The sequence below is a fragment of the Peribacillus frigoritolerans genome (assembly GCF_030676415.1).
Taxonomy (GTDB): Bacteria; Bacillota; Bacilli; order Bacillales; family DSM-1321; genus Peribacillus; species Peribacillus frigoritolerans_A.
In genome coordinates, this window is the sequence record NZ_JAUUTW010000003.1 from 1 (window position 1) to 57,671 (window position 57,671).

Annotated in this window: 58 protein-coding genes, 1 rRNA gene and 2 riboswitches (1 of these 61 running past the window's edge); of the genes, 45 read left to right on the forward strand and 14 right to left on the reverse strand. The window is 41.8% G+C overall.

Annotation, left to right across the window (positions count from 1 at the left end; all coding sequences use genetic code 11):
* The 14 genes from rrf to purD all read left to right on the forward strand — a co-directional run bounded on the left by rrf (nucleotide 1) and on the right by purD (nucleotide 14,058).
* Nucleotides 1-115 (forward strand): 5S ribosomal RNA (rrf, locus tag Q8G36_RS03705).
* 616 nt (nucleotides 116-731) lie between these two features.
* The gene (locus Q8G36_RS03710) at nucleotides 732-932 is read left to right on the forward strand and encodes an NETI motif-containing protein (RefSeq protein WP_095390347.1); all 201 of its coding nucleotides are present in this window, start codon (nucleotides 732-734) and stop codon (nucleotides 930-932) included.
* Nucleotides 933-1,006: 74 nt separating this feature from the next.
* Nucleotides 1,007-1,108: riboswitch (purine riboswitch) on the forward strand.
* A 178-nt stretch (nucleotides 1,109-1,286) separates the two neighbouring features.
* Nucleotides 1,287-1,775, forward strand: coding sequence for a 5-(carboxyamino)imidazole ribonucleotide mutase (gene purE / locus Q8G36_RS03715; protein ID WP_251432251.1), 489 nt, complete (start codon nucleotides 1,287-1,289; stop codon nucleotides 1,773-1,775).
* On the forward strand, nucleotides 1,759-2,919 hold the full coding sequence (gene purK, locus Q8G36_RS03720; RefSeq protein ID WP_305159037.1) for a 5-(carboxyamino)imidazole ribonucleotide synthase: 1,161 nt from the start codon (nucleotides 1,759-1,761) through the stop codon (nucleotides 2,917-2,919). Before purE ends, purK begins: the two co-directional genes overlap by 17 nt.
* Entirely contained in the window at nucleotides 2,916-4,208 is a 1,293-nt protein-coding gene (purB, locus tag Q8G36_RS03725; protein WP_305159038.1) for an adenylosuccinate lyase, read from the forward strand. Before purK ends, purB begins: the two co-directional genes overlap by 4 nt.
* A gap of 103 nt (nucleotides 4,209-4,311) precedes the next feature.
* Complete coding sequence (gene purC, locus Q8G36_RS03730) at nucleotides 4,312-5,031, forward strand: phosphoribosylaminoimidazolesuccinocarboxamide synthase (protein ID WP_305159039.1); 720 nt, start codon at nucleotides 4,312-4,314, stop codon at nucleotides 5,029-5,031.
* Nucleotides 5,024-5,278, forward strand: a complete 255-nt coding sequence (gene purS, locus Q8G36_RS03735) for a phosphoribosylformylglycinamidine synthase subunit PurS (RefSeq protein WP_034306118.1) — start codon at nucleotides 5,024-5,026, stop codon at nucleotides 5,276-5,278. The genes purC and purS overlap by 8 nt, the downstream gene beginning before the upstream one ends.
* Nucleotides 5,275-5,961 (forward strand): phosphoribosylformylglycinamidine synthase subunit PurQ, encoded by a 687-nt coding sequence (gene purQ / locus Q8G36_RS03740; protein ID WP_305159040.1) that lies wholly within the window; start codon nucleotides 5,275-5,277, stop codon nucleotides 5,959-5,961. The genes purS and purQ overlap by 4 nt, the downstream gene beginning before the upstream one ends.
* A complete protein-coding gene (purL, locus tag Q8G36_RS03745; RefSeq protein ID WP_305159041.1) occupies nucleotides 5,945-8,167 on the forward strand; it encodes a phosphoribosylformylglycinamidine synthase subunit PurL in 2,223 nt (740 codons plus the stop codon). Before purQ ends, purL begins: the two co-directional genes overlap by 17 nt.
* Nucleotides 8,152-9,567 carry an amidophosphoribosyltransferase gene (purF, locus tag Q8G36_RS03750; protein WP_305159042.1) on the forward strand — a complete coding sequence of 472 codons (1,416 nt, stop codon included), beginning with the start codon at nucleotides 8,152-8,154 and terminating at the stop codon, nucleotides 9,565-9,567. The genes purL and purF overlap by 16 nt, the downstream gene beginning before the upstream one ends.
* A 42-nt stretch (nucleotides 9,568-9,609) precedes the next feature.
* Entirely contained in the window at nucleotides 9,610-10,635 is a 1,026-nt protein-coding gene (gene purM / locus Q8G36_RS03755; protein ID WP_305159043.1) for a phosphoribosylformylglycinamidine cyclo-ligase, read from the forward strand.
* Nucleotides 10,635-11,210: a phosphoribosylglycinamide formyltransferase gene (gene purN, locus Q8G36_RS03760; protein WP_305159044.1), complete on the forward strand. Its 576-nt coding sequence runs from the start codon at nucleotides 10,635-10,637 to the stop codon at nucleotides 11,208-11,210. The genes purM and purN overlap by 1 nt, the downstream gene beginning before the upstream one ends.
* Before the next feature lie 18 nt (nucleotides 11,211-11,228).
* Entirely contained in the window at nucleotides 11,229-12,764 is a 1,536-nt protein-coding gene (gene purH, locus Q8G36_RS03765; RefSeq protein ID WP_305159045.1) for a bifunctional phosphoribosylaminoimidazolecarboxamide formyltransferase/IMP cyclohydrolase, read from the forward strand.
* A 19-nt stretch (nucleotides 12,765-12,783) separates the two neighbouring features.
* Nucleotides 12,784-14,058: a phosphoribosylamine--glycine ligase gene (gene purD, locus Q8G36_RS03770; RefSeq protein WP_305159046.1), complete on the forward strand. Its 1,275-nt coding sequence runs from the start codon at nucleotides 12,784-12,786 to the stop codon at nucleotides 14,056-14,058.
* Nucleotides 14,059-14,107: 49 nt separating this feature from the next.
* Here the strand turns inward: purD and Q8G36_RS03775 are convergent, their stop codons facing one another.
* Nucleotides 14,108-14,374 carry a YgaP-like transmembrane domain gene (locus tag Q8G36_RS03775; RefSeq protein WP_305159047.1) on the reverse strand — a complete coding sequence of 89 codons (267 nt, stop codon included), beginning with the start codon at nucleotides 14,372-14,374 and terminating at the stop codon, nucleotides 14,108-14,110.
* A gap of 146 nt (nucleotides 14,375-14,520) precedes the next feature.
* Here Q8G36_RS03775 and Q8G36_RS03780 point away from each other — a divergent pair, with 146 nt between their 5' ends.
* The 18 genes from Q8G36_RS03780 to Q8G36_RS03865 all read left to right on the forward strand — a co-directional run bounded on the left by Q8G36_RS03780 (nucleotide 14,521) and on the right by Q8G36_RS03865 (nucleotide 35,529).
* On the forward strand, nucleotides 14,521-16,266 hold the full coding sequence (locus Q8G36_RS03780) for an adenine deaminase C-terminal domain-containing protein (protein ID WP_305159048.1): 1,746 nt from the start codon (nucleotides 14,521-14,523) through the stop codon (nucleotides 16,264-16,266).
* 43 nt (nucleotides 16,267-16,309) lie between these two features.
* Nucleotides 16,310-17,347 carry a DUF3048 domain-containing protein gene (locus Q8G36_RS03785; RefSeq protein ID WP_305159049.1) on the forward strand — a complete coding sequence of 346 codons (1,038 nt, stop codon included), beginning with the start codon at nucleotides 16,310-16,312 and terminating at the stop codon, nucleotides 17,345-17,347.
* A gap of 26 nt (nucleotides 17,348-17,373) precedes the next feature.
* The gene (locus tag Q8G36_RS03790; RefSeq protein WP_283916630.1) at nucleotides 17,374-17,688 is read left to right on the forward strand and encodes a YerC/YecD family TrpR-related protein; all 315 of its coding nucleotides are present in this window, start codon (nucleotides 17,374-17,376) and stop codon (nucleotides 17,686-17,688) included.
* Nucleotides 17,689-17,908: 220 nt separating this feature from the next.
* Nucleotides 17,909-18,592 carry a heptaprenylglyceryl phosphate synthase gene (locus Q8G36_RS03795; RefSeq protein WP_305159050.1) on the forward strand — a complete coding sequence of 228 codons (684 nt, stop codon included), beginning with the start codon at nucleotides 17,909-17,911 and terminating at the stop codon, nucleotides 18,590-18,592.
* Nucleotides 18,593-18,653: 61 nt separating this feature from the next.
* Nucleotides 18,654-20,900, forward strand: a complete 2,247-nt coding sequence (pcrA, locus tag Q8G36_RS03800; RefSeq protein ID WP_305159051.1) for a DNA helicase PcrA — start codon at nucleotides 18,654-18,656, stop codon at nucleotides 20,898-20,900.
* 103 nt (nucleotides 20,901-21,003) lie between these two features.
* Nucleotides 21,004-23,010, forward strand: coding sequence for an NAD-dependent DNA ligase LigA (gene ligA, locus Q8G36_RS03805; protein WP_305159052.1), 2,007 nt, complete (start codon nucleotides 21,004-21,006; stop codon nucleotides 23,008-23,010).
* Nucleotides 23,011-23,021: 11 nt separating this feature from the next.
* Nucleotides 23,022-24,191, forward strand: a complete 1,170-nt coding sequence (locus Q8G36_RS03810) for a CamS family sex pheromone protein (RefSeq protein ID WP_305159053.1) — start codon at nucleotides 23,022-23,024, stop codon at nucleotides 24,189-24,191.
* A 381-nt stretch (nucleotides 24,192-24,572) separates the two neighbouring features.
* Nucleotides 24,573-24,863, forward strand: a complete 291-nt coding sequence (gene gatC / locus Q8G36_RS03815) for an Asp-tRNA(Asn)/Glu-tRNA(Gln) amidotransferase subunit GatC (RefSeq protein WP_076372748.1) — start codon at nucleotides 24,573-24,575, stop codon at nucleotides 24,861-24,863.
* Between the two features lie 12 nt (nucleotides 24,864-24,875).
* Entirely contained in the window at nucleotides 24,876-26,336 is a 1,461-nt protein-coding gene (gene gatA, locus Q8G36_RS03820; RefSeq protein WP_305159054.1) for an Asp-tRNA(Asn)/Glu-tRNA(Gln) amidotransferase subunit GatA, read from the forward strand.
* A 12-nt stretch (nucleotides 26,337-26,348) separates the two neighbouring features.
* Nucleotides 26,349-27,776, forward strand: coding sequence for an Asp-tRNA(Asn)/Glu-tRNA(Gln) amidotransferase subunit GatB (gene gatB, locus Q8G36_RS03825; protein ID WP_076372752.1), 1,428 nt, complete (start codon nucleotides 26,349-26,351; stop codon nucleotides 27,774-27,776).
* 168 nt (nucleotides 27,777-27,944) lie between these two features.
* On the forward strand, nucleotides 27,945-28,487 hold the full coding sequence (locus Q8G36_RS03830; RefSeq protein ID WP_305159055.1) for an RNA polymerase sigma factor: 543 nt from the start codon (nucleotides 27,945-27,947) through the stop codon (nucleotides 28,485-28,487).
* The gene (locus Q8G36_RS03835; RefSeq protein WP_305159056.1) at nucleotides 28,484-28,951 is read left to right on the forward strand and encodes a hypothetical protein; all 468 of its coding nucleotides are present in this window, start codon (nucleotides 28,484-28,486) and stop codon (nucleotides 28,949-28,951) included. The genes Q8G36_RS03830 and Q8G36_RS03835 overlap by 4 nt, the downstream gene beginning before the upstream one ends.
* Nucleotides 28,944-30,014, forward strand: a complete 1,071-nt coding sequence (locus Q8G36_RS03840) for a hypothetical protein (RefSeq protein ID WP_305159057.1) — start codon at nucleotides 28,944-28,946, stop codon at nucleotides 30,012-30,014. The genes Q8G36_RS03835 and Q8G36_RS03840 overlap by 8 nt, the downstream gene beginning before the upstream one ends.
* Entirely contained in the window at nucleotides 30,011-30,937 is a 927-nt protein-coding gene (locus Q8G36_RS03845) for a LiaF transmembrane domain-containing protein (RefSeq protein WP_305159058.1), read from the forward strand. The genes Q8G36_RS03840 and Q8G36_RS03845 overlap by 4 nt, the downstream gene beginning before the upstream one ends.
* Nucleotides 30,938-31,116: 179 nt before the next feature.
* The gene (locus Q8G36_RS03850) at nucleotides 31,117-32,031 is read left to right on the forward strand and encodes a diacylglycerol kinase (protein ID WP_305159059.1); all 915 of its coding nucleotides are present in this window, start codon (nucleotides 31,117-31,119) and stop codon (nucleotides 32,029-32,031) included.
* 62 nt (nucleotides 32,032-32,093) lie between these two features.
* Nucleotides 32,094-32,669 carry a GNAT family N-acetyltransferase gene (locus Q8G36_RS03855; protein WP_305159060.1) on the forward strand — a complete coding sequence of 192 codons (576 nt, stop codon included), beginning with the start codon at nucleotides 32,094-32,096 and terminating at the stop codon, nucleotides 32,667-32,669.
* Nucleotides 32,670-33,121: 452 nt separating this feature from the next.
* Nucleotides 33,122-34,492 (forward strand): 23S rRNA (uracil(1939)-C(5))-methyltransferase RlmD, encoded by a 1,371-nt coding sequence (rlmD, locus tag Q8G36_RS03860; RefSeq protein ID WP_305159061.1) that lies wholly within the window; start codon nucleotides 33,122-33,124, stop codon nucleotides 34,490-34,492.
* Between the two features lie 446 nt (nucleotides 34,493-34,938).
* Nucleotides 34,939-35,529 carry a YitT family protein gene (locus tag Q8G36_RS03865; protein ID WP_305159062.1) on the forward strand — a complete coding sequence of 197 codons (591 nt, stop codon included), beginning with the start codon at nucleotides 34,939-34,941 and terminating at the stop codon, nucleotides 35,527-35,529.
* Nucleotides 35,530-35,537: 8 nt separating this feature from the next.
* On the opposite strand, the gene Q8G36_RS03870 is transcribed toward Q8G36_RS03865, so the two are convergent.
* From Q8G36_RS03870 to Q8G36_RS03890, 5 genes are all read right to left on the reverse strand, one after another.
* The gene (locus Q8G36_RS03870) at nucleotides 35,538-36,398 is read right to left on the reverse strand and encodes a DUF421 domain-containing protein (protein ID WP_305159063.1); all 861 of its coding nucleotides are present in this window, start codon (nucleotides 36,396-36,398) and stop codon (nucleotides 35,538-35,540) included.
* Nucleotides 36,399-36,428: 30 nt separating this feature from the next.
* A complete protein-coding gene (locus tag Q8G36_RS03875) occupies nucleotides 36,429-36,635 on the reverse strand; it encodes a DUF1657 domain-containing protein (protein WP_305159064.1) in 207 nt (68 codons plus the stop codon).
* Between the two features lie 25 nt (nucleotides 36,636-36,660).
* Nucleotides 36,661-36,798: a hypothetical protein gene (locus Q8G36_RS03880; protein WP_305159065.1), complete on the reverse strand. Its 138-nt coding sequence runs from the start codon at nucleotides 36,796-36,798 to the stop codon at nucleotides 36,661-36,663.
* An 88-nt stretch (nucleotides 36,799-36,886) separates the two neighbouring features.
* Entirely contained in the window at nucleotides 36,887-37,891 is a 1,005-nt protein-coding gene (gene spoVAD, locus Q8G36_RS03885) for a stage V sporulation protein AD (RefSeq protein ID WP_305159066.1), read from the reverse strand.
* 168 nt (nucleotides 37,892-38,059) lie between these two features.
* Nucleotides 38,060-38,263, reverse strand: coding sequence for a DUF1657 domain-containing protein (locus Q8G36_RS03890; RefSeq protein WP_057278507.1), 204 nt, complete (start codon nucleotides 38,261-38,263; stop codon nucleotides 38,060-38,062).
* A gap of 274 nt (nucleotides 38,264-38,537) precedes the next feature.
* Here Q8G36_RS03890 and Q8G36_RS03895 point away from each other — a divergent pair, with 274 nt between their 5' ends.
* From Q8G36_RS03895 to Q8G36_RS03905, 3 genes are read left to right on the forward strand one after another with little or no spacing between them, the layout of a single operon-like run.
* The gene (locus Q8G36_RS03895) at nucleotides 38,538-38,942 is read left to right on the forward strand and encodes a hypothetical protein (protein WP_305159067.1); all 405 of its coding nucleotides are present in this window, start codon (nucleotides 38,538-38,540) and stop codon (nucleotides 38,940-38,942) included.
* Nucleotides 38,939-40,216 carry an ammonium transporter gene (locus tag Q8G36_RS03900; protein ID WP_305159068.1) on the forward strand — a complete coding sequence of 426 codons (1,278 nt, stop codon included), beginning with the start codon at nucleotides 38,939-38,941 and terminating at the stop codon, nucleotides 40,214-40,216. Before Q8G36_RS03895 ends, Q8G36_RS03900 begins: the two co-directional genes overlap by 4 nt.
* A gap of 46 nt (nucleotides 40,217-40,262) precedes the next feature.
* The gene (locus Q8G36_RS03905; protein WP_305159069.1) at nucleotides 40,263-40,490 is read left to right on the forward strand and encodes a hypothetical protein; all 228 of its coding nucleotides are present in this window, start codon (nucleotides 40,263-40,265) and stop codon (nucleotides 40,488-40,490) included.
* A 400-nt stretch (nucleotides 40,491-40,890) separates the two neighbouring features.
* On the opposite strand, the gene Q8G36_RS03910 is transcribed toward Q8G36_RS03905, so the two are convergent.
* Nucleotides 40,891-41,223 (reverse strand): hypothetical protein, encoded by a 333-nt coding sequence (locus Q8G36_RS03910; RefSeq protein ID WP_305159285.1) that lies wholly within the window; start codon nucleotides 41,221-41,223, stop codon nucleotides 40,891-40,893.
* 353 nt (nucleotides 41,224-41,576) lie between these two features.
* Between Q8G36_RS03910 and Q8G36_RS03915 the strand changes: the two genes are divergently transcribed.
* From Q8G36_RS03915 to Q8G36_RS03935, 5 genes are all read left to right on the forward strand, one after another.
* Complete coding sequence (locus Q8G36_RS03915; protein WP_305159070.1) at nucleotides 41,577-42,233, forward strand: 5-bromo-4-chloroindolyl phosphate hydrolysis family protein; 657 nt, start codon at nucleotides 41,577-41,579, stop codon at nucleotides 42,231-42,233.
* A complete protein-coding gene (locus Q8G36_RS03920) occupies nucleotides 42,230-43,402 on the forward strand; it encodes a toxic anion resistance protein (protein WP_305159071.1) in 1,173 nt (390 codons plus the stop codon). Before Q8G36_RS03915 ends, Q8G36_RS03920 begins: the two co-directional genes overlap by 4 nt.
* Before the next feature lie 11 nt (nucleotides 43,403-43,413).
* Nucleotides 43,414-43,983 carry a nitroreductase family protein gene (locus Q8G36_RS03925; RefSeq protein ID WP_305159072.1) on the forward strand — a complete coding sequence of 190 codons (570 nt, stop codon included), beginning with the start codon at nucleotides 43,414-43,416 and terminating at the stop codon, nucleotides 43,981-43,983.
* Between the two features lie 194 nt (nucleotides 43,984-44,177).
* A complete protein-coding gene (locus Q8G36_RS03930; protein WP_305159073.1) occupies nucleotides 44,178-44,684 on the forward strand; it encodes an SEC-C metal-binding domain-containing protein in 507 nt (168 codons plus the stop codon).
* 335 nt (nucleotides 44,685-45,019) lie between these two features.
* Entirely contained in the window at nucleotides 45,020-46,018 is a 999-nt protein-coding gene (locus Q8G36_RS03935) for a S8 family peptidase (protein WP_305159074.1), read from the forward strand.
* Between the two features lie 47 nt (nucleotides 46,019-46,065).
* Here Q8G36_RS03935 and Q8G36_RS03940 read toward each other — a convergent pair whose 3' ends face one another.
* Together Q8G36_RS03940 and Q8G36_RS03945 are read right to left on the reverse strand one after the other, a co-directional pair.
* On the reverse strand, nucleotides 46,066-46,728 hold the full coding sequence (locus Q8G36_RS03940) for a YcnI family protein (protein WP_305159075.1): 663 nt from the start codon (nucleotides 46,726-46,728) through the stop codon (nucleotides 46,066-46,068).
* An 18-nt stretch (nucleotides 46,729-46,746) separates the two neighbouring features.
* The gene (locus Q8G36_RS03945; RefSeq protein WP_305159076.1) at nucleotides 46,747-48,381 is read right to left on the reverse strand and encodes a copper resistance CopC/CopD family protein; all 1,635 of its coding nucleotides are present in this window, start codon (nucleotides 48,379-48,381) and stop codon (nucleotides 46,747-46,749) included.
* A 302-nt stretch (nucleotides 48,382-48,683) separates the two neighbouring features.
* Here Q8G36_RS03945 and Q8G36_RS03950 point away from each other — a divergent pair, with 302 nt between their 5' ends.
* The gene (locus tag Q8G36_RS03950) at nucleotides 48,684-49,469 is read left to right on the forward strand and encodes a cadherin-like beta sandwich domain-containing protein (protein ID WP_305159077.1); all 786 of its coding nucleotides are present in this window, start codon (nucleotides 48,684-48,686) and stop codon (nucleotides 49,467-49,469) included.
* A 157-nt stretch (nucleotides 49,470-49,626) separates the two neighbouring features.
* Nucleotides 49,627-50,064 carry a cadherin-like beta sandwich domain-containing protein gene (locus Q8G36_RS03955; protein WP_305159078.1) on the forward strand — a complete coding sequence of 146 codons (438 nt, stop codon included), beginning with the start codon at nucleotides 49,627-49,629 and terminating at the stop codon, nucleotides 50,062-50,064.
* Between the two features lie 88 nt (nucleotides 50,065-50,152).
* Here Q8G36_RS03955 and Q8G36_RS03960 read toward each other — a convergent pair whose 3' ends face one another.
* From Q8G36_RS03960 to Q8G36_RS03970, 3 genes are all read right to left on the reverse strand, one after another.
* Nucleotides 50,153-51,778 (reverse strand): PAS domain-containing sensor histidine kinase, encoded by a 1,626-nt coding sequence (locus Q8G36_RS03960; RefSeq protein WP_305159079.1) that lies wholly within the window; start codon nucleotides 51,776-51,778, stop codon nucleotides 50,153-50,155.
* A 115-nt stretch (nucleotides 51,779-51,893) separates the two neighbouring features.
* On the reverse strand, nucleotides 51,894-52,550 hold the full coding sequence (locus Q8G36_RS03965) for a TVP38/TMEM64 family protein (RefSeq protein WP_305159080.1): 657 nt from the start codon (nucleotides 52,548-52,550) through the stop codon (nucleotides 51,894-51,896).
* 121 nt (nucleotides 52,551-52,671) lie between these two features.
* Nucleotides 52,672-53,157, reverse strand: a complete 486-nt coding sequence (locus tag Q8G36_RS03970) for a QueT transporter family protein (RefSeq protein WP_063235761.1) — start codon at nucleotides 53,155-53,157, stop codon at nucleotides 52,672-52,674.
* Between the two features lie 6 nt (nucleotides 53,158-53,163).
* A riboswitch (PreQ1 riboswitch) is annotated at nucleotides 53,164-53,208 on the reverse strand.
* Nucleotides 53,209-53,377: 169 nt separating this feature from the next.
* Between Q8G36_RS03970 and Q8G36_RS03975 the strand changes: the two genes are divergently transcribed.
* Together Q8G36_RS03975 and Q8G36_RS03980 are read left to right on the forward strand one after the other, a co-directional pair.
* Entirely contained in the window at nucleotides 53,378-53,899 is a 522-nt protein-coding gene (locus tag Q8G36_RS03975) for a YbaK/EbsC family protein (protein ID WP_305159081.1), read from the forward strand.
* 140 nt (nucleotides 53,900-54,039) lie between these two features.
* Nucleotides 54,040-54,852 (forward strand): hypothetical protein, encoded by an 813-nt coding sequence (locus tag Q8G36_RS03980; RefSeq protein ID WP_305159082.1) that lies wholly within the window; start codon nucleotides 54,040-54,042, stop codon nucleotides 54,850-54,852.
* An 81-nt stretch (nucleotides 54,853-54,933) separates the two neighbouring features.
* Here Q8G36_RS03980 and Q8G36_RS03985 read toward each other — a convergent pair whose 3' ends face one another.
* A complete protein-coding gene (locus Q8G36_RS03985; protein WP_305159083.1) occupies nucleotides 54,934-55,230 on the reverse strand; it encodes a DUF3892 domain-containing protein in 297 nt (98 codons plus the stop codon).
* Between the two features lie 276 nt (nucleotides 55,231-55,506).
* On the opposite strand from Q8G36_RS03985, the gene adhP reads away from it, so the two are divergent.
* Complete coding sequence (gene adhP, locus Q8G36_RS03990; protein ID WP_305159286.1) at nucleotides 55,507-56,520, forward strand: alcohol dehydrogenase AdhP; 1,014 nt, start codon at nucleotides 55,507-55,509, stop codon at nucleotides 56,518-56,520.
* A gap of 42 nt (nucleotides 56,521-56,562) precedes the next feature.
* Here the strand turns inward: adhP and Q8G36_RS03995 are convergent, their stop codons facing one another.
* Nucleotides 56,563-57,671: the 3' portion of a sigma-54-dependent transcriptional regulator gene (locus tag Q8G36_RS03995; protein WP_305159084.1), read on the reverse strand. The gene runs 322 nt beyond the window's last position; 1,109 of the gene's 1,431 nt are visible here — the last part of the coding sequence; its start codon lies off the right edge, out of view — the gene reads right to left on this strand; the stop codon is at nucleotides 56,563-56,565.

Below are 57,671 nucleotides of genomic sequence, written 5' to 3' on the forward strand. Positions count from 1 at the left end.
TTGGTGGCGATAGCGAAGAGGTCACACCCGTTCCCATTCCGAACACGGCAGTTAAGCTCTTCAGCGCCGATGGTAGTTGGGGGTTTCCCCCTGTGAGAGTAGGACGCCGCCAAGCCATTTAAAAAGACCAGCCCATCCGGCTGGTCTTTTTTTGTATTGATATATTTTCAACTTTCAGGGAGAAGTGAGATAAATTAACATTTATTTCGCCTTGTAGACTAATTTATTCGATCTGAAATGAAATAATTAAACCCGCAGACTATTTAATTCCGACCAAAATTGGAATAAATCGGTCTGCAGATTAATTTTTTCGACCTGAAATGAAATAAATCGACCTGCAGCCTATTTAATTCGATCTATCGTTAAGTCCGTCTCGAATTCCAACAGCTGACTTATATAATCGGTTTCACTTGAATTGAAATAATTCATGGGAGCAAGATACGAATATGTACCGATCATGGAGCAGAGGTTCATTTCATGAATCAGGCTATAGTAATTCAAAGGGGGAGAAGGGGATGGATTTATGAGTAGGCGCTTTTACGGAAGACAGGGTTATCATAATCTGAGGCCTTATGGTATTTCTATTATAATGTAATCGATTTTATTGAAATGTATTCTTGTCTTTACTTGTTCTTTTCATTATACTAGGAAGAATTTATTGATGATATTAATGCAAGTTGGATACTAAGGAAGAAGACGGACAAAATAGAATTATGGAAGGGATCGGTATTGTGAGTAAAAAGAGTAAGGAAAAGTTTGAAGTTATCGAAGGCGAGACGATCGATGCATGTTTAGATCGAATTAAAGCGGCAGGGTACTTTCCTGTAAGGCGTACGGAAGAGCCCATCTTTGCCGAGAGAATCGAGAATGGCAAAGTCCATTATGTGCCAGTTGATAGAAAAATTGTATTCGAAGCAAAATTAATTGAGTAAAACACGAACGATTAATTAATATCATGTAAAAATATTCGATTTTAACTTGACATTAAAATGTCCGGAAGGTAAGATGAAGTTACATTAATACATCTCATATAATCATGGGGATATGGCCCAAAAGTTTCTACCTGATGACCGTAAATCATCGGACTATGAGAAAAGCATCTGACTATTTGGAAACTAGCCAAGTCTTTTTGTATTTTTTTCAAAAGGGCTTTCTTTTCCGGACAGGTTGCTTTCTCGATGAGGAAGCAACCTGTCCGGTTTTTTAATTTACATGTTATAGATAATGATAAGCGTCCGTCTGCATACTCGGGACGCCATAATATGAGTGTTGGAGGGAAAGATGATATGAAACCGCAAGTTGGGGTTATTATGGGAAGTGTCTCGGATTGGGAAACGATGAAATACGCTTGTGAATCATTGGAACAGCTTGAGATTCCCTATGAAAAAAGAGTCGTTTCCGCCCACCGGACGCCGGATTTACTATTTGAATATGCAGAGAGTGCAAAAGAGAGAGAGATTAAAGTGATTATTGCCGGAGCAGGCGGGGCTGCACATCTTCCAGGTATGACCGCCGCTAAAACGATTGTCCCTGTGATAGGCGTGCCAATACAGTCGAAGGCATTAAATGGGATGGATTCGTTATTATCGATTGTTCAAATGCCTGGTGGCGTACCGGTTGCAACGGTTGCGATCGGAAAAGCGGGCGCAGTCAATGCCGGTTTGTTTGCGGCTCAAATATTAGCAGCTTTTGATTCTGACATTGCTGATAGGTTAGAGGCTTTACGAGACGAAACCAGAGAAAAGGTGTTACAGAGCAGTGAACAACTTAAATAATACAATCATTTTACCGGGACAGACCATTGGAATAATCGGCGGTGGGCAATTAGGCAGGATGATGGCCTTATCGGCTAAGGCATCGGGCTTTAAGATAGCGGTCCTTGAGCCGACTGCAGAAGGTCCATGTGCTCAAGTGGCGGATATTGAAATCACTGGTGCTTATGATGATATCGAAGCATTGAAAAGATTAGCTGAGGTCAGTGACGTCATAACATATGAGTTTGAAAATATCAGTTCAGAAGCCCTGGATTGGTTAAAGCAACATGCATTTCTTCCACAGGGTTCAGAATTATTAAAGCTGACACAGGATAGACTGACGGAAAAAAAAGCCATATCTGATGCAGGGGCTTCTGTTGCTCCATATCAGGAAATACAGGATATTTCGGAAATTTACCTTCATATAGAGAAATTAGGGTACCCTAGTGTGTTAAAAACGACACGGGGCGGTTATGATGGAAAAGGGCAGTTGGTCATTAAGGAAGAAGCCGATATCAAAAAGGCTGAATCCCTGCTCAAAACAGGTAAATGTGTGCTGGAAGCCTGGATTCCTTTCGTAAAAGAAATCTCCATTATCGTGACACGCAAGGCAGATGGCGAGGCAAGTCATTTTCCGATTGCGGAAAACATTCATATTGAAAACATACTTCATAAAAGTATTGTTCCTGCACGTATTAGTCAACAAGCTGAACGGAAAGCTATTAATGAAGCTTTGCAGCTTGCAGAGAAACTTGACTTGGTAGGGACATTGGCAGTAGAAATGTTTTTAACCGCCCAGGATGAAATCATCATTAATGAATTAGCGCCAAGACCTCATAACTCTGGCCATTATACAATGGAAGCATGTGAGACTTCACAGTTCGAACAGCATATAAGGGCTGTCTGCAATTGGCCGCTCGGAAATACGGCATTATTGAAGCCGGTGGTAATGATAAACATCCTTGGCGAGCATATCGGGCCATTAATGGATGAAATTCCGACGCTTTCAGATTGGAAGGTTCACCTTTACGGTAAGAAAGAAGCCAAGCTTAAGCGGAAAATGGGTCATGTGAATATTTTACGCCCAACGATTGAGGAAGCTCTTTTGGAAAGTGATCGAAGCAAAATATGGAATCAACAGGTTGAAACGGAGGAAGTAAAATGATTGAACGTTATACCCGCCCAGAGATGGGAAACATTTGGACAGAAAATAACCGCTTTAATGCGTGGTTGGAAGTTGAAATCTTAGCTTGTGAAGCATGGTCTGAACTAGGTGTCATTCCAAAAGAAGATGTGAAGCTTCTTCGTGAAAATGCGACATTCGATGTGGACCGTATCAATGAAATCGAAAAAGATACACGCCACGATGTTGTTGCTTTTACACGTGCGGTTTCTGAAACGTTGGGTGAAGAACGGAAATGGGTCCATTACGGTCTGACTTCTACTGATGTGGTGGATACAGCTCTTTCATATGTGATAAAGCAAGCGAATGATATCCTTGCCAAGGATTTAAATAACTTCGTGGAGATCCTGAAAAATAAAGCGAAAGAACATAAATACACGGTTCAAATGGGACGTACACACGGAGTTCATGCGGAACCGACCACTTTTGGGTTGAAACTGGCTCTTTGGTATCAAGAAATGAAACGAAATGTCGAACGTTTTGAAGAAGCTAGAAGGAACATAGAGGTTGGGAAAATCTCTGGAGCTGTCGGAACCTACGCAAACATCGACCCGTTCGTTGAAAAATTCGTTTGTGAAAAGCTTGGCCTTGAAGCAGCGCCTATTTCAACACAAACATTACAGCGCGATCGCCACGCACATTATATGAGCACATTGGCTTTAATTGCGACATCAATTGAAAAGTTCGCAGTTGAAATTCGCGGCTTGCAAAAAAGTGAAACACGCGAGGTGGAAGAATTCTTCGCAAAAGGACAAAAGGGATCTTCGGCAATGCCTCATAAACGGAATCCAATCGGTTCTGAAAATATGACAGGTATGGCTCGTGTAATCCGCGGTTACATGATGACAGCATATGAGAATGTGCCATTATGGCATGAACGTGACATTTCACATTCTTCTGCTGAGCGCATCATCTTTCCGGATGCAACGATCGCATTAAACTACATGCTGAACCGTTTCAGCAATATAGTGAAGAACTTGACCGTTTATCCAGAAAATATGAAACGCAATATGGACCGTACACTGGGATTGATTTTCTCACAACGTGTGCTGCTTTCCCTTATCGATAAAGGACTTGTCCGTGAAGAAGCTTATGATACGGTTCAGCCGAAAGCGATGGAAGCATGGGAGCTTCAGGTTCCATTCAGAAGCCTGATCGAAAAGGATGATAAAATCACAAGCTTGCTAACGAAAGAAGAACTTGATGATTGTTTCGATCCTACACATCACCTGAAAAATGTTGATGTAATCTTTGATCGTTTAGGTTTATAAAAGTGAAGGCGGCAAACATGGCACCTCTAAACGGTGATATGTTTGCCAAGCCTGATCAATGGCAGGAAGATTCGTAATATTCACAATGTGGGGGTCTGGACAGATGGAAAAACGAGAATTGTTGTATGAAGGAAAAGCGAAACAGATTTTTGCAACGGACAACAGTGAAATAGTATGGGTGGAATACAAGGATTCGGCAACAGCGTTTAATGGTGAGAAGAAGTCGGAGATTGCCGGAAAAGGTAAGTTGAATAATCAAATTACTAGCTTACTTTTTTCAAAGCTTGCCCAGGAAAATATCCCGTCCCATTTTATTGAAAAGCTTTCCGACCGGGAGCAGCTAGTCAAGAGGGTATCCATCATTCCGCTTGAAGTCGTTGTCAGAAATACGGCGGCCGGCAGTTTTTCTAAAAGGACTGGCATGGAAGAAGGTCAGCCGCTCAAGAAAACGCTGATTGAGTTTTACTATAAAGATGACGAGCTCGGCGATCCTCTGTTAACGGAAGACCATATTGAAGAATTGGAACTTGCAAGCAAGGAAGATGTAGCCATTTTAAAAGAAAAGGCACAAGAAATCAGTATCGTCTTAACTTCCTTCTTTAAAGAATTGGACATTAAATTGATTGATTTTAAATTAGAGTTCGGTAAAACCCCGAATGGAGACATTCTGCTGGCAGATGAAATTTCACCTGATACCTGCCGATTATGGGATATTAACACGAACGAAAAGTTAGATAAAGATGTATTCCGCCGTAATTTAGGCAGTTTAACAGATGCTTACGAAAAAATACTAGCAAAGTTGGAGGGTACTCAACATGTATAAGGTTAAGGTATATATCACACTACGCGAAAGTGTACTAGATCCACAGGGAGCAGCAGTGCAACAATCACTTCATAGCTTGACATATAACGAAGTTAGTGATGTTCGAGTGGGGAAATACATTGAACTTACAATTAAGGATACGGATCGTGATTTAGATCAACTTGTGAAGGAAATGTGTGAAAAACTATTGGCCAATACGGTAATTGAAGCTTACCGTTATGATGTTGAGGAGGTTATTACCCAATGAAATTTGCTGTCATAGTTTTCCCTGGTTCCAATTGTGATGTCGATATGTTCCATGCGATAAAGGATGCACTGGGGGAAGAAGTGGAGTATGTTTGGCACTCTACAGACAATCTAGATCAGTATGATGGGATTCTCCTTCCAGGAGGTTTCTCTTATGGAGACTATTTACGCTCTGGAGCAATTGCACGATTTTCGAATGTAATGGCCGAAGTCGTAAAAGCCGCACAAGCAGGAAAGCCTGTCTTGGGTGTCTGCAACGGTTTTCAGATTTTACTTGAAGCAGGACTTTTACCTGGAGCGATGCGCCGTAATGAAGGCTTGAAATTCATTTGCCGCAATGTAGGATTGAAAGTTGAAAATAATCAATCGATGTTCACGACAGGATATGAATTAAATGAAACGATTACGATCCCGGTTGCCCATGGTGAAGGGAATTACTACTGCGATAATGAGACATTGGCTGAATTAAAACGAAATAACCGCATCTTGTTCACGTATGATGGTGAAAATCCAAACGGAAGCTTGGAACAAATAGCGGGAATTACAAATGAACAAGGAAATGTCCTCGGAATGATGCCTCATCCCGAACGTGCTGTTGATTCGCTGCTTGGCAGTAAAGACGGCTTAAAGATTTTTCAATCCATCGTAAAAAACTGGAGGGAATCACATGTTATTACAGCTTGAACCAAGTCCGGAAAAAATTAAATCGGATCGATTGTACGCAACTATGGGACTATCCGATGATGAATTTGCAATGGTGGAGAAAATCTTAGGCAGACTGCCGAATTATACGGAAACTGGATTGTTTTCAGTTATGTGGTCAGAGCATTGTTCCTACAAAAATTCAAAACCTATCTTAAGGAAATTCCCGATTACAGGGGAGAAAGTGCTACAAGGTCCTGGTGAAGGAGCAGGTATCGTTGATATCGGTGACGATCAGGCTGTCGTTTTTAAAATTGAAAGTCATAACCACCCTTCGGCAATAGAACCTTATCAAGGTGCTGCTACTGGTGTCGGCGGTATTATCCGTGATGTTTTCTCCATGGGTGCCCGTCCGATTGCGATGTTGAACTCGCTTCGCTTCGGTGAGTTAGACAATGATCGCGTGAAATATTTATTTAAAGAAGTGGTTGCCGGGATTGCAGGATACGGGAATTGTATCGGAATTCCAACTGTCGGCGGAGAAATTCAATTTGATCCATCGTATGAAGGCAATCCTCTGGTCAATGCCATGTGTGTCGGTTTGATTGATCATAAGGACATTAAAAAAGGCCAAGCGCATGGAGTGGGCAACACAGTGATGTATGTGGGTGCCAAAACTGGACGTGATGGTATTCATGGAGCAACATTTGCATCTGAAGAGCTTTCGGAGTCTTCGGAAGAAAAACGGCCTGCCGTACAAGTAGGAGATCCATTCATGGAGAAACTGCTTTTGGAAGCATGCCTTGAATTGATTCAAAATGATGCCCTTGTTGGTATTCAGGATATGGGAGCAGCAGGTCTTACAAGCTCATCTGCCGAGATGGCTAGTAAAGCTGGCTCAGGAATAAAAATGAACCTTGATTTGATCCCGCAGCGTGAAACGGGAATGACAGCATATGAAATGATGCTTTCTGAATCACAAGAGCGGATGCTGATCGTTGTCACTAAAGGGCGCGAACAGGAAATCGTTGATTTGTTTACGAAATATGACCTAGAAGCGGTTGCTGTGGGTGAAGTAACGGATGATAAAAATCTAACACTTTCCCATCAAGGTGAAATCGTTGCTGAGGTTCCGGTTGATGCATTGGCTGAAGAAGCTCCGATTTATCACAAGCCATCTGCAGAACCGCAATATTTCCGTGACTTCCAAAGCATGACGGCAGAAGTGCCAGTCATTGGAGATTATAAAGAAACATTGGTATCACTATTGAAGCAACCGACAATTTCGAGTAAGGAATGGGTCTACGACCAATATGATTACATGGTCCGCACGAATACAGTCGTCTCACCTGGATCGGATGCAGCGGTCGTGCGTGTACGGGGTACGAATAAGGCCCTTGCCATGACGACGGATTGCAACTCCCGCTTTATTTATTTAGATCCTGAAACAGGTGGCAAAATCGCAGTGGCTGAAGCAGCCCGTAACATCATTTGCTCGGGTGCGGAACCTTTAGCGATTACGGATTGCTTGAATTTTGGGAATCCAGAAAAACCTGAAATATTTTGGCAACTGGAAAAAGCGGCAGACGGTATGAGTGAAGCTTGCAGAAGCTTAAGTACTCCTGTAATTGGTGGAAATGTTTCCCTTTACAATGAAACGAATGGTGAAGCGATTTACCCGACACCTGTAGTTGGGATGGTTGGTCTTATCAGTGACCTTCAGCACATCACTACACAAACATTTAAAAATGAATCCGATTTGATTTATGTGGTCGGAGAAGCGAAAGTTGAATTTGGAGGCAGTGAGTTACAGAAAATGCTCGAGGGTAAAATCTTTGGACGCGCTCCAGAACTTGATTTGGCCATTGAACAAAAACGTCAGCAGCAAATTCTGACTGCAATCCAAAAAGGACTTGTTGCATCAGCCCATGACCTTTCGGAAGGCGGTTTGGCAGTTGCTTTAGCTGAATCTTTATTCGGGGCAGGCAAACTTGGGGCAAAAGTGAATATTACCGGTGAACCGGTATCCGAATTATTCAGTGAAACGCAATCACGATTCTTACTGTCCATCAGTCCTGAAAACCAAGCGGCATTTGAAGCACTTGTCGAAGATGCGATATGCATAGGCTCAGTAACGGATGATAATAAATTAGTCGTGGCGGCAGGCAGTGATAGCAAAGTATTGGAAGCGGACGTTGAAGATTTACAAACAGCTTGGAAGGGAGCTATACCATGCTTGCTGAAATAAGAAGCCTAAACGAAGAGTGTGGTGTTGTTGGAGTCTGGGGACATCCCGATGCAGCACAGCTTGCTTACTACGGTTTGCATAGCTTGCAGCATCGTGGTCAAGAGGGAGCAGGCATCGTCGTGACGGATGGTGAGCAGATGTCCATCTCTAAGGGCGAGGGACTTGTCACAGAGATATTCACTGCCGAAAAAATGCAGGCACTTTCCGGTACCGGAAAAGCGGCAATCGGCCATGTCCGTTATACAACGGCAGGCGGGGGCGGGTATCAAAATGTTCAGCCTTTCTTGTTCAATTCGCATACAGGAGGGCTGGCCCTTGCCCATAATGGGAATATCGTCAATGCCCATCAGTTAAAAGCACAACTTGAAGGACAGGGAAGCATTTTTCAAACGACATCTGATACGGAAGTACTGGCCCATCTGATTAAACGCTCCGGCTACTCGGATGTACGAGATTCCGTGAAGAACAGTTTAAGCATGCTGAAGGGAGCCTATGCCTTTGTCATCATGACTGAAAACCAAATGATCATGGCAAGAGATCCGCATGGCTTCCGTCCACTTTCCTTGGGGAAAATAGGCGATGCATATTTCGCTGCATCCGAAACATGTGCACTTGATATTGTAGGTGCAGAATTCATCCGCGATATTGAACCGGGTGAACTCGTTGTCATTAATGATGAGGGAATCACATCCGAGTATTTTTCGCTATCCAGTCAACAGGCAATGTGCACGATGGAGTACGTGTATTTTTCCCGTCCGGATAGCAACATTGATGGTATCAATGTTCATACGGCACGAAAAAACCTTGGCAAGCAAATGGCACTGGAAACCAAAATTGAAGCCGATGTAGTTACAGGTGTACCTGATTCCAGCATTTCGGCAGCGATTGGCTATGCTGAAGCTGCGGGCATTCCCTATGAAATGGGTTTAATAAAAAATCGGTATGTTGGACGGACGTTCATTCAGCCATCACAAAGTCTGCGTGAACAAGGCGTGAAGATGAAACTATCACCTGTAAGAGGGGTAGTTGAAGGTAAGCGGGTCATAATGGTTGATGATTCAATCGTCCGTGGGACAACGAGCAGAAGGATTGTCCGCATGTTAAAAGATGCCGGAGCGAAAGAAGTGCATGTAGTAATCAGTTCACCACCGATCAAGAATCCATGTTTTTATGGCATTGACACGTCTAAAAAGGAAGAACTGATTGCGAACTCTAAATCGGTGGAGGAAATTAGGGAAATCATCGGTGCTGATTCCTTAACTTTTTTAAGTGTCGAAGGTATGGTCGAAGCAATTGGACGACCGTTTTCAGGAGAAACGCGCGGTTCATGCCTAGCTTGTTTCACCGGAAATTATCCGACTGAAATTTTTGAATACGAACGAGAAAAAACAAAATGTTAATCAAGTCGGTAATGATGATTGATTTTCGGAGGAGGATTTCAAATGGCTAATGCATATAAACAGGCTGGTGTGGATATTGAGGCTGGTTATGAAGCGGTAAATCGAATGAAAAAACATGTAAAGCGCACATTTCGTCCAGAAGTAATGAATGGCTTGGGCGGTTTCGGCGGCATGTTTGATTTATCTTCCTTGAACCTTAAAGAACCTGTGCTCATTTCAGGTACGGATGGAGTGGGTACGAAACTTTTATTGGCGTTCATGATGGATAAACACGATACAATTGGAGTGGATTGTGTAGCTATGTGCGTCAATGATGTTGTCGTTCAAGGTGCTGCACCTTTATACTTTTTAGATTATATTGCCTGCGGTAAAGCAGATCCTGAACGAATTGAAATGATCGTCAAAGGAATTGCAGATGGCTGTGAGCAGGCGGGCTGTGCATTAATCGGCGGAGAAACTGCTGAAATGCCAGGCATGTACGAGACAGAAGAATACGATGTGGCAGGTTTTACTGTAGGTGCCGTTGAAAAATCACGTCTAATTACTGGTGAAGCAATCTCGGCGGGTGATGTCGTTATTGGACTCGCTTCAAGCGGCATCCACAGTAATGGGTATTCCCTTGTTCGTAAAATCCTTCTTGAAGACTCAGGTATGGGGCTTCATGACTTCGTACCGGAACTGGATTGCAAGTTGGGAGAGGAATTATTAAAACCGACGAAAATCTATGTGAAGTCCATTTTATCGACGTTGGAAAAATTTGAGGTTAATGGTCTTGCCCATATCACTGGTGGAGGATTCATCGAGAATATTCCGCGTATTCTTCCTGAAGGATGCGGTGTTGAAATCGAGCTTGGAAGCTGGGAAATTCCAACTATATTCTCATTCCTTGAAGAAAAAGGGAACCTTGTAAAAGAGGAAATGTTCAATATCTTCAATATGGGAATTGGAATGACGGCTGTCGTGAAAAAAGAAGTGGCATCCGATGTACTAGCCCACTTACGCTCTTGCGGTGAAGAAGCCTCAATTATTGGAACGGTTGTGGATGGAAATGGAGTGTCATTCAAATAATGAAACGCCTTGCTGTCTTTGCATCAGGTAACGGTAGTAATTTTCAATCAATTGCTGAAGCAATAAAAAGTGGAAAGTTGGAGGCGGAAATCTGTCTTGTCGTTTGCGATCGTGAAGACGCATATGTGCTTGAGAGAGCTAAGCTTGAGAATATTGATTCTTTCTCCTTTTCAGCAAAGAATTACTCTAACAAGAATGAGTATGAATCGGAAATCCTGGAAAAACTTCGCCAGTATGAGATAGAATTTATCATTCTGGCTGGTTATATGCGTTTGATCGGTCCGACATTATTACAAAAGTATTCACAGAGGATTGTGAACATCCACCCTTCACTTCTGCCTAGTTTTCCAGGCAAGGATGCTATTGGCCAGGCTTTTGACGCCGGAGTGAAGGAAACGGGGGTAACGGTTCATTATGTTGATGATGGAATGGACACAGGACCGGTTATTGCCCAAAAAGCTGTGCCAATTCTTGAGGGGGATACGAAGGACATCCTTCAAAAAAGGATTCAGGAAATGGAGCATGACTTGTACCCGTCAGTTTTGCAGGAGCTATGCCACAAGAAACTTACTTAATGGAGGGACCAACATAACATGAAGAAACGTGCATTAATTAGTGTATCGGACAAAACAGGTATCGTAGAATTTGCTCAAGGTTTAATTGAAGCAGGTTTTGAGATTATTTCTACAGGCGGTACCAAAAAAACGCTGCAGGATAATGGTATTGAGGTAATTGGAATCAGTGACGTCACCGGTTTCCCGGAAATATTGGATGGGCGTGTTAAAACACTTCACCCGAATGTCCATGGAGCAGTGTTGGCAAAACATGATGACAAAAATCACGCAGCACAGCTTGCAGAGCATAATATTGAACCCATTCAACTTGTCTGTGTAAACCTATATCCATTCCAAGCTACTATTTCCAAACCGGAAGTAACTGTGGAAGATGCTATTGAAAACATCGATATCGGCGGACCGACAATGCTTCGTTCTTCTGCTAAAAACCACGAATATGTGACTGTTATCGTTGATTCCAATGATTATCCTACCGTATTGGCTGAGCTGAAACAAAGCGGCGGGGTATCAAAAACCACGAATCGCCGCCTGGCTGCAAAAGTTTTCCGCCATACAGCAGCATATGATGCCGTTATTTCAGAGTATATGACAGAGCTTGCCGATGAAGAAAATCCTGAATCATTGACTGTTACCTATGAATTGAAACAGTCGCTTCGTTATGGGGAAAATCCACATCAAAAAGCCGCATTCTATAAAAAACCGCTTGGTTCCGTTTTCTCAATTGCAGAAGCGAAGCAATTACATGGAAAAGAACTTTCATACAACAACATTAATGATGCTGATGCAGCACTTCAAATCGTTAAAGAATTCAATGAGCCTGCTGCTGTTGCAGTCAAACATATGAATCCTTGCGGCGTCGGTGTCGGTGCAACCATTTTGGAAGCATATGAAAAAGCTTATGAGGCAGATGCCACTTCCATTTTCGGTGGGATCATCGCTTTGAACCGTGAAGTTGATAAGGCAACTGCGGAAAAGCTTCATGAAATCTTCCTTGAAATCATCATTGCTCCTGGGTTTACGCAAGAGGCAGTGGAAGTATTGACAAGCAAGAAAAATCTTCGTTTATTAACGATCGATTTTGACGCGGTTAAAAAGCCTGAACGTAAATTGACATCCATTGAAGGCGGATTACTTATTCAAGATCGGGATGCACATAGCTTAAAGGATGCAGAGGTAAAAGTGGCAACGAAACGTGAGCCTACCCCTGAAGAGTGGAAAGCCATGGAACTTGGCTGGAAAATCGTGAAACATGTTAAGTCGAATGCAATAGTGGTTTGTAACGATCAAATGACATTAGGTGTTGGCGCAGGTCAAATGAACCGTGTGGGAGCTGCAAAAATTGCTCTGGAACAAGCTGGGGAAAGAGTGACAGGAAGTGCATTGGCATCAGATGCTTTCTTCCCAATGGATGATACTGTAGAAGCGGCAGCGAAAGCGGGCGTCACGGCAATCATTCAGCCTGGTGGATCTGTTAAAGATGAGGATTCAATCAAGAAAGCTGATGAATATGGGATTACGATGGTGTTTACAGGAATTCGTCACTTTAAACATTAATCAAAAATGAGGTGCGATAATGAATGTACTAGTAATTGGCCGGGGCGGCAGGGAGCATGCCATAGCCCGCAAACTATTTGAAAGTAAACGGGTTGGGACTGTTTTTGCAGCACCGGGAAATCCAGGGATGACCGATGTAGCGACTCTTGTTCCAATTGATGAAAACAATCACGGGGATTTGGTTGCCTTTGCCAAGAAGAATGCAGTTTCATTAACGGTGATCGGGCCCGAAACCCCATTGTTGAATGGGCTTGCCGATGACTTTACGGAGGCAGGATTACAGGTATTTGGCCCTAATAGCCGTGCTGCAGTCATCGAGGGAAGTAAATCCTTTGCTAAAGATTTAATGAAAAACTACAGCATTCCGACAGCAGAATATGAAACATTTTCTGATTATGATTCAGCAAAGGCATATATCGAAAAAATGGGTGCTCCCATTGTTATAAAAGCGGATGGTTTGGCTGCAGGAAAAGGTGTCGTAGTTGCTATGACGATGGAAGAGGCGTTAGACGCCATCCATGATATGCTAGTCGGAGCAAAGTTCGGGGAAGCATCTGCTAAAGTCGTCATTGAGGAATTTCTTGATGGCGAGGAATTTTCATTGATGGCATTCGTTAATGGGGAAAAAGTGTATCCGATGGTCATTGCTCAAGATCATAAGCGGGTTTTTGATGGAGATCAGGGTCCGAACACAGGTGGAATGGGTGCATACTCACCGGTGCCGCAAATTTCCGATGAAATGATTCAGACTGCAGTCGAAACAATTCTTAAGCCCACGGTAAATGCGATGATTTCGGAGAATCGGAGTTTTACAGGAATATTATATGCCGGGTTGATTGCTACTGAAAAAGGCACAAAAGTCATTGAGTTCAATGCCCGTTTTGGCGATCCGGAAACGCAAGTCGTTTTACCACGACTTAAAACAGATTTCGTAGATACGCTTGAAGCGGTTCTTTCTGGAGAGGATTTAGAACTTGAGTGGCATGAAGAATCTGTTCTTGGAGTAGTCGTCGCAGCTGATGGATATCCAGGGGAATATAAAAAGGGTTCTATCATTAATGGCTTGGAAAAGATTGATACGAATGCCCATGTTTATCACGCTGGAACGGCTCTCAATAGTGAGGGGAATTTCATCGCGAATGGCGGACGTGTACTTCTTGTTGCTGCAAAAGGGAAAGATTTGGCCTCTGCCCAAGCTGAAGTATATAAACAGTTAGGGCATATAGAGAAAGACGGCTTATTCTGGCGAACGGATATTGGCTACCGTGCAATAAAATACAATTTTTCATCATAATATAAAGAAGCTGACTCTAAGCGGAGTCAGCTTCTTCGTTAGAAATAACTTAATATGAATCAGATTGGCTGGATTCATTTTCCTGTTTTGATTCGTTTTTCATAAAGCTTTGTCCGTTTTCCATTGCATCGACGACAGGACAATAGCGGAGAATGCCTTCGCCTATTTTCATGGAAGAAAGCATCACCACGAATAGATAAGATTGGTTTTTCCATGGTTTTTTTACCATTTTAGCCATTGCCCATGTTAGAAATGTAAATCCACAGGTAATTCGCATTAATGCATTAATTATACTGATATTTTGTTTAAACTTCATTTAAAGTCCATCCCTTCACAAAAATTTAACAATATTCTGGATAACATTACTGTTCTAATGAAGCAAGTATGTTACTATGAAATAAAATTGGATTGAAAATGGTTTTTTTCATACAACTGTTTCTAAAAATTATGGGGGAATGTTTAATGCTTGAACAGCGCTATAGATGGAAAAATAAACATCTAAGAGAACATATAGATGTGCTGGATGGCAATAGGGCACCACACATTCTGCTTAAAAATACGACTTATTTAAATCAGGCTTTACGAAAATGGGTAAAAGCGAATATATGGATATATGATGATCGCATCATCTATGTTGGCGATAAGCTTCCTGATAATATAGACCGCTGTGAAATGGTAGACTGTACAAACCAGTACTTAGTCCCGGGTTATATTGAGCCGCATTCACACCCTTCTCAATTATATAATCCCCTTTCTTTTTCACGTTATGCATCTCATTTTGGCACAACGACATTGATCAATGATAACTTGCCGTTTCTATTGCAGTTAGATAAAAAGAAAGCGTTTTCTCTTTTGAAAGAATTACGTAACATTCCTGTAACAATGTATTGGTGGAGCCGTTTTGACGGACAAACGGAATTGATCGATGAAGATATGGTCTTTTCCCATGGAGCCGTTAAATCATGGCTGGAGCATGATGCCGTATTACAGGGCGGGGAACTGACTGGATGGCCGAAGCTTCTCGATGGGGATGACATGATGTTGCACTGGATTCAGGAAGCCAAGCGAATGAGGAAGAAAATAGAAGGACACTTTCCAGGTGCTTCAGAGAAGACTTTAGCAAAAATGACCTTGTTCGGCGCCGATTGTGATCATGAGGCAATGACAGGTGATGAAGTCATGTCACGCTTGCTGCAGGGCTATTATGTATCGTTAAGACATTCCTCGATCCGTCCGGATCTTCCAAAGATGATACAGGAAATCCATGAACTGGGCATTGATCATTATGACAAATTCTTTTATACGACAGATGGATCGCCGCCATCCTTTTATGAAAATGGTTTCATAGACTGCTTGATTAAAATAGCGATAGAGCATGGCGTTCCGGTCATCGATGCATACAATATGGCAACTATCAACATCGCACGATATTATAACATTGAGTACCTTCATGGCAATATTGCCACTGGAAGGGTAGCGAACATCAACTTCCTGACCGATGTAAAGGAACCTGCACCGGTTTCGGTAATGGCAAAAGGTAAATGGGTTAAAAGGGATGGTGAAATCATTCCGGATAAACAGGAAATCGAATGGAGTGATTTCGATTTTAAACCACTTGATCTTGATTGGGAGCTTAGTTTAAAGGAAGATTTTGAATTTTCCATGCCGTTTGGGATTGAACTGGTCAATAATGTAATTACGAAACCGTACTCACTTGCCAATGATGTTGGGCATGAAGAACTGAACTTTGAGGATGATGAATGCTTTTTCATGCTTATTGATCGGGAAGGGAAATGGCGCATCAATACGATATTAAAAGGGTTTGCGGATAAATTGTGTGGCTTTGCTGGCTCTTATACAAATACAGGTGATATCATACTAATCGGTAAAAGGAAAAAGGATATGCATTTGGCATTTAACCGGCTGAAGGAGATTGGCGGTGGAATCGTTTTAACGGAACACGGAAAGGTGATCCATGAACTTCCTCTGAAATTAAAGGGAGTCATGTCCACCAAGGAGGTTCCTGAACTGATAGAAGAAGAAAATGAATTGAAACATTTGCTGCGTGAGAGAGGTTATCGCTTCGCCGATCCTGTGTACACCCTTTCATTCTTTTCGACAACCCATCTGCCATATATAAGGCTAACCCAGCGAGGAGTATATGATGTAATGAACAAAACTATACTCTTTCCCACTATAATGCGTTAAAATATAAGAGAAGAAATGGCTAATAAATCAGAGGAGTGGAAAGATGAAATTTAAGAGAGTTCTTTTCATCGTTATTGCTATTTTGCTGCTGGCAGGCTGTTCTGCGAAAGAAGATCCTGAATCGGATGATAGTAAGCCGAAAGACCAAGCTATCATCAAAAATACAGATGTGAAAAATGAACCTTCCAATGAGTTTCCACTTACAGGTATAGCCACCGATGCAGGCAGTGAGCGAAGGGCTGCAGCAGTGATGATTAATAATCATCCAGAAGCACGCCCACAATCGGGCCTCTCAGAAGCCGATATGGTCTACGAAATGCTCGCAGAAGGTGACATAACCAGATTTTTAGCTATCTTCCAAAGTGAAATGCCAAGCCAAATCGGTCCGATTCGGAGTGCAAGGGACTATTATATTGAATTGGCTAAAGGCCTCGATTGCATCTATGTCTGTCATGGGAATAGCCCCGAGGCAAAAACCATGCTGGACAAAGGGTATATTGATAACTTGAACGGATTATATTATGATGGTACTTTGTTTCAACGTTCGGCAGATCGAAAAGCACCGCATAATTCCTACACTTCCTTTGAGGATATCCAAAAAGGCGCGAAGGAAAAGGGATATGAGTTGAATGGTGCACCGGAGCCTTATGCTTTCCTTACAAAGGAAGAGGCGGCTGGCCTTCAAGGGGAACCGGCATTGAAAACCGAGATTTCCTACGGATCAGACGAGTATGATGTACAGTATGAATACGAAGCCACGGAAGAGAAATATAAACGTTATTCGAATGGAGAGCAATCAGTCGAACATAAATCGAATAAACCTATTTTACTGGATAATATATTGATCATTGAGGCTGCTCATCAAGTGATCGACGATAAAGGGCGTCGTAAAATCGACTTGAAAAGTGGCGGAAAAGGTTATTTACTTCAAAAAGGAAAAGCGAATGAAGTAGAATGGGTTAATAAGGATGGTCGGATTATACCAGTGAAAAACGATAAAGAAGTAGGGTTGATTCCAGGGAAAACTTGGGTCAATATTATTCCGGATGAACCTGGTTTAGTAGGAGACGTCTCATTTTGATACCCATGAAATTGAGGGGGAGTAACATGCAAATTGATAAGTTAAGAGGAAAAGAAACGGATCAGCTGTTTAAGTCGATCCTTTCCTTGCGTGATTTGGACGAATGCTATCGATTTTTTGATGATTTATGTACAGTTAATGAAATTTCATCACTGGCACAGCGTCTTGAAGTAGCCCGCATGCTTGAAGAAGGAAAAACCTATCATAAAATCGAAACGGAAACGGGTGCAAGCACGGCTACGATTTCCAGGGTCAAACGCTGCTTGAATTACGGAAATGACGCTTATTCCATGGCTCTTAACCGTATTAAGGATAATGTCGAGGGAACAACTGAATCTTAATTCTTTCGATTATAATAAAAAGCCGGGGAATTCATTTCCCGGCTTTTTATTTTGAGTCCAGCACTCTCTTTGACGGCTGTCTTTCAGCCGTATCCATGTTATATTGGATTTTAGATTCAGAGGTTCCATTTGGTAATAACATTTTATCGGTACTTCTCTTTTTTAATGAAAAATCTTAATGCTATAATGGTGTAATGGGAAGTGTGAATGGAGGATTATAATGTACGATTTTCGCGAGTGGAAACATGTTTTCAAACTCGATCCAAATAAAGAAATAAGTGATGAGGCCCTTGAGAAAGTCTGTGAATCCGGTACTGATGCAATCATGATCGGGGGAACGGATGGAATCACGCTTGAGAATGTGCTTCATTTAATGGCACGTGTCAGACGATATACCGTCCCATGTGTAATGGAAATTTCTTCCGTTGAAACGGTGACGCCAGGGTTTGATTTATATTTCATTCCGAGTGTCCTGAATAGCACCAACCCGGATTGGATGATGAAACTGCATCAGCAAGCAGTCAAGGAGTACGGATACCTTTTGAATTGGGATGAAATATTCGTTGAAGGGTACTGTATCCTGAATCCTGAGTGCAAGGCGGCCCAATTGACGAAAGCCAATACCGATTTGGATATGGATGATGTGGGTGCATACGCGATGATGGCAGAAAAGATGTTCAACCTGCCAATTTTTTATTTGGAATACAGCGGTGATTATGGCGATGTCCATATGGTGGAAGCGGCCAAAGAAAGTTTGGAGGATACCGTACTATTCTATGGCGGTGGGATAAAATCGGTTGAACAGGCCAAAGAGATGTCTAAGATTGCGGATGTCATCGTTGTCGGCAATGTGATTTATGAAGATTTGAAAGTGGCACTTGCAACAGTTACGGCAGTTAAATGAAAACATGTAATAAATATAGTATACTAAAACAGAAACGAATGTTCGTATAGGTGGTGTGATAATGCAATATTTAGCGGAAAAATTACTAATAGGTTTGAATGAACAGCAACAAAAAGCAGTGAAATCAACTGATGGCCCACTTTTAATCATGGCTGGGGCAGGAAGTGGAAAGACGCGTGTGCTGACTCACCGAATAGCTTACTTGATGGTCGAGAAGGAAATAGCGCCTTGGAACATCCTTGCAATCACGTTCACCAACAAAGCGGCACGTGAGATGAAGGAGAGGATCCGGGCCATACTTGGCGGTGCGTCCGAAGATATCTGGATTTCGACTTTCCACTCGATGTGTGTCCGCATTTTACGAAGAGATATCGACCGTATCGGATTTAATAGGAACTTTTCGATATTGGATACGACGGATCAGCAATCGGTCATAAAACAAATCATGAAAGATCGTAACATGGATACAAAGAAATATGATTACCGTGCAATTTTGGGTAGCATCAGTTCAGCAAAAAATGAATTGGTCGGGCCGGAAGAGTACCTGAAGACGGCGTCTGACTACTTCACTAAAGTAACTGCCGATGTATATACGGAATATCAAAAACGGCTGCGTAAAAATTCAGCGCTCGACTTCGATGATTTGATCATGATGACGATTCAATTGTTCCAGCTCGTACCTGAGGTGCTTGAATATTATCAGCGTAAATTTCAATACATTCATGTTGATGAGTACCAAGATACGAACAGGGCTCAATATATGCTTGTTAAACTACTGGCTTCACGTTTCCGTAATCTCTGTGTTGTCGGGGATTCCGATCAATCGATCTATCGTTGGCGCGGTGCGGATATTGCGAATATCCTTTCATTTGAAAAAGATTATCCGAATGCCAACATGATTTTCCTTGAACAGAATTACCGCTCGACGAAAAAGATCCTTGCAGCGGCGAATAAGGTTATCGGTAACAATCAAAACCGTAAGCCGAAAAATCTTTGGACAGAGAATGCAGATGGCAATAAGTTATTCTATTACCGTGCAGACAATGAACAAGGGGAAGCGCAATTTGTAGCCGGAAAGATAAATGAGTTAGTTCAGGGCGGCAGCAGGAAATATTCCGATATAGCAATACTTTACAGAACAAATGCACAATCACGTGTCATGGAGGAAGTTCTGCTTAAATCCAATATAAATTATGCAATAGTCGGAGGAACCAAGTTCTATGACCGTAAAGAGATTAAGGATTTACTTGCCTATCTTCGCCTTATTGCCAATCCTGATGATGACATCAGTCTCCGCCGTGTAATCAATGTACCAAAACGCGGAATTGGTGCAACTTCAATGGACAAAGTGGCAGATTATGCAGATCAATATGATGTTTCCATTTATAAAGCACTCGAATCTGTGGAAATGGTGGGGATAAGCGGGAAGGCTACCAAAGCGGCAAGGGAATTCCATACGCTGATCACTAACTATACAAATCAGCAGGAGTACTTATCCGTGACGGAGCTGGTGGAGGAAGTCATTAAGAAAACCGGTTACCGTGAGATGCTGCAGGCAGAAAAAACGATTGAATCACAAAGCCGGCTTGAAAACATAGATGAGTTTTTATCAGTTACGAAAGCATTCGAAAGTAACAGCGAGGACAAATCATTGGTGGGCTTTTTAACTGACCTGGCGTTGGTTGCCGATATAGATCAACTTGATGAGAATTCCGAAGAAGCTACAAATATGGTAACGTTGATGACGCTGCATTCAGCGAAGGGACTTGAATATCCGGTGGTGTTTCTATTGGGCCTTGAAGAAGGGGTTTTCCCTCACAGCCGCTCGCTTATGGATGAAGAGGAGATGGAGGAAGAACGCCGTCTGGCTTATGTGGGAATTACTAGGGCCGAAAATGAACTATTCATAAGCAATGCCCAAATGCGGACATTGTATGGACGGACGAGCATGAATCCAGTTTCACGTTTCATCAGTGAAATACCAGAGGAACTTCTTGAAGACCTAAAACCGAAACCGGCTCCTAGAGCTAGGCAAACACCTTTCAGTTCTTCGAGAACCGGATCTCCTTCAACAGCTTCCACAAGAAAAGTGCCTGCCTTTGGAAGAGCTGTTTCCGCACCATCCGCAACGGGCGGTGAAGAGATCGGCTGGGCTGTCGGCGACCGTGCATCCCATAAAAAGTGGGGTATAGGAACTGTGGTGAGCGTAAAAGGGGAAGGAGAAGGGAAGGAACTGGATATTGCCTTTCCAAGTCCAATCGGCATTAAACGCCTATTGGCGAAATTTGCACCAGTTGAAAAAGCATAAGCTATTAATATACTTCTACTGGTAAAGAATAGGGATATCTGACTTTAGACACCGCTCTTCTATAAGAAGTGCGGTGGAGTCTTCTTTAGAAAGGATTGAACGTATGGACTTACAAGCTGCAGAGAAGAAAGTTCTAGAACTGCAAACGTTATTGAACCAATACAGCTATGAATATTATGTGATGGATCAGCCATCAGTACCTGATGCTGAATATGATCGGCTACTCCGTGAACTTATTGAGTATGAGGAGAAATTTCCGGAACTGCAAACGGCGGACTCACCGACACAACGGGTCGGTGGCGCCATTTTGGATATGTTTGAAAAAGTGGAGCATACCACACCGATGCTTAGTTTAGGCAATGCGTTCAATGAAAGTGACTTACGGGATTTTGACAGAAAGGTCAGACAATCTGTAGGTGACGATTTTTCCTATGTATGTGAATTGAAAATTGATGGACTTGCCGTTACGCTTCAATATGAGAATGGATATTTCGTAAGAGGGGCAACCCGTGGAGATGGAACGATCGGTGAAGATATTACCGCTAATTTGAAAACGATCAAGTCGATTCCATTGAAGTTGCGGGAGCCGGTTACCATAGAAGTGCGCGGTGAGGCCTTCATGCCAAAAAAATCATTCGAATCACTAAACAAGGCTAAGGAAGAACGCGGTGAGGAACCATTCGCAAACCCACGAAATGCAGCTGCGGGCTCGTTAAGGCAGCTTGATCCAAAACTTGCTGCGAAACGGAACTTGGATATATTCCTTTATGCGATTGCCGATTTGGGGGAAACAGGTGTACGTTCCCATAGTGAGGGTTTGGATTTATTGGATCGACTCGGGTTTAAGACGAATCGGGAAAGAAAAACATGCTCGAATATAGAGGAAGTACTGGCCTATATAGTAGAATGGACGGAACAACGTCCAAACTTAGCCTTTGATATTGATGGAATTGTCGTAAAGGTGGATTCCCTTGAACAGCAGGATGAATTAGGTTTTACAGCAAAAAGTCCGCGATGGGCCATTGCTTATAAATTCCCAGCTGAAGAAGTCATTACAACCCTAAGGGATATTGAGCTGAATGTTGGCCGTACGGGTGTATTGACCCCGACCGCCGTTTTGGATCCCGTTCGGGTAGCAGGTACGACTGTGCAGCGAGCTTCACTTCATAACGAAGACTTAATCCGTGAAAAGGACATCAGAATCGGAGATCAAGTGGTCGTGAAAAAAGCGGGTGATATCATTCCAGAGGTGGTCAATGTACTGGCAGAGCGCCGTACAGGGGAAGAAGTCGAGTTCCAGATGCCGACTGAGTGCCCGGAATGCCGCAGTGAACTTGTCCGGCTGGACGGGGAGGTTGCTTTACGCTGCATCAACCCGAAGTGTCCTGCTCAAATACGGGAAGGCTTGATTCACTTTGTTTCCCGTACAGCAATGAATATAGACAGTCTTGGTGAAAAAGTGATTAGCTTGTTGTTTAAAGAAGAACTCATACAAGATGTGGCTGATATTTATAAGCTTACATACGATCAACTGATTGCTTTGGAAAGGATGGGGGATAAATCCGTCAATAAACTTCTTCAAGCAATCGAAGCTTCGAAAACCAACTCGTTGGAAAAATTACTATTCGGGCTGGGCATTCGCCATGTTGGTTCAAAAGCGGCCAAGACGCTTGCGAGGGAATTCGGGACGATGGAAGCATTAAGCAAGGCGAGCCGTGAAGAACTGACGGCCATTAATGAAATAGGTGATAAGATGGCCGATTCCATCGTAGCTTATTTTGAATTGGAAGAAGTCCATGCATTACTGAATGAATTGGATGCAGCCGGTGTAAATCTTACTTTCAAAGGGCCAAGAGCTGTTGCCATTGAAGATATCGACTCCGTTTTTTCCGGTAAAACAGTTGTTTTAACAGGTAAACTGCATAAGCTTACACGTAACGAAGCAAAAGAGAAATTAGAGGCGCTAGGAGCTAACGTTGCTGGAAGTGTCAGCAAGAAAACCGATTTGGTCGTAGCTGGCGAAGATGCCGGTTCCAAACTGGCAAAAGCTGAAAGCCTAGGCGTCATGGTATGGGATGAAGAGAGACTGATTGAGGAACTAAATAAATAAGAGGTGTAGCTATGAGGAAACACTCTATTTTGGGGATGATTCTTATACTGCTTCTTGCTGGATGTGCGCCTAGTTTTGAGGATAAGCAAGAGGTAGTTCAAGACTCCAAAGACAAAAAAGAAACGGCAATTATTCCGAAGTATAAAATTTCGGAAGAATATTATCAAACAATCCTACCGTTTGAACCATCAAAAGCACGCGGTTTGGTCGTATCCAATCTAAATACCCGATATGACATTGAAGAATTCGAAAATGGATTGATGCGGTTGGCCCAAACCCAATTCGACCCGGAAGATTACCTGTTTCAAGAGGGGCAAATACTAAATAGTTCCGAGATATCTTCCTGGCTGAACAGAAAATATACCGATAGTCAGTTGAAAGAAAAGGACATGAAAGCCTCAAAGAATGTTGGCTTGAATCCGGTTGATCCAGGTAAAGGTGACATTGATAAGCGGAATGAAGATAATCCGATCTATCTTGCCCATATTTTAGAACATAATTACTTGGTAAAAACAAAAGATGATTCAGTGAGCCTTGGCGGAGTTGTAATAGGTCTCGCGCTGAATTCAGTGCATTACTATCAAAAAGAGGCATACGGTGCCACCTATGAAAATAAAATCGATAGTAAAAAGCTAAAGCAAGAAGGGGAAAGAATTGCTGCAGAAGTCTTAAAAAGGCTGCGTAAAAAGGACAAGCTGAAAAATGTTCCGATTACGATTGCCTTATTCGAGCAAAATGAAAAATCTTCAGTAGTCCCTGGGAATTTCATTTCCTATACAAATATCGATAAAAACTCTGACAATATTGGAAAATGGACGAACTTGGACGAAGAGTATTTCCTATTTCCTTCTGCCGGTGCTGAAAAAAAATACCGTGATGACGTCAATACTTTCACGAACTTTAAAGAAGATGTCGAAGAATACTTCCCTAACTTTAACGGAGTCATCGGCAGGGCGTTCTATATGGATGATCAATTGCAAAGTCTGAACATCGATATCCCCATTCAATTTTATGGGAACTCGGAAGCGATCGGCTTTACTCAATATGTTGCTGGGCTTGTAATGGAACGTTTCCCGAACTACATTGCCGTACAGGTATCCATTACCTCTGTAAATGGACCTGAAGCGCTCATAGTCCGTGAAGCAAATCAGGACGAACCAACCGTGCATATATACGAATGAAAAAAGATGAAGCTTAACGGCTTCATCTTTTTTGCGACCCACTTTAAAATTGGAATCTATTTCTTGTGAATTTCAAAATAACCTTTACCAGGAACAAAAATTTATAAATAGAAAGTAAAGGCTTCCATCTTAGGAAGCAAATGCTTTAAAAAGGGAACATTTGTCGAATTTTAAAGGCCTTATTTTCATTTCCCCGGAAATTTCGGCAACTTTCCCATATTTCCCGGAAAATATCTCTTTTTCCTTATGAAATAATTGAATTTCGACATTGTATCTCTTGTTGCTTTACTGTGCAATAGTTTGATATGATTTAAACGATGATTATATGGAGAAAAGCGACGGAATTCAGTCGATTTGGATATTTTTTCGGAGGTGAAGAGAATGTCACGTATTTCTATGGAACAAGTTAAACACGTTGCCCATTTGGCTCGTTTGGCCATTACGGAAGAAGAAGCACAACAGTTTCAGCATCAGCTTGACCAAATGATTTCATTCGCGGAGCAGTTGAATGAGCTTGATACGGATCAAGTAAACCCGACTTCTCACGTTTTGGATATGAAGAATGTTATGCGCGAAGATGTCGCAAAACCGGGATTGCCAGTAGAAGAAGTAGTTAAAAATGCACCGGATAGCAAAGAAGGATATATCCGTGTACCATCTATAATTGAATAAGGAGGGACAATGATGTCGTTGTTCGAACAAAAGGTTTCTGAGCTTCATGAACGCTTACATAAGAAAGAGATAAGTGTCACTGATCTTGTTAACGAATCATATAAGCGAATTGGACAGGTAGAGGACAAGGTGAAGGCATTTTTGACACTTGATGAAGAAAACGCCCGCAATCAAGCAAAACGATTGGATGATCAATTGGTAAAAGGCGAGAACGAAGGCGCTTTATTTGGTATGCCAATCGGAGTGAAGGATAATATTGTCACTAAAAATTTGCGTACGACTTGTGCGAGTAAAATTTTGGAGAACTTTGATCCAATCTATGATGCAACCGTTGTTCAAAAGCTACAGAAGGCAGAAACGGTTACGATCGGGAAATTGAATATGGATGAGTTTGCGATGGGATCTTCTAATGAGAACTCCGCATATCAGGCAACACGCAACCCTTGGAACACGGATTATGTGCCAGGCGGTTCGTCGGGTGGTTCAGCTGCATCTGTCGCTTCCGGTGAAGTCCTATTCTCTTTAGGTTCCGATACGGGTGGATCGATTCGCCAACCAGCGGCATATTGTGGAGTTGTCGGCTTAAAACCTACATATGGACGGGTTTCCCGATTCGGACTTGTAGCATTTGCGTCTTCTTTGGACCAAATCGGTCCGGTTACAAGAACTGTTGAAGATAACGCTTATTTGCTTGAAGCGATTTCAGGTGTGGATCCAATGGATTCGACCTCTGCTAATGTTGACGTGCCGAATTTTGTGAATTCATTAACAGGCGATGTCAGGGGATTGAAAATAGCTGTGCCTAAAGAATATCTTGGTGAAGGCGTTGGCGAAGAAGCACGTAATTCCGTACTTGAAGCGTTAAAAGTATTAGAGGGGCTTGGAGCTGAATGGGAAGAAGTATCCTTGCCGCATTCCAAATATGCTTTAGCTGCCTATTATCTGCTATCTTCATCGGAAGCTTCGGCTAACCTTTCACGTTTTGACGGAGTGCGTTACGGACATCGTACAGATAATGCAGAAACTCTTATAGAAATGTATAAGCAAACCCGTGCAGAAGGATTCGGTGACGAAGTGAAACGCCGTATCATGCTTGGAACGTTCTCCTTAAGTTCCGGTTATTATGACGCTTATTATAAAAAGGCTCAAAAAGTACGTACCTTAATCAAAAAAGACTTTGAAGATGTCTTTGAAAAATACGATGTCATCGTTGGGCCGACTACACCTACGCCTGCATTTGAAATTGGTGAAAAAGTCGACGATCCATTAACGATGTATGCGAATGATATCTTGACGATTCCAGTTAATCTTGCTGGTGTACCAGGTATATCCGTGCCATGTGGATTCGCAGCGAATGGGCTTCCGCTTGGACTGCAAATGATTGGGAAGCATTTTGATGAAAGCACGATTTACCGCGCGGCTCACGCATTTGAGCAAGCAACAGATTTTCATAAACAATTTCCTAAGCTGTAAGGGGTGAAAATAATGGACTTTGAAACGGTGATTGGTCTAGAAGTACACGTAGAATTAAAAACGGATTCTAAAATTTTCTCAGCGAGCCCAAATCATTTTGGTGCCGCTCCAAATAGTAACACGACTGTAATTGACCTAGGCTACCCAGGTGTATTGCCTGTCGTCAATAAAAAGGCTGTTGATTTTGCAATGAAGGCTGCAATTGCCCTGAATTGCGAAGTGGCGGAAATTACGAAATTCGACCGGAAAAACTATTTTTACCCGGACAATCCTAAAGCATACCAAATTTCACAGTTCGATCAACCGATTGGTGAGCATGGTTGGATTGAAATCGAAGTGGGCGGCAAGAAAAAGAAAATTGGCATTACCCGCATTCATATGGAAGAGGATGCTGGAAAGCTGACACATAAAGGGAACTATTCACTGTGTGATTATAACCGCCAAGGTACGCCTCTTGTTGAAATCGTATCAGAACCGGATATCACTTCACCGGAAGAAGCTTATGCTTATCTGGAAAAGTTGAAATCCATCATTCAATACACCGGCGTTTCCGATTGTAAAATGGAAGAAGGCTCACTTCGCTGTGATGCTAACATTTCCTTGAAACCTGTCGGCCAAAAAGAATTCGGTACGAAAACCGAATTGAAAAACTTGAACTCATTCAACTTCGTTCGCAAAGGGTTGGAGCATGAAGAAATCCGACAAGCGGAAATCTTGAATGAAGGCGGCATAATTGAACAGGAAACCCGCCGGTTCGACGAAGCTACAGGCAGAACGGTACTAATGCGAATTAAGGAAGGCTCCGATGATTACCGTTACTTCCCGGAACCGGACTTATTGACAATCCATATCGATGAAGAATGGAAAGCGCGTATTGCTGCCGAGATTCCGGAACTTCCGGATGCACGGAAAAAACGCTATGTCGAAGAATTTGGCTTACCGGAATATGATGCAGCCGTGTTAACGGTAACGAAAGAAAGTGCTGATTTCTTTGAAGCGACAGTCGCTTCAGGCGCTGATGCAAAACTAGCATCTAACTGGATCATGGGTGAGGTTTCCGCTTTCTTGAATGCAGAAGGTAAAGAGCTGCATGATGTCAAATTGACTGCTGAATCGTTAGCTGGAATGATTAAGCTTATTGAAGATGGCACGATTTCTTCTAAAATCGCTAAAAAAGTTTTCAAAGAATTGATTGAAAACGGCGGGGATGCTGAAACGATCGTCAAGGAAAAGGGACTAGTCCAAATTTCCGATGAAGGCGCATTGCGTACAGCCGTTGAAGAAGCATTGAATAATAACCCGCAATCGATTGAAGATTTTAAGGCCGGTAAACAAAAAGCAATCGGCTTCCTTGTCGGACAGATTATGAAAGCGACAAAAGGACAAGCCAATCCACAGCTTGTTAATAAAATTTTGGTGGAAGAAATCAATAAACGTTAATATTGACCGTATCACTTTTAAAGTGGTACGGTTTTCTCTTGATTAAGAAAAGAGTTTACTGTGAAAGAGCTAAAAATAATTTTTGGTTTTTTTTTGAGTTATCTGTAGGGGTAACTCCTTTTTGTGTCGTCTATTACATGAAAGTTTAACAGGAAAGGAGGAAGAGAAGTGACGGATGAGCTAGTTGAGAAGGTAAGGGCTGGGAATGATCATGCATTCCGAATGTTGATTGAAACTTATAAACAGACGATTTATAGAACCGTCTATTCCGTCTTGCGGAATCAAAAGGATGCTGAAGATGTTACCCAGGAAGTCTTTATCAAAATCTATACTTCTCTTCCTCAATATAAGAACCAAGGTTTCAAAACTTGGATTACCCGGATTGCAGTCAATCATGCAATCGATTTAAAGAGAAAGAGGGAACGCCAAAAGGAAGAATTGCAGGACGAACATTCATCGGAAGCTAATTTGGGCTTAACTGATGATGTCGAGGCAGTATTTTTTCGGAATGAAAGGCGAAAGCAAGTATTAAGGAAGCTGACTGACCTTCCAGAGGGATACCGGGACGTTGTATATGGCTATTACATAAAGGAAAAGACATTCAAGCAAATTGCAGAGGAACAGCAGATTCAAGTGAAATCTGTGGAAGTAAAGCTATATCGGGCAAGAAATTGGATGAGAAAACATTGGAAAGAGGAGGATTTTTCATGAATCATGTTCCTGAAGCAGAATGGGTTGCATATTTGGCAGATGAAATACCAGAGGCTTTAAAAATTGAATATGAAAATCATCTATACTCCTGTGACAAGTGTTTGTCCGCCTATATGGAGGCGATGGAAAAAGAAGAAAACAATCTGGACATTGAAGGGCTTGATATTGCAGGTACTGTCATGGAGTCGATTAGCCGTTTGAAAGGCGGCTCTGTTGAAGAGGCCAAGCAACAAAGAAAAGAGAAAACACTTCGGACGATCACACGACATTACTTGATCGCGGCCGGATTTACGATTTTATTAATGGCAGGCGGAGTATTTCAATCATTGACTGAATACGTGGATTCTGTCGAATCAAGCAGCGAAAAGGAAACGCAGTCCTTAACAGATGGACTTATTGATAAAACATTTAATTGGATGGATTCTATCGAAAAGAAAAATAAGGAGGGGTTTAGAAATGAATAAAAGTCCGGTATTAGCCTTTTTATTATCGTTTTTGCCAGGTTTCGGACATTTTTACCTAGGAAGGAAATATAAAGGGTTATTTTATTTTCTGGCCACGGCTGGATTGGGGCTTGGAGGTCTTTTTCTTTCGTTGATCAGTCAATCTGATGCGTTTCTGGCTTTTTCCATTATTGGAATGGTGTTTTATTTCATCAGTATATTTGACTTGGTGGTCACCTCACTGAGGAATCCTAAAAGTGAAGAGGATGTGGAGGGAATGGCAGATCAGCCGGAGGCGGAAAGATTTTATGTAATCATCCTTTCATTCGTTCCAGGATTAGGCCATTTTCAGCTTGGCCTCATGAATCGGGGACTTATTTTTCTCATCGGCTTTTTAGGCCTTGGCATCATGGTGATCTTCATCAGTGTGATGACACAAATGGAAGGTCTGTTAATATTCATGGCACTATTGCCTGTTATCTGGATTTACAGCTTTTTTGATTCTGTTCAACAGCTGAATAAAAAGCAGAGAGGTGAGGAGCTTATCGATCGGACCGTTTTGGAAGATTTCGAGGAGAGACGGGAATCCGGTAAGAAGAGTAAATCGGTCGCGACTTTATTCGCTATTTTCCCTGGTGCGGGTCACTTATATTTGGGGCTGCAAAAACGTGGGATTCAATTGATGGCCGGCTTTTTATTCGCCATTTACATATTGGATTTACTCCGGTTAGGTTTCTTCTTTTTCCTTATTCCGATTATTTGGTTTTATAGTTTTTTTGATGGATTGCAAAAAGCCTCGAAAATGGAGGAGGGTCCAGTAGAAGATATCCCCATCATTTCGGGAATGGTCAATCACCAAAAATGGGTAGGATTGGGGTTGGTGGGACTTGGAATCTATTTTCTGGCCAGTAATATAATCGTCCCGGCCATTGCTCCTCATTTGGATGAATGGATTGGAAGCAACTTGGAATATTGGTTTAGAGATTATTTTCAAAAAGGACTTGTATGCATCCTTCTTATAGGCGGGGGAATCAAATTGCTGTCGGGAAGTAAAAAAGGGAGAGTCAAGGAGGAGACAAAATGAGAACATGGAGAGTCGGAACGATTTCAATGGGAATCTCCCTGGTTGGTTTGGGTTTGGTTTTACTGGTTTCTCAAATTACGGATATGAATTTGACGACGATTCTGCTGTCATGGTGGCCGTTGCTGTTCATTATCTTGGGTGCAGAGATTCTCTTCTATATTTATTTTTCCAGAAAAGAAAGTTCTTTTGTAAAGTATGATATTCTAAGCATTCTTTTCGTGGGATTGCTTGGAACGACGGGAATAGTTTTAATTCTGCTAACATCAAGCGGATTGATGGATCAAGTTAGGGCTGCCGTGAATAGCGAAGAGAAAACGGTCAATTTGCCTGGTTTCAATCAAAAGGCTGGGAAAGGCATACAAAGAGTTGTCCTGGACACTGGCTCATACCCATTGACAATTGAAAGTGGTAAGGACGAGGAAGTTTCCGTTTTTGGAACATATGGCGAGCGGGTAATGGAAGATGCTGATGCGTTGTTGAACAAGCCGGAAGATTATTTACTCGTTGAGAGAAATGGTGATACGCTTTATATAAGCTTCAAGGATTTGCCGATTCAAAATGGGCTTTTGGACAGTGGTACAATGAATCTTAAGGCAACTCTTATAATACCTGCTGAGTTGGCAGTGGAGATAGACGGACAAAGTACCGATCTTGTTTTGAAGCCTAGAAAGCTCTTGAATGACTGGAGTGTGAAGGATAGCGGAAGTCTAAGTGTATTCCTTCAGGATAATAGTGATATCAAGATAGATGCTAGAGGGGTCGAGGAACTTGAAGGCCCTGAGAATGGCTGGAAGATGACTGAAGTGAAAGAAGAAACAAGTGAAGAAGGCTTTGTAAAAAAGAATGGGATATTCAATATTGGTAAAGGGAAACATACTTTAACGGTTACCGATACTTTTAACGTGAATGTTCAATATCCATGATTGAAATCATTTACTAGAATAAAATTGTAAAAAGCATTATAATTTCCCTGATACGATTTCTAGTTAAATGCAAAAGATATGGACCGAAATACGGTCCTCTTTTTTTCGAATATTGCTTTTCATGTAACGAAGGATTAAGATGTAAATTATGGAATCAATATGTATAAGGATGATGGGAAATGAAAAGAGCAAGGTTGATTTACAACCCGACTTCGGGCCGGGAAGCCATTAAGAAGAGCCTGCCAGGTGTGCTAGCGAAACTTGAAGAAGCTGGTTATGAAGCTTCTGCACATGCGACGACCGGTGCTGGGGATGCAACGAAAGCGGCTAAGATAGCGATTGAACGCGGCTATGATATAGTTATTGCAGCAGGGGGCGACGGTACGATTTATGAGGTTGTTAATGGACTGGCCACTGCAGATAAACGTCCGAAACTAGGGATCATTCCGACGGGAACGACCAATGATTTCGCGCGAGCGCTGCATTTACCGAAGTCGATCGAAGGGGCAGCCGAAATTATTGCCGGTGGGCATACGATGCCAGTCGATATTGGGAAAATGAATGATAAGTATTTCATCAATATTGCTGGCGGAGGCAGATTGACCGAATTGACCTACGACGTGCCGATCAAGCTGAAAACCATGCTTGGTCAGCTAGCGTACTATATTAAAGGAATTGAAATGCTTCCTTCAATTAAGCCGACGGAAGTTTCTATTGAATATGATGGAAAGCTTTTTGAAGGAGAGATCATGCTTTTCTTGGTGGCTAACACGAATTCGGTCGGCGGCTTCGAGAAACTGGCTCCTGACGCCTCTTTGAATGATGGTATGTTCACGTTGCTTATTTTGAAAAAGGCAAACCTCGCTGATATTGTCCGTGTCGCGACATTGGCAATGCGCGGTGAACATATCCATGATAAAAACGTCATTTATGAAAAAGCCAATCGAATTAAAGTACAGGCCAAAAAGGAAATGATGCTTAATTTGGATGGGGAATTTGGCGGGATGGCCCCAGCTGAATTCGTAAATCAGTACCGCCATTTTGATGTATTCATTCCGCAAGGAATACTGCCGGACGATCCGGCAAATAAATAGGGTGAAAAGGCCGCTGAATCTGGTGGCCTTTTCAGTTTAATGAAGCAAGGGGAATAGCAAACGTGTATATCAGGAAAGCGACACCGGAAGATGCGGATAAGGCAGCCGTGTTGACCCGGTTAGCGATTAAGGAAATTGCAGAGGTTTTGACAGGTGAAAAGGAAGAAGAAAGAATACTTTCCGTTCTTGCCGATTTGTTCAGGAAAAGTGGGAATCGGGTCAGCTATGAAAATACGCTTGTCAGTGAACATGATGGACAAGTATCTGGATTGATCATTGCTTACCATGGCAAGGATGCCGAAAGCTTGGATGAACCGATAGTGAAACAATTAAGGATGAAAATGAAAGACCCAAGCGTTACGCTCGATAAGGAAGCGGAAATGAGAGACTTTTATTTGGATACAGTATCCGTTGACCCGAATTTTCAAGGAAAAGGAATTGGTAGTGCACTAATTCAATATGTAGAGGGATACGCTAAACATAAGGGATATCCAAGGATTTCTTTAGTCGTTGAAAATGAAAATGAAGCGGCGAATCGTCTCTATAACCGATTAGGATATATAGAAATGAAAACCATTTCGATTAGCGGCCATGAATTTCGCTATATGGTAAAGGAAATAGAAGAACCTCCTGTTTAACAGGGGGTCCTTTTTAGTCATTTGAAATTTGACAATGTATGCGATTACATTTGCTGTCCATTCATGGCGGCCCAATCAGCGTAAGTTCCGGTGCCATTACAGCCGGGACAGTCGTGTATATCGGAAAAATGATATTCCGTAGGTACGAAGGAGCTGTATCCACGTCCGTAACAATCCGGACAGAGGCCTTTTTCCTCCATACTTGCTCGATGTTTTTCTAACCTTGTAGCATTCCAGGCCGATATAGAGTTAAATAAACCCATTTCCTCACCTCATTTGTTTTTCCTTATTTTTCTTTTTTTAATGAACTTTTATTCATGGAACTATGAAAAATCCGTAATTCCTTCCACTATATTTTTATGAAAACCAAGGTAAATTGGTGAGTGGTTTTGTGGCAAGGCCTCTATTGTGGTAAAATACAGGCTAGCATAAAAAAGAAAAGAGAAGATGATATGAAAAAAACAGCACCAGTTGCTAAAAATGATATTATAGAGGTTTTATTTGAAGATTTAACACATGAAGGAGCTGGCGTCGCTAAAGTCGATGGCTACCCGATCTTTGTCCAGAGCGCCCTTCCTGGTGAAAAAGCAAAAATTAAAGTGTTGAAGGCTAATAAGGGTTATGGCTTCGGACGCTTGATGGAGATTATCGAAAACAGTCCATACCGGATAGAGGTCACACCTGAAGATTACCCTAAATACGGTGGTTGTCAGCTGCAGCATATGAGCTATGAAGGACAGTTGGAATTCAAGGAAAAGCAAGTACGTGAAGTGATGACACGCATCGGGAAACTTGAGGATGTGAAGGTTCACCCGATCATCGGGATGGAGAATCCAACCCATTATCGCAATAAAGCGCAGGTGCCTGTTGGTGAAAAGGATGGCAAGCTGATAGCGGGGTTCTTCAAACCGCGGACACATGAAATTGTTGAAACGAAAGAAAGCATTATCCAAAATGAAGTGATCAATGAAGCAGTTCAAGTTGTTAAAGAAATTTTTAGTAAACTTGGTATCCCTGCTTACAATGAAGAGACTCATAAAGGTGTATTGCGGCACATCATGGCCCGTTATGGCAAGCAAACAGGCGAATTAATGATTGTTCTCGTTACAAGAACGAATAGTATCCCTTTCATCGAAACCATCACGAAGGAAATCGTTGAACGTCTTCCACAAGTGAAATCCATCGTTCAAAACGTGAATTCCAAGAAAACGAATGTTATCTTAGGTGATAAAATGACTGTACTATGGGGCGACGAAGTGATCCATGATATGATCGGTGATGTGAAATTTGCGATTTCAGCAAAATCCTTCTACCAAATCAATCCGGACCAAACGAAAGTCCTTTATGATAAAGCTCTTGACTATGCAGGGCTGACGGGTGAAGAAACAGTGATAGATGCCTATTGCGGCATTGGAACCATCTCTTTATTTTTAGCGAAAAAAGCGAAAAAGGTAATCGGTGTCGAAGTGGTCGAAGAAGCGATAGAAGACGCACGCCGCAACGCTGAATTGAATGAAATCTCAAATGCAGAATTCATGGTTGGCGATGCAGGTAACGTTATTGCTGAATGGTATCAAAAGGGCAACACTGCGGATGTCATCGTTGTGGATCCGCCTCGCAAAGGTTGTGAAGAATCCCTTCTGAATACGATCATCGAGATGAAACCTAACAAAGTCGTGTACGTATCATGCAACCCAGGCACTCTGGCGCGCGATCTTCATATCTTGGAAGAGGGCGGATATAAAGCAGTTGATATCCAGCCTGTCGATATGTTCCCTATGACGACACATGTTGAAAATGTAGTGTTATTAGAGTTGAAATAATGAAATGGGACACAGTCTAATTGACTGGGACCTCAGACTGTAGGAAACTCGATGGAAATCGAGTTTCCTACAGTTTTTTTGGCTTGTACAATTTGGACGCCCTTCAGGCTCCGCCGGCGGTCCGCCCTCGGCTTGCGCCTGCGGGATCTCCCTAGACGCGCTTTTCCCGCAGGAGTCTCGCACCTTTCTCTCCATTCAACTTTGTTATAACTTTTAGATAGAAACCATACCTGAGGAGTTGAAGGTGTTGCTTTGGGTCAGTTGGTTCGGGAACATCATTTGATGAATGATATGTATTCCGAACCCCTTTTGCCTACAAACTGTGGGTCCCGGTCTAAATGACCAGGACCTTTTTACCGTTGTTGAATTGAAGTAAAGGGAGGCGGATTTTTTTTTTTTTTTGCATTTTATTCTTGACGCTTTGACTTGGACATATAGTAAGGAATATGAAATGTGAGGCAGGTGATTTTATTAATATTCAAAAAGCGGTGGCTGTAATTGTTGGTAGCTTTTTGGTGGGTATTGGAATCAATGGTTTTTTAGTTCCTCATCATTTAATAGATGGCGGCGTTATTGGGATTGCACTCATCCTTCATTATTTCTTTGGTTTTCAAACGGGGCTATCCATGTTGATCCTTAGTATTCCTATATTTTTATATGCCTGGTACTATGAACGGCCTTTTTTCTATAGCAGCGTTCACGGATTGCTTTTGACATCCCTTTTTATGGATTGGCTAAATCCATTGAAAAAGGTCTTTTCCGTTTCGATACTAACAAGCTCTTTGATTGGCGGAGCCATCATAGGGATGGGCATAGGTCTCATGCTTCGATATGAGACAAGCAGCGGGGGAACGGATATGTTAGCCAAAATCATCTCAAAATCTACCTCCATGGATATTGCATTGGCGATTATCATCATCGATACACTAATCATTTCATCAGCAGCATTCACCCTGGGGATTGAAATTTTTCTTTTTTCATGTTTGACGATCGCTATCATTGGACTGATCACTTCGCTTATGAAAGTGAAGGAATGAATATATAATCAGTTCCTTAAGATATGGGCTACGTCATCTATTGCCTTTTGCAGCTTTTCGCTATTTTTGCTAAACATCTCTTTAGCTTCCTTTGATTCAGTTCCAAGAGCAAACAACTCTAAGTCCGCTTGGCATTTTTTCATAGTCGCGAGCATAAGAGGTTTTTCTTGAGGAGAAGGAACTTTAAGTTTATCATCAAAAAGGTCGACAGTTAATTCTCCGTTAGAATTAGCTTGACCAAGAAAAACATTATCGAGGATCACCCCCAACTTATCTAGTTCAGTATGAAGCCAATTTCGGTTCAGTCCAATCGTGGAAAGTGGTTCATCGAGTATGCTGCCGTCCATAATGATGGTTTGTGGCTCCTTTACTGCAGCCACTGACAGGTTAAGGTCCTTAGCTGTTAGAGGTTGATTTTGCTTCTTTAACATTACGGAAAAGTCCCCGTTGGCTTCCAATAAGGCAAACTCGACTTCAGAAATATCGAAGACATCCTTTTTTCGGAGCAATCCCAATAATTCATCGATGGTATATTTCTCTTTTTTTAAATTATCTTCCATGACTTTCCCATCTTTGATGAAAACCGATGCTTTTCCTTCAATAAGATCACGGAAAGTTTTACTTTTTAAGGATATTAATCCTGCAATGAAGGGTGCAATGGCAAAAACGAGAATGGACAGTACACCATGAATAATATTGCCCTCCACTTTCGTAGCTAACTCTGCCCCAACATTACCAATGGTTATGCCCGTTACATATTCAAAAAAGGAGAGCTGGGACAATTGTTTTTTTCCTAACACTTTTGTGATCAAAAAAAGAACAATTAAAAAGAATAATGAACGTAAAAGAATTTCTATCCAATCCGGCATTACCAAACACCTCCTGCTTGATCATTGTTTTTAAAAACCTTTATATTGTGGTTCTTCCCGTTCTAACTCGCCCACGCGCTTCTGTACATCCTTCATAACTTCATTAACCACCAGCATCGTTTCATGCAAGATGCGTTTAGAATCTTCATCTTGAGTCCGGAGTGCTAAGCTGGATAAGCCTGCTTCGACTCCTTTCAGGCTAGATACACATTGTTTTACATTAGAAGCTATCGTCATGCAGTACCCCCCTTATCCTTTAGGTCTAAAAATAATCGCTTGGAACACTCCAACTGTTCATCCCGGCACTTATTACTTCAAACATGTCAGTTACAACAACCGAACAATCCATTCTTTTCTTTTCCGCATCCGCTAAAGCCTCCGAAACAATCTCCGCAGCCACGAATGTTCATCCAGTATGAGCAGGCGTGTGTGTTTGAATACTTCAAACCTTATCTTGCCTGATTACACAAGTAAACCATGGTTGTGATTCACTCATATTCAATCGATACGGCATGGGCAATGCATGGGATCGTTTCACTTTGTTGAAAGGATAGGGGAGATAACAAAGCACCGGTGGCCACGACGAGCATTCGTTTTATTTCCCCTTTTTTCATGCGATTTAATAAATGACCATAAACGACGGTTGCGGAACATCCTGGGCCACTTGCCCCGGCCAGGACCGGTTGACCATCCCTGTATATCATTAAACCGCAATCTTTATATTGCTCTTCTTTAATCGGCGTACCGTGTTTTTTAAATAATGCCAGAGAAACTTCATGTCCAATCTTTCCTAAATCCCCGGTCACTATCAAATCATAATAGGATGATTCGAGGTTTCTTTCTCTTAAATGGGCTTCAATCGTATCTACAGCGGCCGGGGCCATGGCACCACCCATATTGAAAGGATCAGTCAATCCCATGTCGATGACACGGCCTATCGTAGCTGAAGTGACCCTTGGGCCTTCCCCGGCACTGCTTAATAAAGCCACTCCGGCCCCTGTAACGGTCCATTGGGCTGTCGGAGGTTTTTGCCCTCCGTATTCAGTTGGGTAGCGAAATTGCTTTTCTACTGCGGCGTTATGACTTGATGCTCCAGTCAATAAGTACTCTGCCCCTTTGGTATTGACAAGGTAAGCACCAAGCGCCAATCCCTCCATGGAGGTGGAGCAGGCACCAAATAAGCCGAGATAAGGTGTTCCCAGTGTTCGGCAGGCAAAACTAGTAGGGGTTATTTGATTGATAAGGTCGCCTCCAAGGAAAAATTGAATCTGTTCCTTCTGAAGACCCGCTTTTTCGATTGCTTTTGTACTCGCTTCTTCCAATAAGACTTTATGTGCCTTTTCATAGGTATCTTGATTTATCCATAAATCGGAATGTAGAAGATCGAAATCATCCGCAAGCAAACCGTCTGCTTCAAATGGACCGCCAACGGTTCCTGTGGAGACGATGACAGGCTTTTGATCAAACACCCATGTGCGATGCCCCGTAAGCATTATAAACCACCTCATTGTATGAGTATTGTCATTACCAGTGCTGTAATAAAACCAAGGAATAACATTTAAAACGATGTATTGAAAAAGGAATGAAAAAAATTATTTTCCTTATGGATTAAAGATATAAAAAAGGTTGGTTGCCTCAACCAACCTTTTTTATTTAAATGATTATTGTTTATATTGAGGTTCCTCGTTTTGAATTTCTTCAATGCGGGGAGTGATACTGTCCACAATCGTTTGTGTTTGTTGGGCAGCTTGTTGGTATAGTTGTTTGGCTTGCTCATTATCTGTGGAAAGGGCGAAGGTTTCAAAGCTTGCTTGAGCGCTTTTTAGCCCTGCTATAGTTGTTTTGACATCGTTTATTACTGTCATATATGAACCTCCCTAGTTTTGTAACTGCCTTATTAGAGTAAGGAAAAAATGATTATCTATACCTTCCAAATTTCTCTAGGAATTGAATTGAGTGACTAGCTCATTCCATTAATCAAACGTTTGATTAATGGAATGAGAACAGGCGGAAGCATTGTTAAACCATATATTCGTTGCACAAATCGTTTTATTATTTAATTATTGACCGAATTCAGAATTTTAAATATAATTATAGGAAACATAACGTGATTACGTGAGGTGATGTGACATTTATATTATGGATGATTTATATAATAGAGTTGTTTTTGAAATTTCATCTGAAGAAGTGATAAAAGGACTGCTATTCCATAAAAGCAAACAGGAGTCGGAAATTGAATCGATTAAAGGTAAAATTCACAAATATGAGCAAAAACGAAGAGCTCAGGAAGCTTGGTATCAATCCCTATCACCATTTAAACGTTTTTTTACAGGGCGTGCACCAAGTCATCATCAGGCAGTTGAGCATTTGGTGAATGTTAAAAATAGATATAAACAAATCGAGAAACTGAAACAAGGGGTCGCTTTTTTAAATGAGGTGATCGGTTTACTTGAAGCTGAACCGGAAAAAAAGGAAATGAATTTACCATCAGACATCATTAAAGAAATAATGGCCTGGCAGAAAGCGGAGGGAACGCCAAGATGACTCTGGAAACGTTAAACGCTGGCTTGGATACGGTTTGGGTGGTTCTGACAGCAGCCATGATACTATTGATGGAGGGCGGGTTTGCCTTATTGGAGGCAGGGTTCGTCCGTACGAAGAATAATGTGAACATCATCATGAAGGTTTTTGCCGATATTACGATCGGAACGCTTTGCTATTTCGTCGTTGGTTTTGGCTTAATGTATGGAGCTGATGCATTTGGAACCATCGGAGCAAGTGGCTTTCTGCTGAAAGGTGATTTGTCGCACATCGACCTTACGATTTCCATGGATGCATTTTGGTTATTTCAAGGGGCATTCGTCATCGCCGTTATTTCCATCGTTTCGGGAGCAGTTGCGGAAAGGATTAATTTTCGGGCGTATCTTATTTTTGTCGTAATGATGACGGCATTCATCTATCCGATTGCCGGTCACTGGGTATGGGGTGGTGGCTGGTTAAGCGGGCTGGGCATGCAGGACTTCGCAGGGTCTGCGGTCATTCATGCACTAGGCGGTTTTTCTGCACTTGCGGCTGCCATTGTAATCGGTCCGAGAGCAGGTAAATTCACTTCACGGGGGACTTGCTCCATTTCGCTGCCGAGTAATCTCCCACTGGCATCTGTTGGGGCATTCCTTTTATGGTTTGGCTGGTTTGGGTTTAATGCAGGAAGCACCTTGCAAGCCACAGATGGACGCATTGGCCATATTGCCATTGTTACGATGCTCTCAGCTGCATCAGGGGGAGCGGCGACCTTGCTTTATACATTATTTAGGTATGGTCGTTCGGATGCCCCTTCCGTCATCAATGGCTCACTTGCAGGTCTTGTCGGGATTACAGCTGGATGTGCATTCGTTAGTGATCTAGCGGCGTTACTGATTGGAGCAGTTTCTGGAATGTTGATGTTAGCTGCGACAAATTGGTTGGAAGCCCGAAAAATCGATGATCCGGTTGGTGCCTTTCCTGTTCATGCGGCATCAGGAATGTGGGGGACGATAGCGGTAGGGCTTTTCTCCACTGAAAACGGATTGTTTGCAGGTGGGGGATGGCATTTGCTCGGAATTCAAACGTTAGGATTAGTGGTGTTATGCATCTGGGGCTTTTCAGTGACATGGCTCGTTTTTAAAGTTATAAATGTTTGGCTGCCTATAAGATCCACTGAAGAAGAAGAAGAACTCGGGTTGGATATCAGTTATCATGGCATCATGGCCACACATACCTCGCCGGAGTTCATCAAGGTAGAGGACTACTATAAGCAGGATGAAGAATTGACAAGGTAATGTTCTATAATACAATGGTAGAATCAAGTAAGAGGTGAATTTTAAAATGGGTGCATGCAATCTTAATCATTCGGAACAAGATGTCAGGCTGAAATTTGAGAGTCAAAAGGCATTTTTACCAACCGAATTGAGTCAAACATTAAATCGATATCTTGAAAAAGGGAATTCGCAGGAAACATTGAATGAACTTTTTCATCTATTGAAGAAGTATGACTTGTCTACCCAGGAGGAACAGGAATCAAGAAACGAAAAGTTGAAACGGATAATGTTGTAAACGTGAAAGAACGGGAGTGCAGAATGGCTCCTGTTCTTTTTTTTATTATGGGAATATCTTCTTTTAAACGATTTAAGGGATTCCGCGGGAATGTGGCTGGTTCCTATTTTTCTTTTAATTGGACGCATCAGTAATTGTAACGACTTTTTTAAAGAGGATAGCAGGATTCACATTTAAGGCGGCGAAAAACAATTGTGTATATTACACATGATAATAATGAAATCGTAAAGCTCTGTAACCGAAATGGTGTTCCTTTAAAATGGATGGACAAGAGTTTAGTGGACCTTTAAAGATTTAATCAATCGATTGATTAAATCTCATGTACTGACTTTCAGAGCCTTCCATAAAAGCATGGAGAAAATAAAAAAGCGGGAGCCCATAAGGAGCTCCTGCTATTTCTTTAAAAACCATCATCTGTTGCGGTGAAGGGGATGTTTAGGTTTCTTTCCACGGCCCGAAGTCTTTGATTTAGCCTGTTTAACCTATTCGTATGTCGCTGGTCCGTTTGACTTAACCTGGTGATTTCCTGGTTAATGCGGTTCACTTCCCGGTTTATCCGCGTGATTTCTTGGTTCTGCCGATTGAGTTCCCTCGTTTGACGCTCGTTTTGACGCTCAAGTTCCCGGACTCTTCTTTCAAGTTGTTGAGGCTGCCTTTCAACATCGAATTGGTCTGGCACCTGGCTATATGGATTTTCTTGTACCTGCTGAAGGTTCCAATCTTGCTGTGGCATATAATCAAATCGTTCAGGCTGTTGGAAATATGGGTTAAAATTAGACTGAAAGTACTGGTGATTTCCATTTTGTTGTGGAAAAGGATAAAATCCGTATGAATTCATGGCCAACTCTCCTTTTTAAATCAGGATGGATACGTTATAACTTATGTAAGTTCCGGTGAAGTGACTAGGCGTTAGCCCATATGAGTGGGGAAAAGAGGTAATTTACAGAAAAAATTTCAATAAATTTGCAGAAAACATCCGGTTCCTATATCGTTTAGGATAGGAGAAATTCTTTTATCCATCTTGAAACCAATCCCAAGGATAATCCGTATATAAAGAAAAGAGTGTAAGTCAGGAGTGTAATGATTATGAATCGATTTCTTGCTGATTTTGTTCCGATATTGATTGCATTTCCAATGGTTTTGCCAGTTTGGATGATTAGCTTTTTTGCATTGAATCAACCGTTTGCCCTGTCCGTTGTCATATCTTTAGCAGGAGGGGTGCTTGCATACTGGCTAAGTTCCGTATATTTTTCCTCGCGATACCTCAAAAAACATGAATTGACTAGAAAAGAATATCAATATATAAAGAAAAATTTAATTGAAGCAAAACCGAAGATATGGCGGGTGCAAAAGGCACTAATCTCGGTCAGGCATATCTCTTCTTTTAAACAGAGGAAGGATATGATTAAAATGATCAGGAAAATATTTAGTCTGACAAAAAAAGAACCGAAGCGGTTTTACCAGGCGGAACAATTTTATTACTCCCATCTGGATTCCGCCATGGAGCTTGCGGAGAGATATGTTTTTTTAGCACAGCAGCCAAAGAAGAATAGGGAACTCGAACTTTCCTTAACAGAGACTCGTAAAACTTTAAAGGAACTCACTAATACGATAGAAAAGGATTTATATAAAGTGATTGCCGATGATATCGATAACCTTAACTTCGAATTGGATGTTGCTAAGCAATCCATTAAAACTAGGAAAGAGTCACAAGTAATTGATGAAAGCAGGAGGTTAAAATGAATAACAATGATCCAAACCTGTTGAATAAAACGAATAATGCCAGTTTGATCGATGATCTTTTAGCCAATCCATTTGATGGGGTGCAGGAGCTGGAGAAAGTATCTTCCCAGGAAGTGAAACCGGTTAAACTGATTGATGTCATTCCTGAAGAGAACAGGGCAAAGGCTTATCAGCTTGCCGAACAAATCGACCCAACGAATCATCAGGCGATGATATCCTATGGTACACCCGCCCAATCAAAGCTCCTGACCTTTTCTAATTCCATGCTTGAGCATGTCCAGAAAAAAGATGTGGGTGAAGTGGGTAACATTATCAGTGATTTAATGAAAAAGTTAAACGAGCTGAGCCCGGATGAGCTAAAACCGGATAAGCCCTCTTTCTTTGCGCGTATGTTCGGGAAGCTCTCGGGATCTGTACAGGAGGTGCTATCCAAATATCAAAAAACTGGGGCCCAAATTGATCGAATCAGTGTGAAACTCGATCGGAGCAAGAATATCCTGTTATCGGATATCGTAATCCTTGAAAAGCTATACGAAACGAATAAGGATTACTTCCAGGCATTGAATGTCTATATTGCAGCTGGGGAAATTAAACTCGAAGAACTCCATGAGAAAACGATTCCGGAGCTCAGGAAGTCCGCTGAATCAAGCAATGATCAAATGAAGTTTCAAGAAGTCAATGATATGCTGCAATTTGCTGAACGGTTGGATAAAAGGCTTCATGATTTGAAATTGAGTCGTGAAATCACGATTCAAAGCGCACCGCAAATCAGGCTGATCCAAAACACGAATCAGGCACTAGTCGAGAAAATCCAATCTTCGATCATGACAGCCATTCCGCTTTGGAAAAATCAGGTTGCGATTGCATTGACCCTGATCAGGCAAAGGCATGCCGTAGAAGCGCAAAAACAGGTTTCCAAGACTACGAATGACTTGTTATTGAAGAACTCTGAGATGCTGAAAACCAATACCATTGAAACGGCTAAAGAAAATGAGCGCGGACTTGTCGATATCGAAACATTAAAGCGCACTCAAGCTAATTTGATTTCCACGCTTGAGGAAACCATGCGGATTCAAGAAGAAGGAAGGCATAAACGCCGACAAGCCGAACAGGAATTGGCATCAATGGAAAATGAACTGAAACAGAAACTATTAGAGATAAAGGGATAAGGGGAGATAACATGGAAACTATCGAGGCTATAAAAACGAGAAGAAGCATTGGAATCGTTAAGCAAGATCCGGTACCTAAGGAAATGATCGAGCAAATCATTGAAGCTGGAACGTATGCGCCCAATCATCATCGAACGGAGCCTTGGCGTTTTTTTGTATTGACTGGAGAAGGAAGAAATAAACTTGGCCAGGTATTTGAAGAAATCACAAGAATTGAAAATGCTGGTGATACCCCTGAAAGTTTAATCAGCAAACTCGAAAGGCAAAAAAAGAATCCATTAAGGGCTCCAGTCATCATCGCAGTGGGCATAGAGCCTAGTGATAAGAATAATGTCCTTGTGGCAGAAGAATATGCTGCAGTGAACAGTGCCATTCAAAACATGCTTCTTGCAGCACATTCCCTAGGTCTGGGAGCAGTATGGAGAACGGGGAAAATAACTTATCATGAAAAGGTCCGTGAATTTTTCAATTTATCCTCTAAGGGAGAGGTATTGGCTTTCATATACTTGGGTTATCCTGACATGGAGCCGAAACCTGCTAAGAAAACACCGTTTGATGAATTGACCACATGGATCGGATGAAGGATTGAGGGGGCTGCATCAGTGCATGGACACTGATGCAGCTTTTTTTTATTGCCTTTAATAAGGCTTCCTTAAATCTGCTTTTAATGAAAGGGATGTGGCTTCGTCAAGCTTCGTTTCAAGTGACGATTGATGAATTAGGTTGTACAATACATAAGAAGAATAAATTTTGATGAATTAGGATGTGTCTATAGATGAGAACGATTGATCCATTTGAGATACTCGATGGAAAAGCTATAAAATATTTGGATGTTTTTGGCGTTGAGGATGGAATTGCTTTAAAGAGTAAGTACGAAGATAAATCGTATTGGATATATGATTATTATTGCATGCATCAGACTTGTGATTGCCAGGAAGTATACCTTGAATTCGTTGAGGAGCTTAAAGGCAATAAACAGGCGGGACAGCATTTTGGAGTGAGGGTTTCTTTCGGGGATAATCAATTTGTCCTGGAGGATTACAATATTTCCAAGCAAAAGGCGATGGATATCGCGGAAGATACGTTAAAGTACAGTAAAGATGTAATGGAGTTATTTAAACGGCGGTATCAGCAAATGAAGGATAAAGGCACGCAAATCATCATGGAAAGTGCAAAGGCAGCTAAAATGCCGCATGTTCATACAGAACCAATCATTGGCAGAAATGAACCTTGTCCATGCGGAAGCGGGAAAAAATACAAAAAATGCTGCGGCGCAGCTTAACATCTTGGAAGCTGACTCGATTCGGAGTCGCTTCTTTTTTATTAGGAGGAAAGCGCATGCTTGGAAAAAATAGAGTAATAAATAAAAAACATGTGGCATAAAACGAACGTTTGTTCTATAATAAGAGTACCAGATAATAACACAAAAAGAAATAAAAAGTAGTTATTTAGACGGAATTTTCCAAAAACTTCTTTTTTATTTTCGTAAATCTGGTATATATAAGAGAGAAGAGTTTTTTGATCTCATCTCTTTCAACGGTAGACGGCAACCAGACGGGATGAAAATCCCAACACTGATGGCAGTTTAACTTATTGAACGAAGGAAGGGGTAATCAAATGACAAGAGAAAAAAGATTAATACCTTACAAAGTTCTTGAAGTAATGGAAACGGTGAAAGAGAAGATTCCTGAGGGTGTCGAACTTGTGAAAGCACCGGCAATTTGGGAAAAAAGCAATTATGGTGAGGGCGTGGTAGTTGCCGTCATCGATACAGGCATTGACAAGGGACATCCAGACCTCAAAGAAAGAATCATTGGTGGGAAGGATTTTACCAATACCGGGGATTATCAAGATGATAACGGACATGGGACACATGTAAGCGGTACGATTGTGGCTGCCGTTAATAATGCTGGTGTAGTGGGAGTGGCTCCGAAAGCTAGCATATTAGCGTTAAAGGCCCTAAATGGTCAAGGACAAGGCGATATAGATTGGATTAATGGAGCTCTAGAGTATGCAATCAATTGGCGGGGACCTAATGAAGAAAAGGTTTCGGTTATTTCACTTTCACTTGGCGGACCTCCGGATGAGGCTGAACACAAACTCATTCAAAGGGCCCTTCAGAACGATATCCTTGTTGTTTGCGCAGCTGGAAATAGTGGTGATGGACGTCATGAAACAGATGAATTGGATTATCCAGGAGCATATCCCGAGGTAGTGGAAGTCGGAGCTGTGGATTTAAGCAGAAATTTAGCGGATTTTTCAAATACAAATGATGAAATTGACTTGGTGGCGCCAGGGGTTGATATTCTCTCTACGTATCCAGGAAATAAATATGCCAGGATGAGCGGAACATCAATGGCTACGCCTCATGTAAGCGGTGCAGCAGCTCTTTTGAAAGTGATTGCTGAAAAGGAATTTGACCGCAATTTAACTGAAGCGGAATTATATGCACAGCTGGTGAAAAGTACGGAAGATCTGGGAATAAGCAAAAAAGCACAGGGTAATGGACTGCTTAACTTAACGATAACGGAACAAAGAGTTGAAAAATCGATTAAGATTACCATAGAATCAGAAAACCTTCAGTTACCGAGTAAATCGGTTGTCATGGAATATTAGAAGAGAAAAAAGGTGCCTCAAGAAATTGGGGCACCCTTCCATAATGATTATTTTTTAGTTTTCCTTAGAGCTGCAAAAAGCGCTACAATGGACAGAATTAGTGAAATGACAGCCAGAGTGATGATCAGCGTTTGATTGCTGTCATCTTCTGTTGTTGCTGCATCCTTTGAATTGTCAGTTGTCGTGGAATCATTAGTGCTAGCTTCATCTTTGTGACCATGGTCCGCAGGTTCTGCATCAGCCTTGGGCGCTACAGAAATTTCCGTTACGGAATGCGGGAGGTCTGAGCCTTCATCACCGCTCCATTCAACAATTTCACCATCTTCGTAATATTGAAATGCATCCCAGGCAACGATCATTTCTTCTTTAGGATTTTGTGCTACGAAAGAGAATTGCTGGAATTGTCCAGCCGCTATTCCTTCATCAGTTGCTGCCCAAGTTACCGTTTTTACATGTCCATCTTTGTCACCTTCTGTCGTTACTTTCCAACCCGGTACAGGCTGATAGCTTTCAAAAGTAACCCCTTCAGGTACTTTTAAAGTCACCTTTGTAGTGGCAGTTTCTTTTTCTACGGGTACTTTAATTGTATAAGTTTCCCACGCCTCAGGTGCAGATGAACTAGGCTTGACTGTAACGTGTGCATACGCCGATCCGGAAAAAATGAAAAATGCAGCAAATGTGGTAATAAGTAGCTTTGAAATGTTTTTCATTAGTATAAATCCCTCCTGTTATGAATTCCCTATGAAAATTATAAAATCAGCATTGATTGAATCCAGGCTTTCAGTTAATACGTGAACATGGATATTCCATTTTCCAGGCATGGTTAATATAGACTTTGATGTAAATGTACCTGTGTTTTTCTCCTTCATCTGCAGCTTTATTTCACCGCGTGGCGTATCTAATGGCTGCATAGTGATTGTAAGCTGCTCTATTTCAGCAATTGGCTTGCCTTCTTTGGAAAGATTTACTTGAATCAGGTTATCCCCGACTTCATTGGGAGTCACCATTAATGTAACCTCATTATTTTCTTCAGTCCGTAACGTCTTTTCAATGGGCCCGGGAGAAGACGTGGCAGTTTGGACATTTGTCAATAGAGCTGCAACGAGAAGTATGACGATCCCTAAACCAAACTCCATTCCCACACTATAACCAAGTTTTTTGGTTTGCTTTTTCCCTCTAAGAAAATGAAAGCCTCCTAAAAGGATCATGACTAACATGAGACCGATTTTTGCTAGTAACAATTGTCCATATGTTGTGTTAAACAATGAATGGATAGTAGGTACATGCTGTAAACTGCTATATATCCCGCTAATACTCAGTATGATTACAATCAGAAATGCCCATTTGGAAAACCTTGAAATGATCGACCAGTAAAATGTTTTCTTATCTTGTTGGACTGCCTGCCGATCGGCAAGCCCAGGCAAAATCACCAATAAGGCCATAAGGCCGCCGAGCCATAAAGCCATGGACAATAAATGAAGGAAATCCATCAAAACGGCCAAAACCTGATTAGGAACGGCTGCTGTATGTCCAGTGAAAGCCTTACAAATCATCAAGCTGGCAATTATAATGAAAGAAATGAAAGGTAGTGATTTATTCAAAGAGTTCTCGAGCATGAAATAAATTACTAAAAATAGAAGGAGCAATAGTAGAATTTCAATGATCCAGACCGTTCCAAAGTTTGTAGCATTCAATACTTCTTTTATATAACTCACTTTAAATGCATCAGTCCAACCTACGCCAGCATCGATCGTAACTTTTAAAGGCAGACTGCAGAAAATGGAAAATGCTAAACCTGCATATGAAAGCCATAGGTATAGACGGGTTCTTCTGCTGGCTTTAAAAAGTCGAGAATCCTTCATTAACGATAACCTGAAAAAAAGGATTCCGGTTAGGGCAGCGAAGCATATGTATTGGAGACTTTGCAGGATAACATGGATGGAATTCGGAAAACTTGCATTCACTTCGGAATTTTCTTGGTCTGAAAGGCCAGCTGATTCTCCGAATTGAAAGGGAATTGTTCCTTCAATGGGGTGGCCATCACTCGAAACCACTCTCCATTTAATGTAGTAAATCCCTTCATTGATAGTGTCCTTCCACTTAGCTTCCAGTATTTTTTCACTTTGTTCCGAGATTGTACTGTCTTGAATTTGAATTTTGTCCCCATCTTGGCTGAATACCTCAAGCGAATGGAAGGCTGGTTGTATATTCTCGCTGAATTGAATGCTGATTTTTTCAGGAAGAGTATCCATCGCTTCATTCGGGCTAGGATTAGAGCTTATTACAGTAGCATGACCAGAAGCCATTGCCGGGTATAAAAGCAAACTGAATAGGCTGACTACCAGCCATAAATATTTTTTCATCTTGGTGTGCCATCATCCTTTCATCAGATTATGTAAGCTTATTATAAAAGGAAAATGTGAAAAAACAGTGAAAATAAATTAGTTATCTAAAGGCAGTTTAAGAGGTTCGCTAAAAAAGTGATAACAATAAGTTTAGATTGGCCAGTCTTCCTCCATCATAGCCAAAATATTGGTTGGGGATTCCACTTTGCACCAAAGCATCAATAGGCATCATATTGGTTTAAACCCCATTAAGAAATAATTAAGGTTCCTTTAGTAACCTGACTCTATCATGTTTGCAGGAATTATAGGAGGGATAGGCTTTGATAAAGAGGGGATTAAAAGAAAAAAGTGTGAAGGTGATCTTGGTTGGTTCCCTTGTGGGGATGGGAACATCCACTTATATGCCCGAAACAGGGGCTGCGGAAGGCACTTCTGTCATTCTGGAAGAGGCACAAACGGTAAATAGTCTTTCAAAGCTAGAAATAGAGGGTATAGCACTGGAGCAAAAATTTTCAGAAGATGTACACGATTATCGTTCAGCAGTCGGGAATGATGTGGAAAAGATCACCTTGCTTGCAGCAAGTCCTAACGAGAATGCAGTCATATACGTGAATGGTGTCAAAATGAAAGATGGTAAAGCAAAGGATTTAACTCTTCAAACTGGCATGAATACGTTTGAAATCACCGTCAGCGATGGGGAAAATGAAACGGTTGCCTATACTCTCAAGGTCGAAAAACTTGAAAGTGATGATAACCTTTTAACATCGATTGGATTATCAAAAGGCTCATTAACATTCGATTCTAAAGTGACAGCTTATAATGCTTCAGTTGAAAATGAAGTCCAGTCCGTTACGGTAACTCCGACATGGAGTGACAGTACGGCAATTGTAAAGGTGAATGGAAAGGATGCAACCAGTGCCGGTGTAAAGGTTACCCTTCCAGTCGGTAAGACAACGGTGAAGATTATCGTTACAGCAGAAAATGGAGAAGAAAAAACATATACACTTACGATTACGCGTGCCGCAGCCAAGGAAACCGAATCGAAAGATGCTCCTAAAGAGGGTGAAGTTCAAAAGGAGCCCTCATCAGGAACAAGTAAAGCTTAACCTTCCTCAGATGAGGGGAATAAATCATCTTTAACATCAGCGGAATCCTCCAATAATCAAAAACCAAGCAGTGGTGTCAGCGAAGTACCAATAGCACAGCAAATTGAAAGTATTTCAACACAAAAAGTGAAAACGGATTCTGTTGAGTAATGGACCAGTGTTGAACAGTCTGACGGTATCATCCGGCGTATGGAACAAACCTTTTGAATCTAATGAGCATACCTATCATATCGAGGTCGATAATGATATTTCTTCAATCGAAATGTATGCAACGACAAATGCCAGCGGAGCAACGATTGAATATGACGGTGCGAGCATTGCAAAAGTGAAGATCAAGGATAAAGCGAAAACGGCCATTTCCGTTACCGTTTCAAAAGATGGGGAGCGTCGTACTTACGTCCTTGTTTTCGAAAAGGACATGGATGTTGAAATGGATGAGGAAGAAACCGTGGATGATGTCAAAACAAAAGAGGTGGAAGTTGAGGCAGCGCAAACGAGTACAGCTGGTATACGGAGAGCGAAACATCCAATGATTCAGGAGGCCAGATTAATGGGAAACAACCTGTTGAGACGGTGTCATTCTTTGGGAATATAAAGGATTTCTTCACCTCCCTGTTAAAATAGGATGGTTTTGAATCCTGCAAAAAAAGGACAAGGTTCAGGCTTGTCCTCGAAATTCATATTTATATGGGCAAAATGATTTGGACCTCGGTTCCTTGGTTCAGTTCACTGTTAAAGCGGACCTTTCCCCGATGCGCCTCAATGATTCGGCAACTGACTGTCAGTCCTAATCCGGTTCCTTTTTCTTTTGAAGAATAGAAAGGCTCTCCAAGATGTTTTATGCGGTTTTTTTCTATTCCGCTTCCATTATCTTTGATGGTGATGGAAAGGTTATTGTTCATTCGTTCGAAATCAATCCAAATGTGGTCGGCGGATGCCTCCATGGAATTCTTGAGCATGTTTATGAAAACTTGTTTTAATTGGTTTCCCTCACATAATAGAAGCGGTATTTCATTTTTGACAGATATTGATATTTGGGTGGGGTACGAGTCCGCCTCTGGTTTCAACAAGGTTTTGACATCATTCATCAGGTCGATGATTTGATGTTTGCTGAATGGAAGTTCCTGTGGTTTTGCCAGAACGAGTAACTCGCTTACAATAAGATTGATCCGGTCCAATTCACTTAACATGATCGTGTAATATTGTTCATAGGGATGGTCGCTCTTTTTAAGCAGCTGGACGAAACCTTTTAAAGAAGTCAACGGATTTCGTACCTCGTGGGCTACACTTGCGGCAAGTTCGCCGACTATCGATAATTTTTCGGTTCTTCTTAAGCGTGCTTCGGTTTCTCGAATTTGAGTGACTTCTTTAGCATAAGTAATGATTCCGACTAAATCCTCGCCAACCATCATCGGGACAAACGTACAAGAAAGTAAGATGGACTTCCCGTACTTCGTCAGGAATTCTATATCTTTCCCTTTTTTGATCCCCTTTTGGTTTTCCATGACATATTGGCATGATGTACGGATCAATTCCGCGTCTTCTGCTGAAAAATTCAAATTAATGAATGAGGCGCCATGTATTTCTTCCTGTTGAAAGCCTGTTACCGTTTCAAACCTTGGATTCACGGTCGTGATCATTCCGTTTAAATCAAGCATCAGCATCGGATAGGGGTTGTGTTCAAACAATGATTTATAGCGTTGTTCACTATCGAATAATTGATTCTCTGCGACAACCCTTTCAGAAATATCCCTGCCAATGACAACTAAGCCTTTTCGTGAACCATCCTCATTGAACAGGGGTACTTTAATCGTATCAAAGGTCTTGTAATTGCCATCGGGAAGTGGGATATTTTCCTCACACCTTGTGATTTCCCCTTTTACCCACGTTTCTTCATCGGAAACTTCACAGTAGATCAACGACTCTTTATAAAATTCGGAGTATTCTGCGAGCTCACTGTCTCTTTTCCCCTTATAATCTACATGTTCCAATTGAAATAATTGCAGCCCGAAGGTATTGGATTCAAGCCATCGGCCATCACCATCCTTGAAGTTAACGAAATCCACCATTGAATTGATTAGTGTACGCCGACGTTGTTCCGCTTCTTTTAATTGTTTGAATTCTTCCCTTTTAGCTAAATAAAGATATAAGATCAAGCCTATTGATAAAAGGAAAACAAAGCCTTCCGCTCTTTGAAGTTGAATGAAGACCTCTTTGTTATGGATATTTGTAGTTAAAAAATAGTCGAACACGACTAATGTAAGAATCCCGGATAGGATATATATTGCTAAGATGGAGCGTTTGGACATGGAGATTCTCCCTGATTTTAAGACATTTCAAAGGTAAAATTACATACACATTTTAACAAACTATCGGAAAAAAATATATGCAGAATCCTAAATAAAAAAACAGGGGCCAATGTGGTCACCTGTTTTTTTTGAAGAAGGTCGGTTTCTTCTTCTTTTTTGCACGCTTATAGATAATGAAGAATAGTAAGAAGAGGAGTGCGAGTGCAGCTAGCGTATATTGGTTCATTTCAACAGATAGCAGTCCATAGGGAATCATTGATAGGAAGAAAAAGTATATTAGGTTGCCAAGTGCCGTCGCTACTAAAAAATCCCTGAAAGTGACGGTGCTGACTCCAGCTGCCAAGTTAATTAAGCTTGTTGGGATAAGCGGGAATATCCTGCCTGTAAAAACGTACATGAAGCCATGCTCCACAACAGTTTCTTGCCATCTTTTTCCAATCTTCTTTAAGAGAAGCTCCTGAAACCAGTTTCTTGCTGCATAAAAAATGAATCCTGAAGCAACAACACTTGTAAACCAACTCCATAGATAGCCATATATGAATCCGAATATCGTGACATTGATAGTCAGGAGCAAAATTAAGGGGATGATTGTAAAAGAATTTTGTACAAACATCAATACGAATGTCACAATAAATGTAAGCAAAAGGTTTTCCTTCAATATGCCAATAACAGAATCTAGATCACTTTTCCAAACCAAAGTGAACAACTCTGCATTAAAGTAAATAAATATTGCGATTACCAGTAGACCGATTATGGTCAGGACTTTTTTCAAAGGGCCACCACCATTCTTACTATTAGTTTATCATTTTCGAGTTCATTGGTGAAAAAAAGAGCTGCCGCAACATGCAGACAGCTCCTTTCCATTATAGTGGGTTAATGGCGCGAAGATTCCTTTAAAGCCACTTTTCAAACTGAATTCTTTTGTTCATTCCATAAATGATTGGCGCGCCAATCAGGAGGACAACGAACTCACCGACAGCCGTGGTCATCCAGCTTAGCCAGAATGGCAATCCAAAGGCAAGGTTCAGTTCAATTGCAATTAAAAACATTGTGAACGTGAAAAAGATAATCGTGGCGATCATCCGTCCTTTAATGCTTTTTATGAAACGAGAAACAAAAATGACAAGCAATAAGGCGAGCAGAGATTGCCCCACCCCAAAAATCAAATCATATGGCACCATCGGCGAAAAGAGCAGATTCGATATGAAGACTCCGCCAACGATACCGTAGATATACTTTTTATTGAATACAATCAGATGATTCAACATTTCCGGTACACGAAATTGGAACATCTCAAAAGCTATTGGTTTAAACACCAATGAGACCGCCACATACAAGGCAGCCAATAACCCGTTTATCACGAGTGTACGAACATTCATTTTACTCTCTCCCTAGTTTTTTATCGTGGGATGGTTACGAACCACGTTTAGCCGTTATCCGATGGTTTATAGTATCCTATGTAAGCTTGTTTCGTCAATTTGTAAAGAATGGTTTTACTTTATGAGTTTCCTAGCAGGAGTATTAGCCCAATAGGATTTTGATTTATTGCAATGAAGGATGATATTATTTCAATATGTACTTCAAAGGAGTGAATATAATATGTCGATCGAGAGTGTCAAAAGCCATTTTAAACAATGGAAATGGGAAGGCGACGTAATGGAGTTCGAAACATCGAGTGCTACGGTGATTGAGGCAGCGGAAACCATCGGTGTTATCCCAGCGCGGATTGCTAAGACTCTCTCCTTTAAGGGGGAAGGTGAACACGCGATTTTGGTTGTTGCCGCAGGGGACGCGAAAGTGGATAATAAGAAATTTCGTCAGACGTTCGGTTTCAAGGCAAGAATGCTTTCACCTGAAGAAGTTCTTGCACAGACCGGCCATGCAATCGGAGGAGTTTGCCCGTTTGGTCTGGCAAACGATTTAGCTGTTTTTCTTGATGTATCGATGAAGCGCTTTGAGTCATTGTTCCCGGCATGCGGCAGTGCGAACTCTGCAATAGAACTTAGACTTGCTGAATTGTTTGAATATTCAGGTGCGACGGATTGGGTGGATGTTTGTAAGGGTTGGGAAGAAAAGGGCAATGAGGAAACGGCGGTAGTCAATGCAGTTGATGACTTTTGATTAATGGTGCCAAAAAGATTCACATGAACGCGATTGAGTCCACTTGGGTGGACTTTATTTGTGGGGACCGCATGCATTTTATCGGTCTATGATTAAAGCGGAAAATCGAGCAGAAAGTGTTCCTGAGCGGAGGTTGAAAGATGTTAAATGGAAGCCAAAGAAAAAGTAATAGCAGCTATCTTAGTCTTAAAACTCTATATGAAGAAAATATAACGGTTAAGAGCATTGCCCAGGAACTTGAGTTTTGCCATAAAAACGATCTGGCGGTGGATATCCAGAATGAATTGGAAAAAAAGAATTTTGATATATTGGCCGTGCAAGATCAAGGGGAAATCATCGGGTATATCGAAAGGGGAGAATTAGGTGAAGGGAGCATTTCTGAATATTTAAGAAACTTTTCACCAAGGGAAATGGTTTCGGATTCAACCCCTTTGATCCAGCTTCTCCATATTTTCAAGAATAAAACAAGGGTGTTCGTATTAGAGAATAATTCAATTAAAAAGTTGATTACCCATGCCGACCTTCAAAAGCCTCCGATCAGGATGCTGATATTCGGATATATTACCTTATTGGAAATGAGGATGAGTGATATCATCCTTGATAGATTCGGCGATGGCAACTGGTATCCAATGATCAGCGAAGACCGTTTAGAAAAGGCAACCGAATTATATAAGAGGAGAATCGATAAAAATGAGGATATCAATATAATAGAGTGCCTGCAAATCAGTGATAAATTCGATATCATCCATAAAGATAAAGAATTGAGGTGCTTCTTCCAAATCCCTTCGAAAAGTAAAGGGAAGAAGGATGCGAATGCCATCCGGAAATTACGGGATAAGATTTCCCATGCTAATGAACTGGGTCTGGACATGTCATGGATGGAAATCATCGAGGTTGTCGAGTCCTGTGGCCGACTGCTCGAAATCTCTGAATCCTATCAGTATGAAAAATAGGGATCCGGCTAATCATGCTGGTTCTTTTTAGCGTATCCAGACAGAAAAAAACTGCCCATATCAGGCAGTCTCCCCGAAAAATCAAAACTCCGGTAGTTGATCCAGGTTATTTTCCTTTATCCCATCGGGTTCACTCCGCAATATGTCACGTCCATATTTATGAAAAACGTCAACATTGGCCAGGTTGCCTGCTTTGGCTTCCGAAAGGGCTGTGGGGTAGTCGAGTTCGCGGCCGGAGTTCGTCTTGATGGCGATGATATTGTCCTCTTCATTTTTCCTTACGGCGATGATTTCTTCTTTTCCTGCTGAATCAGGTTGGTTTGCTTGCGGTGTTCCCTGGTGTTTATATGATTCATAGGCTTTTTCAAATTGGTCCATGTTTTAGACACCTCCTAATTATAGGGTGAGCTATTTTTTCTGCAATATACAAACCGGATTTCGTCCAACTTGGGCCGTTAATTCGTCCAAATGGGCCGATTTTTCGGCACTTTTTTTAAGTGAATGCTGTTGCCTTGGCCTTTTTGCAGTGGCATGGCACTTGCATCTTGTGTGTAGGTAGCAAGAAATAATATCCACTAGATTAAGGGAGGAATATGAATCATGAATGTAAAACAAGGGGCTAGCACTGTAAATGCAAAACAACAGGTCAAGACAATGAAAGCAGCGGTCGTCAATGAATTTAACCAAAAACTTGAGATTAAAGAAGTACCCATCCCAGAATTGGAATATGGTGAGATATTAGTGAAAATTAAAGCCTGTGGCGTGTGTCATACCGATTTACATGCGGTACATGGTGATTGGCCGGTAAAGCCTAAGCTTCCGCTTATCCCCGGACATGAGGGTGTGGGCATTATAGAAAAGGTGGCAGAAGGCGTAACTTCCTTGAAAGTGGGTGACCGTGTTGGGATCCCCTGGCTTTATTCGGCCTGTGGCGATTGTGAATATTGTCTGACTGGAAGGGAAACGCTTTGCTTGGATCAATTGAATGCAGGCTATTCCGTGGACGGTGGGTATGCGGAATATTGTAAAGCACCTGCCAAATATGTGGTGAAGGTTCCAGAAGGGCTTGACTTTGCGGAGATTTCACCGATTTTCTGTGCAGGTGTAACGACTTATAAAGCGCTTAAGGTGTCAGAAGCAAAACCTGGTGATTGGGTAGCGATTTATGGAATTGGCGGTTTGGGCCATGTTGCCCTGCAATACGCGAAAGCGATGGGCTTTAATGTCATTGCTGTAGATATTCAAGATGATAAGCTTGATTTGGCAACGGAACTGGGGGCGGATTACACGGTTAATGGGCTTAAGACTGATCCTGTACAGGCCATAAAGGATAAAGTTGGCGGTGTGCAGGCATCCATTTCTGTAGCGGTTACGAAAAAAGCATTCGAACAGGCTTACAGTTCAGTCAAGAGGGGCGGGACACTTGTCGTAGTGGGGTTGCCGAATGATGAACTTCCAATCCCGATTTTTGATACAGTGTTAAATGGGGTAACTGTAAAAGGGTCAATCGTCGGGACGAGAAAAGATTTACAGGAAGCTGTTCAATTTGCGGCTGAAGGTAAAGTCAGAACGAATATAGAGACGAGGAAACTTGATGAAATCAATGATGTGTTTTCAATGATGGAAAGGGGAGAAATCAACGGACGCATCGTATTGACTCTAGAATAGTAACAGAGGAGGATGCCCTGGAACGGGGCATCCTCCTATTAATTATGTCTGGTTCTTCTCATTTAATATATAGCGTAATTTCCTTATGGATATCTGCAAGCGTTTGGCTGCTTCATTCCGGTTGCCGTAGGTTTTTTGCAGTGCCTGCATGACGAGCTCCTTTCCAATTGTGGATTGAAGCTGTTTGATTTCCGTCAGGATTTCTTCAAGCATCAGTTCATCCTTCTCATTAAAGTCAGCCACCAGCCTTTTTCGCCACTCTTCAAGAAGGTTTTCAGTTGACTGAATCTCTTTAAGGGACACATTTTTGTCAGGGGTGATCTGGTTGTTAGATAAAGAGATATCATTGGCGGTTATTACCGATTTATGGTCTGCGAGAGTTAGTGTGCGCATGACCACATTAGATAGTTCGCGTATGTTGCCTGGCCAGTTGTATTGCTGTAATTTTTCAATGGCTTCTTTGGAAAAAGAGATATCTCCATGACCATTTCTCTCAATCAAGTGACGGACAAGCAAGGGAATGTCCTCTTTTCGGTTCCTCAATGGCGGGATATCCAGAGTCACGACGTTAAGTCGGTAAAATAGGTCTTCCCGGAATTTATTTTTGTCCACAGCCTGCTGCAGATTTTCATTGGAGGCTGCCACTAACCGGGCGTTCGTCCGTAATGTCCCGCTGCTGCCAACCCGCATGAATTCCCGCGTTTCCAAAACTCGAAGCAATTTGACTTGAATGGCGGGACTCGCATCCGCAATTTCATCAAGGAAAAGCGTACCGTTCCCTGCAATTTCGAAAAAACCCTTTCGGAGCTGGGTCGCTCCTGTGAAAGCTCCCTTTTCATGACCGAATAATTCGCTTTCAAGCAGGGATTCAGAGATTGCTCCACAATTTATGCCGATAAAAGGTTCATGGTTTCGGGGGCTGGCTATGTGGATGAAGCGTGAAAGCACTTCTTTACCGCTTCCTGTTTCTCCTTCGATTAATACATTGACTGATTTTTGGGCCACCTTGAAAGCCATTTCAATCAAATTCTTCATGAAAGGACTTTCACCGACTATGAGTCCAGAATCCTCGGCTAGCTTATGGATGAAATGCTGATTCAAAGCTTCATTTTCATTCAATAGGTTGTCAATCTGCCTTTCCAGTACTTCAA

Coding starts and splice junctions, on each gene's coding strand:
- Q8G36_RS03795 (WP_305159050.1), top strand. CDS start 17,909: ATGTACGATTTTCGCGAGTGGAAACATGTTTTCAAACTCGATCCAAAT.
- Q8G36_RS03875 (WP_305159064.1), bottom strand. CDS start 36,635: ATGACGATAGCTTCTAATGTAAAACAATGTGTATCTAGCCTGAAAGGA.
- purS (WP_034306118.1), top strand. CDS start 5,024: ATGTATAAGGTTAAGGTATATATCACACTACGCGAAAGTGTACTAGAT.
- Q8G36_RS03845 (WP_305159058.1), top strand. CDS start 30,011: ATGAGAACATGGAGAGTCGGAACGATTTCAATGGGAATCTCCCTGGTT.
- Q8G36_RS03970 (WP_063235761.1), bottom strand. CDS start 53,157: ATGAATGTTCGTACACTCGTGATAAACGGGTTATTGGCTGCCTTGTAT.
- purB (WP_305159038.1), top strand. CDS start 2,916: ATGATTGAACGTTATACCCGCCCAGAGATGGGAAACATTTGGACAGAA.
- purF (WP_305159042.1), top strand. CDS start 8,152: ATGCTTGCTGAAATAAGAAGCCTAAACGAAGAGTGTGGTGTTGTTGGA.
- purC (WP_305159039.1), top strand. CDS start 4,312: ATGGAAAAACGAGAATTGTTGTATGAAGGAAAAGCGAAACAGATTTTT.
- Q8G36_RS03865 (WP_305159062.1), top strand. CDS start 34,939: ATGAAATGTGAGGCAGGTGATTTTATTAATATTCAAAAAGCGGTGGCT.
- Q8G36_RS03850 (WP_305159059.1), top strand. CDS start 31,117: ATGAAAAGAGCAAGGTTGATTTACAACCCGACTTCGGGCCGGGAAGCC.
- Q8G36_RS03810 (WP_305159053.1), top strand. CDS start 23,022: ATGAGGAAACACTCTATTTTGGGGATGATTCTTATACTGCTTCTTGCT.
- Q8G36_RS03835 (WP_305159056.1), top strand. CDS start 28,484: ATGAATCATGTTCCTGAAGCAGAATGGGTTGCATATTTGGCAGATGAA.
- Q8G36_RS03775 (WP_305159047.1), bottom strand. CDS start 14,374: ATGAAGTTTAAACAAAATATCAGTATAATTAATGCATTAATGCGAATT.
- purN (WP_305159044.1), top strand. CDS start 10,635: ATGAAACGCCTTGCTGTCTTTGCATCAGGTAACGGTAGTAATTTTCAA.
- Q8G36_RS03900 (WP_305159068.1), top strand. CDS start 38,939: ATGACTCTGGAAACGTTAAACGCTGGCTTGGATACGGTTTGGGTGGTT.
- gatC (WP_076372748.1), top strand. CDS start 24,573: ATGTCACGTATTTCTATGGAACAAGTTAAACACGTTGCCCATTTGGCT.
- Q8G36_RS03920 (WP_305159071.1), top strand. CDS start 42,230: ATGAATAACAATGATCCAAACCTGTTGAATAAAACGAATAATGCCAGT.
- Q8G36_RS03780 (WP_305159048.1), top strand. CDS start 14,521: ATGCTTGAACAGCGCTATAGATGGAAAAATAAACATCTAAGAGAACAT.
- Q8G36_RS03945 (WP_305159076.1), bottom strand. CDS start 48,381: ATGAAAAAATATTTATGGCTGGTAGTCAGCCTATTCAGTTTGCTTTTA.
- Q8G36_RS03925 (WP_305159072.1), top strand. CDS start 43,414: ATGGAAACTATCGAGGCTATAAAAACGAGAAGAAGCATTGGAATCGTT.
- Q8G36_RS03895 (WP_305159067.1), top strand. CDS start 38,538: ATGGATGATTTATATAATAGAGTTGTTTTTGAAATTTCATCTGAAGAA.
- purL (WP_305159041.1), top strand. CDS start 5,945: ATGTTATTACAGCTTGAACCAAGTCCGGAAAAAATTAAATCGGATCGA.
- Q8G36_RS03840 (WP_305159057.1), top strand. CDS start 28,944: ATGAATAAAAGTCCGGTATTAGCCTTTTTATTATCGTTTTTGCCAGGT.
- Q8G36_RS03975 (WP_305159081.1), top strand. CDS start 53,378: ATGTCGATCGAGAGTGTCAAAAGCCATTTTAAACAATGGAAATGGGAA.
- ligA (WP_305159052.1), top strand. CDS start 21,004: ATGGACTTACAAGCTGCAGAGAAGAAAGTTCTAGAACTGCAAACGTTA.
- purQ (WP_305159040.1), top strand. CDS start 5,275: ATGAAATTTGCTGTCATAGTTTTCCCTGGTTCCAATTGTGATGTCGAT.
- gatA (WP_305159054.1), top strand. CDS start 24,876: ATGTCGTTGTTCGAACAAAAGGTTTCTGAGCTTCATGAACGCTTACAT.
- purM (WP_305159043.1), top strand. CDS start 9,610: ATGGCTAATGCATATAAACAGGCTGGTGTGGATATTGAGGCTGGTTAT.
- purE (WP_251432251.1), top strand. CDS start 1,287: ATGAAACCGCAAGTTGGGGTTATTATGGGAAGTGTCTCGGATTGGGAA.
- Q8G36_RS03905 (WP_305159069.1), top strand. CDS start 40,263: ATGGGTGCATGCAATCTTAATCATTCGGAACAAGATGTCAGGCTGAAA.
- rlmD (WP_305159061.1), top strand. CDS start 33,122: ATGAAAAAAACAGCACCAGTTGCTAAAAATGATATTATAGAGGTTTTA.
- gatB (WP_076372752.1), top strand. CDS start 26,349: ATGGACTTTGAAACGGTGATTGGTCTAGAAGTACACGTAGAATTAAAA.
- pcrA (WP_305159051.1), top strand. CDS start 18,654: ATGCAATATTTAGCGGAAAAATTACTAATAGGTTTGAATGAACAGCAA.
- Q8G36_RS03935 (WP_305159074.1), top strand. CDS start 45,020: ATGACAAGAGAAAAAAGATTAATACCTTACAAAGTTCTTGAAGTAATG.
- Q8G36_RS03910 (WP_305159285.1), bottom strand. CDS start 41,223: ATGCCACAGCAAGATTGGAACCTTCAGCAGGTACAAGAAAATCCATAT.
- Q8G36_RS03785 (WP_305159049.1), top strand. CDS start 16,310: ATGAAATTTAAGAGAGTTCTTTTCATCGTTATTGCTATTTTGCTGCTG.
- adhP (WP_305159286.1), top strand. CDS start 55,507: ATGAAAGCAGCGGTCGTCAATGAATTTAACCAAAAACTTGAGATTAAA.
- Q8G36_RS03915 (WP_305159070.1), top strand. CDS start 41,577: ATGAATCGATTTCTTGCTGATTTTGTTCCGATATTGATTGCATTTCCA.
- Q8G36_RS03870 (WP_305159063.1), bottom strand. CDS start 36,398: ATGCCGGATTGGATAGAAATTCTTTTACGTTCATTATTCTTTTTAATT.
- purH (WP_305159045.1), top strand. CDS start 11,229: ATGAAGAAACGTGCATTAATTAGTGTATCGGACAAAACAGGTATCGTA.
- Q8G36_RS03890 (WP_057278507.1), bottom strand. CDS start 38,263: ATGACAGTAATAAACGATGTCAAAACAACTATAGCAGGGCTAAAAAGC.
- purD (WP_305159046.1), top strand. CDS start 12,784: ATGAATGTACTAGTAATTGGCCGGGGCGGCAGGGAGCATGCCATAGCC.
- Q8G36_RS03985 (WP_305159083.1), bottom strand. CDS start 55,230: ATGGACCAATTTGAAAAAGCCTATGAATCATATAAACACCAGGGAACA.
- Q8G36_RS03940 (WP_305159075.1), bottom strand. CDS start 46,728: ATGAAAAACATTTCAAAGCTACTTATTACCACATTTGCTGCATTTTTC.
- Q8G36_RS03980 (WP_305159082.1), top strand. CDS start 54,040: ATGTTAAATGGAAGCCAAAGAAAAAGTAATAGCAGCTATCTTAGTCTT.
- Q8G36_RS03960 (WP_305159079.1), bottom strand. CDS start 51,778: ATGTCCAAACGCTCCATCTTAGCAATATATATCCTATCCGGGATTCTT.
- spoVAD (WP_305159066.1), bottom strand. CDS start 37,891: ATGCTTACGGGGCATCGCACATGGGTGTTTGATCAAAAGCCTGTCATC.
- Q8G36_RS03930 (WP_305159073.1), top strand. CDS start 44,178: ATGAGAACGATTGATCCATTTGAGATACTCGATGGAAAAGCTATAAAA.
- Q8G36_RS03790 (WP_283916630.1), top strand. CDS start 17,374: ATGCAAATTGATAAGTTAAGAGGAAAAGAAACGGATCAGCTGTTTAAG.